Raw genomic sequence first — 57,671 nt, 5'->3', positions numbered from 1 at the left:
CCACCTTATATCGCAACAACTGATGAAAATGAGATGGATAGTAGCGTTATCACGTATGAACCACATATGGCTTTATTTGCCGATCACAATGGATTAGCTATTTATGAAAAAATTGCGCTTGGTCTGGATAAGCATCTAACAAATCATGGTCGAGCTTATTTTGAAATAGGATATAAACAAGGACAGCAAGTGGTCGATATCTTAAAATCAGCCATGCCTGATGCTGAAATCACGCTTAAAAAAGATTTTGCAGGATTAGACCGTATGATTCGTGTAGTGAAAGGAGTATAGCATTGGTTTTCTAATAGATTATTGATGCGTAAGTTGATAATGAAAACAGAGCGATTAACAAATCAAGAAACACAACGCGCGGGTGATTTATTAAAGGCAGGTGAAGTTGTTGCTTTTCCTACTGAAACTGTATACGGTCTTGGGGCGGATGCAACAAATGACGAGGCTGTTAAAAAAGTATTCATAGCAAAGGGACGTCCGTCAGATAATCCTCTAATTATGACAGTTGCTGATATAGCGCAATTAGACCCTTTTGTCACTATTTCCGACATGGCTCAACTATTGATGGCGCATTTCTGGCCTGGTTCACTGACCATTATTTTGCCAATTAAGCCAGGTAAAGTATCCATGTTAGTGACTGGTGGTTTGCAAACAGTGGCTTTCCGTTTACCAGATAATGACGTGGCACGAGCAGTTATTCGTGCAGCAGGGGTACCAATAGTTGGACCTAGTGCGAATACATCAGGTAAGCCATCACCAACAACTGCAGCACATGTTTGGCATGATATGCAAGGTAAAATTGCCGGTATTGTTGATGATGGTCCGACTCAAATTGGTGTTGAATCAACTGTGATTGATATGTCAGCTACGACGCCAACTATTTTACGTCCTGGGGCTGTCACACAGCAACAATTAGAAGCTGTGTTAAACATGCCAGTGGTTGATGCCACAAGCACCAAATCAGTTGCTAGCAATGTGACACCAAAAGCACCTGGTATGAAATATCGCCATTATGCACCAGATAAAAATGTTGTCATGTTTGACCGTTTAGACGCTTTAGATCTAAAAAATGAGTTACAAAAAAATGATGTTGTCATGGCGCAAGAACCAACACTTTCAGCCATGCAATTATCTTTAGATCAGAGTTGGTCGTTGGGTGAAACGCTTGAAAGCGCAACAGAACAGTTGTTTTCAGGGTTGCGTTTTTATGATGATGAAATACAAGTAGCTACAATATATGTCGAAAAAATGTCACCGATTGGTTTAGGTAAAGCTTATAATAACCGCTTGGCGAAATCGGCGGGTAATCAAGAATTTAGTGTTTAAAAAGAAGTGAGTTAATCACTTCTTTTTTAGTTGCTAGTTAGTAGAGTGATTGCTTTTTTGCAGACTCAGGATTTGATGAGGAGGTTGTTGGTTAACTTGAGTAGAAAATGAGTGAATAGTGTTTATTTCGTTTTTTAATTTACAGAAAACAATTTTTGATTTTGATGAAAACGTTTACATTTAAAATGCCGTCAGATGGGCATTTACGGGCTATTGCCTGATATAACAAGGATTTGCATGATATTTTACTTGATATTTTGTAAGCGCTTTGATAAACTAATAACAGAAGCTGATTAACAGCTAAAAAGGAGAATTTAATTATGACACAATCAAAAGACTTTAATATTGTAGCAGAAACAGGTATCCATGCACGTCCAGCAACATTGTTGGTACAAGCAGCTTCAAAGTTCACATCAGATGTTACTTTGTCATATCAAGGCAAGGATGTTAACTTGAAGTCAATCATGGGTGTCATGTCATTAGGTGTTGGCCAAGGCGCCGATGTGACAATTAAGGCAGAAGGCGACGACGAAGAAGCAGCAATTAAGGCTATTGTCGAAACCATGGAAAAAGAAGGACTCGCAAAATAACAATGACTAAGAACTTCAAAGGAATCGCGGCAAGTAATGGCGTAGCAATTGCAAAAGCCTATTTGTTAGTTGATCCAGAATTGTCTTTTGAAAAGACAGTAATTAAAGATGTGACGGCTGAACAAGCACGTGTCGACGATGCTTTGAAAGCTTCTAGTAAAGATGTTGAAATTATTAAAACGAAAGCTGAGCAAAACTTAGGTGCTGATGAGGCGCAAGTTTTCGAGGCACATTTGATGATTTTATCAGATCCTGAAATGTCTGGCGCATTTAAACAAAAAATCGCTGATGAAAAGGTCAATGCTGAGCAAGCTGTTAAAGAAGTAACAGACACATACGTTAGTATGTTTGAAGCAATGACTGACAATGCTTATATGCAAGAACGTGCGGCAGATATTCGTGATGTGACGAAACGTGTGATGTCACATTTGCTCAATGTTTCATTGCCAAACCCAGCATTGATCAATGAACCAGTAATTTTGGTGTCTAAGGATCTGACGCCTTCTGATACGGCACAACTTGATCGCCAATTCGTTAAGGGAATCTTGACTGATATGGGTGGTCGTACGGCTCATGCTTCGATTATGGCACGAACATTAGAAATACCAGCAGTTGTTGGTACTGATGTTGCTACAAAAGAAGTGGCAAGTGGTGTGACGGTTATTGTTGACGGTTTAACAGGAGACGTTATCGTCGATCCTTCTGCTGAAACGTTAGCAATTTATGAGCAGAAGGCAACAGATTATTTAGCACAACGTGCTGAGTGGGCATTGTTAAAAGACCAACAGTCTGTCAGTGCAGATGGTAAGCACTTTACTGTCGGTGCTAACATTGGTGCGCCCAAAGATATGGCTGCTGTTCTGAATAATGGTGCTGAGGGTGTTGGTTTGTATCGAACAGAATTCTTGTATATGGAATCTGATCACCTCCCAACAGAAGATGAACAATTTGAAGCTTACAAATCTGTTGTTGAGCAGATGGATGGTAAGCCAGTAACTGTCCGTACGATGGACATTGGTGGCGATAAGCACCTTGATTACTGGAAATTACCTGAAGAAGAAAACCCTTTCTTGGGTTATCGTGCGATTCGTATTTCACTAGATCAAACGGACATTTTCCGTACGCAGTTGCGTGCCTTGATTCGTGCATCAGCTTTCGGTGATTTGTGGATCATGTTCCCAATGATTGCGACATTGGCTGAATTCCGTGATGCCAAGAAGATATACCTTGATGAACGTGCTAAGCTTGAAGCAGCTGGTGTCGTGATGGGTGATATCAAGTTAGGTATTATGATTGAAATTCCAGCTGCGGCAGTTTTGGCAGATAAATTCGCCAAAGAAGTTGATTTCTTCTCAATCGGAACTAATGATTTGATTGCTTATACAATGGCAGCTGATCGTGGTAACGATCGCGTGGCGTATTTGTATCAACCATATAACCCATCGATTTTACGTTTAATTAATAATGTGATTAAGGCAGCACACGACGAAGGTAAATTCGTTGCCATGTGTGGTGAGATGGCTGGTGATCCAATCGCCGTGCCACTACTTGTTGGTATGGGATTGGATGAATTTTCAATGAGTGCACCATCTATTTTGCAAACACGATCATTGATGAAGAAGCTGAATACGGCTGACATGAAGTTGTTGGCTGAAAAGGCTTTGGATGCTGAAACTAATGATGAAGTTATTGCATTAGTTGAAGCCACCGTTAAATAAAACCAATTAATTTTAATAAGATATATTTGATCCACTTTAATAGTTAAAGTGGATTTTTTTATGGTAAAAATTTTTTAACCAAATCAGTAGATATTCGTTATATTTCATGAAATGAGAGGGGGATGAAAATAGATCATTATGAATAAATGTTAGTTGATATAGCACATGAGATTATTGGTTTTTTGATTAATCAGAATATGCAAAAGCAAGATGCAGAAGATATTGTGCAGGATATATTTGTTAAATGGATTCAAACAGATCTGGTGTTACCACTTGATAAACTAAGACCGTGGTTATATCGAGTTGCATATCCAGAGCGAAATATAACTTTTGGATTCAATGGAGAAAAAAGTCAAGAGCTAATAGCAGGAGATGTTATTTTTAAAAAAATTCAAATACACAAAGTATTGTACAGAATAAGATAACCAAACAGAAAGAGCCCACTTTTTTTAATACGAAAAGTAGCGCAACATATACCAAAAATAGAACAGTTAATTTTTCACCTACGCATGAAGCTAAAACATTAATCAGTATGAACAATACTCTGGGTGAAGTGGCTATAACATTTGATAAACGTTATACTTACGATGATATAAGGACTATGTTGCCTAATAATGTCATGATTAATTATTATTGACTAGGCTATCATAGTTCGGAAATACAATTTTCACCTTATAATATTGGCAGGTGTTATTGTGACAGGAAGAACAAAAAATTTGGCTAAATTAGACAATTTGCCTTAAGTTTACGCTACTAACGTTGGTGTTATAACACCAATTATGCCTTATCAAGAACCGCTTAAATAACAAGTACTTGCACAACCACCGTAAGGTGGTCTTTTTTGTGTTAAAATATAACTTATGAAGATTTTAGCATTTGATACAAGTAACCAACCACTGACCGTGAGTTTGGCGGAAAATAATCAGGTTTTACATGTCTTTTCGACTAATGAGGCACGCAACCATTCCATTCAGCTGTTGCCCGCAATTAAAGAGACATTGGCAACTGAAAATTGGGCTTTACAAGATATTGATCGTATTGTCGTGGCACAAGGTCCTGGGTCGTTTACAGGGTTACGTATTGGCGTGACTGTTGCTAAAGTGTTGGCTGATACGCTTAATACTGAAATTGTTGGCGTTTCAAGTTTAGCTGTCTTGGCTGCGCAAGTTACTAGCACACAACTCGTAGTGCCACTTTTTAATGCACGAAATGATAATGTGTTTGCCGGTGTTTACTTAAATGGACAAAATGTGTTGGCAGATGAGCATCAACCAATTGCTAATTTGTTTACTTGGTTACAAAGTCGGAGTGAAAAGATAACGTTTATCGGTGATACCGATATATTTTTAGAAACGATACAAACAACTTTTGGCACGCAAGCAACAATAGTAAGCTCAGCGGAAAGTTTACCAGATGGATATGGTATCGTGAAGCTTGGGCAACAAGCGCAACCAGTGATTGATGTGGCAAACTTTAACCCAGAATACTTACGTAAAACGCAAGCTGAATTAAATTGGATTACAGCACATCCGGGTGAGGATAAACCTGAAAATTATGTTTTTGAAGTTTAATCATCATAAAAAATTGCCATTAATGTTGCCAAAATTTGAACAAAAGGTAATTGACACAAAAGGATATTCGTTTACATTACGTCGTGCCACCAGTCAAGATATTGACACTTTAATTAAAATTGAAGAGGCAGTTTATGATGGTCAAGCACCCTGGTTATTACGAGATTTTTTGAGTGAATTATCGCGACCGCATATCCGTCTTTATCTAGTAGCAGAACGCAATGCACAGATTGTCGCTTTTGCTGGCGGAGCATATCGTCGTGACACACAGGATATTCATATTACTAATATCGCGGTGCTACCGATTTGGCAAAATATTGGTTTGGGATCGACCATTATGACAGAAATTAGACTATTTGCTGAACAAATTGGTGTGATGACGATGACATTAGAAGCCAGAGCATCAAATAGTGGTGCGATTGCACTGTACCAGCGTTTAGGCTATGAACAAACAGGTATTAAAAAAGGGTATTATCTTGGAGACCATGAAGATGCGGTTTCAATGGCAAGAACAATTGACAATCAGAATAGCAACAATTAAAGACTTAGCTCATATTTTTGACATTGCTGACGTGGCATTTAACCCGTCACCATGGCCAAAAAGTGTCTTTGAACACGAATTAAATAGTCCACGTAGTCGATATTTTGTGACGGTTGGTGGTTTTGTGGGCGTAACGCAAATTTTAGATGAAGTTGAAATCGGTAGTGTTGCGGTTCATCCAGACTACCAACAACAAGGCATTGCACAAGCATTGTTAAAGAAGGTGTTGACTATGCCCGATGTGACGCGTTTTTTGTTAGAGGTAGATGCGACTAATACAGCAGCTATTGCGTTATATCGGAAGTTGGGATTTGAAGTTTATCATCACCGAAAAAAGTATTATAGAAATGGTCATGATGCGCTTATGATGGCCAAAAATGTGTGATGAAACGACGCCTTTAAGGAGTGATGTTATGACCAGCCAATTTATTCGTGGTTTTGCTGAAGATCAACAAAAACAAGAAGCATTATCAATTGATCCCAACATATTGTTATCACATCATTTAATGATTATTGGTGCCACAGGTAGTGGGAAATCAACATCGCTTTTGTCACTGATTAGCGCCATGCAAACTCTCAAACAAACAAATGTTGTTTTTGATGCAACAGGTGAATTTAGTGATATTCCTAACGCTGTACACTATAAACTTGGCGAAAATGCTAATTTAGATTTTGCTAATTTAACAGTTTCAGAAGTGGCTAGCTTACTTAATATTCACACGCCAATGTTGATCGAAAAACTTGCTCAAGCAATCGAATCACTTAAAATACAGAAAAATATTGTTAAAGAAACCGGCATTCTGAATAAAGTCAATAAAAGTATTAAGACGTTTGACAATGAGCGACGACAACTCAGAAGTTATGCGACAGACTATGATGCATTGTTGATTACTGAACAAATTATTCAAGAATTTAGTGTGCCGTATAGTGATGCGCAAGCCGACTATCAATTGTTGGGACAAGAATTAGATACATTGGCAATTCGTCAGTTGTGGTCAGAAATTTTAAATGTAAAAAATGTGCTTAATGCGCCAGATTTTAAACGTCTTTTTAATCTTCATCAATCTCGGTTATTGTCAGCTCACTTAACGACTCAAACTGATTTGTTTTATGTGCTCAAATTATTTTCTGAAAAAGATAGCCAAAATAAGACACTAGTTATTGATGTGAGTGCCATTCCTGCTGATAGTGCCACGAGTCGGCTCATATTATCAATTTTATTAAAGCAATTAATCACTTTACGCACGACTAGTCAACAACGGCTGCCAATTACAATTTATCTTGATGAGGCGCATCGGTACATGCCGGAGGCGTATCAGTCGCTCACTGACTCTGGTATTTTTAAAGTCCTGAGAGAGGGCAGAAAATATGGTATTTATGCTGTCGTTTCAACACAATCACCGTTAGATATACCAGCACAATTGAGAGGCCAATTTGGGAGTTTGTTAGTACACCAGTTAAATGATAGTGAAGAGCTGACGGCTTTGATCAGTAATCATAAGTTTAATCAAGCACGTGTACGTGATTTAGAGATCGGTGCTGGCTTCTTGAAGTTATTTAATCATGAGCCTGTGGCAGTAAATATTAGTGCGTCACATATAAAACATGAAACGCAATCACCAAGATTTCGTTAGGATTATTTTTTTGACAGCTTGAGTTTGGATTTCACTGTAGTCACGAGAACAAATTCGCACCAGTTTGGTATGCATCGTTCAAAGTAAAAGCCACAAAGCTAATTGTTAATTAAAAGAGATTACAGTATTTTAAAAACGTATTTTTCTAATGGAAGGAGCATGTGATAACGATTGCGAGTCGTTTAATCACATATTTATAAAATGACCAAAATTATATCCTTTGAATCAAGTGCAGATGAGACGAGCGTTGCTATCGTTGAAGACGGACACATTGTATTGAGCAATTCAGTTGCCACACAAATCAATTCACATCAACGTTTTGGTGGGATTGTACCAGAAGTTGCGAGTCGCCACCATATTGAATGGATTACACGCGTCTTAGATGATGCGCTATCATTAGCAGAGACGAAACCCGAAGATTTGGATGCTGTCGCTGTAACTTATGGCCCTGGATTAGTTGGTTCACTGTTAGTTGGGTTAATGGGGGCTAAAACTTTTGCATTGGCTCATAATCTGCCCATTATACCTGTCAACCATTTAGCTGGACATATTGCAGCAGCTAACTTCAATGCACCCATCATTTATCCGGCACTCGCCTTGATGGTTTCTGGTGGACACACTGAATTGGTGCTCATGCGTGAAGAAAATCATTTTGAAGTGCTTGGTGAAACGCGTGACGATGCTGCAGGAGAAAGTTTCGATAAAGTCGGTCGATTATTAAAATTACCTTACCCAGCAGGTAAAACAATTGATGACATGGCGCATAGAGGTCAAGCAACAATTAAATTTCCAACTGCTATGGCACATGAAGATAATTATGATTTTAGTTTTTCAGGCTTGAAAAGTGCGGTAATAAATTATGTGCATCACGCTGACCAAAAAGGTGACACCATCAATCAAGATGACTTAGCAACAAGTTTTCAAAATGCTGTTGTCGATGCTTTAATTGGCCGGACACGTCGCGCATTACAAAATTTTCCAGTTAGAAGTTTTGTTTTGGCTGGTGGTGTTGCAGCAAATAGTCAGCTACGAGATGAATTAAAGATACTATTAGAAGATTTTTCACAAACAGCATTTATTCCAGTACCGTTACAATATACAGGTGATAATGGGGCAATGATTGGCGCTGCAGGTTATTGGAATTTCAAGCAAAATATTTTTGCTGATTTAGACTTGAATACAGACCCAGGACTAGATTTTGAATTATTAAAACCATGACAAGATTGTGAATTTATCACTATCTTTTGTCAATGTACGTAGTTATATGATATAATAGTTATGCAAAAGTTCACAAAGTGAACTGATAAAATGACTTAACCTATGTAAAATTCATCTATTGGAGAATATCATGACACCACAACCTAAAATTCCTCGTGCTACGGCAAAGCGTTTGCCGATTTATTTTCGTTATTTAACTTTTTTGCATGATGCTGGCACAAATCGTATTTCGTCATCAGAACTTAGTGATGCAATTAAATTCGATGCAGCAACTATTCGTCGCGATTTTTCATATTTTGGTGCGTTGGGTAAACGCGGCTATGGCTATGATGTTAAAGCCTTGCTTGATTTTTTTGCCAATGTGTTAGATCAAGATAGTTTGATTAATGTCGCTTTAATTGGTGCTGGTAACTTGGGACAAGCACTACTGAACTTTAATTTCCATCAATCATCAAATATGCGTATATCGGCAGCGTTCGATGTTGATGAATCACGCGCTGGCACGATTTTATCTGGTGTACCTATTTATGATATGTCAGATTTGAAAGAACAAATCACAGCACAACGGATTAACATCGCTATCCTGACAGTACCACAAGGTGTGGCACAGGAAATTACAGACCAGCTGATAGATGCAGGAATTAAAGGGATTTTGAACTTTACACCACTACGTGTCACAGTGCCATCTGATGTACGTGTGCAAAACGTTGATTTGACCAATGAATTACAAACATTAGTTTATTTCATTGATAATTATGGTTCAATTACGACAGGATTATAAAAATGGCTGTTTTAGATTTAAATGACAAACAAAAAGTAATCGCATATCAGAAATTTGTTCGTGAGGATCCACGCGGTCAAGTAACCCAAGATCCTCTGTGGGGTGATTTGAAAGCTAATTGGGGACATGTTTATGTCTACCATGAAACAGATGGTCAGATTGATGCTGTGCTGACTGTTCTAACTGTTGAAGCAGTTCCAGGCAAACTATTAGGCTACGCTGGACGTGGCCCAATTGCTGATATCAATGATATTGGATTAATTAAAGCAATGATCCATGAAGCATTAGCGGCATTGCCAGATAATGTTTTTCTTATTCGTTTAGACCCAGAAGTGGCTTATAGCGATGGGTTAAATGAGGCATACAAGTCTGCTGGGTTTGTCACACGTAACCGTGATGTTGAACATATGCATGGTAATATTCAACCACGTAAAAATATTGTATTATATTATGATGGTCGTGGCGAAGGTGCTTCCCCGATTAACACTGAAGATGAGCTTATGCTACATTTTAAGCGCGATTATCGTAATCAAATTCGTCGTGCTGCTAAAGATGGGGTGACGGTAACGAATGGCGATAGTGAAGCTGATGTGCGTGCTTTCTTTGAAACATATGTTTTAATGGCAGCAGCGCAACATATTACGCATCGCCCGATTGATTACTTTTTACAGATGCAACAATTATGGCAAGGAACTGGCCTATTTAAAGTTTTCTTAGCTCATTTTGAAGGGCAAGTCATTGCGAGTGGTATTGGTTTTAGTTATGGTGACGAGATTTGGTATATGTATGCTGGTTCAAATCGTGACTATGCCAAGCATTATGCACCTTACGCTGTACAATGGGAAATGCTAAAGTGGGGTCTGTCACTTGGTAAAGTTGAGTACGATTTCGGGGGCGTGGGAGACTTTGTACCTGAGGATGGTCTGTATAAATTTAAACACGGCTTTGCATATCATGACCCACATGCCGAATATATTGGTGAATTAGATTGGGTTATTGATGAAGCAGGGTACCAAGAGTATTTGAAACAATTTAGTTGATAAGCCGCCAAGTGGCGGCTTTCTTATTTAAATTATGATATAATTGGTAAATTAATCGGAGTAATAATGTTAAAATTAAAATCTTTGTGGACAAAATATGAGTCTGTTTGGTTGTATATTATATTTGGTGTTTTGACGACAATTGTCAATATCATTGTTTTTTTTGTGTTATATAACTTATTACATACAAGCCATACAATTGCCTATGTGGTTGCGTGGTTCTGGGCAGTATTATTTGCTTATTTAACGAATCGGGTATGGGTTTTTCACTCAAATAATAGTTCAGCATTGGCTATTATAAGAGAGATTTGGCAATTTTATCTTGCACGTCTATTAACAGGTATTATTGGCTATTTTATTTTGAGCTTTGGTGTCGATCTGTTACAACAAGATGCCAATATTTGGAATATCATACAAAATATATTTGTAATCGTATCTAATTTTGTATTGAGTAAATTGCTTATTTTTAAAAAAAGGAGTCATGAATGACAATTAAACTAATTGCCTCCGATATGGACGGCACATTTTTGACGGAAAATGATATCTATAGTCAGGGTCGATTTGAGCGTATTTTAGATAACCTACGGACAAGGGAGATTCGATTTGTAGCAGCCTCTGGACGACAAGTTAAAAATTTACAGGAGTTGTTCTTGCCAACAATTGATAAAGGCTATGAAATGGATTTTGTTGGCTCAAATGGGGCAATGGTTGCCACACTTCAAGAGCAGCTATATTCAGTTCATTTGTCGTTTGATCAGTTGCAAAAAGTAATTGATTGGAATGCTAGGAATCCTGAGTCAGCTGAAAATATTATTATTATGACAGGTGAAGAAGCAACATATGTTTCTAACCATGCCACCGGTCCTGTAGCTGAAATGGTTTTTCAGTTTTATCCAAATGTTAAACAAGTTGAAAAGTTGATGTTAGTGGATGATCGTATTCTAGAAGTGACTTTTGTGTGGCCAAATAATGAGGTGCAACAACATGTTGCTGCACTACGTGAGGTTTTTGGTGCTGAATTGCATGCTACGGGTTCTGGATTTGGCTCAGTTGATGTCTTAGGTAAAGGCGTTGATAAGGCAACTGGTTTACAAGTATTACAAGATTATTATGATGTGTTAGATGATGAGGTCATGACTTTTGGAGACAATAGTAATGATTTAGAAATGTTAAAAAAATACAAAAATGGTTTCGTGATGCCAAATGCTGAGGATTTTATGCTGGCTGCAATTCCTAATAAAGCATTAAATACGAATGTGAATGATGGTGTACTCGAAACGATTGAAATGTATTTGGGCATTTAAATTCATAATTAGATCAAAAAAAAATAAGACGTTAGTCTTATTTTTTTTGATCTGGTGAGGCAAAACGATTGACGCTGATAGCAACCAAAACACCAATAAATGTGTCAACAATTCGATCAATAACATATAATACGGTAGCTCCAGCGGGGATGTTAAGCGATATCATGAGTAGTGCAGCTAGTGCACCAATGACACCACTGTTAAAATTAAAACCATCCAAGAAAACAATTGCGATAATAACGAGTAGAGGCAATAATAGGATAGATACCCAAGCTGCATTATGTGTATGGACATGAACTAAGAAATATAACAGTGCCAAAAGGCCGCCAACGGTGTTCGAGATTAACCGAATTTTCGCAAAACTTAGTGTTTTATCCCAACTTTCACGTAACGCAAAAACGGAAGCTAGGGCTGCAACGAAAGGAGGACGCTTTAAAAAGTAGAAAGCTGTAATGATAATCATGACAGCTAACCCGGTCTTTAACGTGCGTAATCCCACACGAAATTTCCCAAATTGCATAAAACCCTCCTTAATATTCTTATTAGTTTATCATAAATATATGGTAAAATCTATGTATATTAGATTAAAGGAATGTGCAGAAATAAATGTCAAAGCGATATTTAGATATTTTAGTGCACAGGTGCGGGATATGATATCAAATTCAACGATCGATTTATTAAAGCAACATATGTCCATCCGTGCATTCACAGATGAACCAGTATCAGACGAAATGGTTGAAACTATTTTTACAGCTGCTTATGCTGGACCAAATTTTAGTAACTTGCAGCCAGTGACGTTTATTGAAATCACGGATCAACAATTTAAAGCTGATATTAGTGCACAGGTTGGTATGTCTTATATTGAAACAGCCACACGATTTTTCGTTGTTACTGTTGATTTTAACAAAGATTTAATTGGACTCGATGATGAAACACGTCGTCAAGCTGAAGCAAGACTATCTAATTATTCAATGCTAGAGGGTGGTGTGGTTTCTGCTGGTGTGGCATTGGCTCGTGCGCAAGTCGCAGCTGAGTCATTAGGATTAGGTTGCGTGACGATGGCTGGTGCGGTCGGTTCTTTTGAATTATATGAGGAACGATTACACTTACCAAAATTTGTTAAGGCTGTTATGGGATTTTCTGTTGGTTATCCGGCACAAAATCCAGGCATTAAGCCTAAACTATCATTGCCAGGTATTTTGATGACAGATAAGTATGATCAAAAGCAAATGGAACAAGCGGTGAAAACCTATGATGACGTCATGGTTAAATACTATGATAAACGGGGTGCAGATAATTCTTGGATTCGTAATAATGCTAAAGTATTAACACGCCAAGAGAATTTAACACCATTATCAAATTATCCAGTAAGAAAAGGGTTTAATTTAAGATAAGCCCTTTTCTTTTTTGTGGTAAAATGAAAGCGCATACATAATTTATTGAAAAGTAATGTATGAGTAACTAAAGGAGAAATAGCATCATGACTATTTTAATGTTAAAACCTGAATTACATCATAAAATTTGGGGTGGCACACAATTAAAACAATTTAACTATCAACTAGATTCTGACCACGTTGGGGAGGCGTGGGTGATTGCTGCACATCAAAACGGTGTGTCCACAATTACTAATGGCTCTTACCAAGGGCAAACACTATCTCAGTTGTGGCAAGAACACCCAGAATTATTTGGGGGTCACGATGCAGATGAAAAATTTCCTTTGCTAGTTAAAATACTAGATGCTAATGAGAATTTATCAATTCAGGTTCATCCTAATGACAAACAGTCGTCGGAAAATTTCGGTAAAACTGAGAGTTGGTATATCTTGGATGCCAAGCCGGGTGCGCAACTTTATTATGGACATCATGCCCAAGATGCTAAGGAACTGACTGAATTAGTTGACCAGCGCGATTGGGACAAACTATTACGTACATTGCCCGTGAAACGTGGTGATTTCTTCTACGTCCCAGCAGGGACATTCCACGCCCTAGGTTCTGGTATTTTAGCCTTAGAAATACAGCAGAGTTCAGATACGACGTATCGTTTTTATGATTTTGATCGTTTAGATAAAAAAACAAATCAGCCGCGTCCGTTACAAATTGAAGAAGCGCTTGCTGTTACAAAAGTGCCACATGTCGATCCAATTTTAAATCAACGCACGCGAATTCAAGATAATACAATTATAACGCGCTTACTCACGTCACCAAAATTTACAATTGACCGCCTGTCTATCCGTGGTGAAAGTCATTTCAACCAGCACCATAAGTATGAATTGTTCAATGTCATTGATGGTGATCTGAGTTTGACTGATGGTCAAGCAACTTATCAATTGAAAAAAGGTGATAATTTTATTATGTTAAAAGACACTGGTAACTACATGATAACAGGTGATGGTGAAATCATTGTTAGCTTTGTAACGCCAAAAAGTTATCAAAAACAAGAACTCGCTTACCTAGATAACTAAAAATATGACGTCGTTTTCAGAAAAAGTCATATGCTTTTTGTTCAATAATGAAAGCGTTTACTTTTATATGAAAACAGTGTATACTAATATTTGGAAAGAGATAATTTGGAAATTGTCTTGTAAGCGTTTACATTTTGGTGTTAATTAGCTATAATCAATAAGTAAACAATTTATTGAAAAGGAGATTATCGATGGTTAATCTTATTGTTGCCAGTCATGGTGACTTCGCCAAGGGCATTTTGATGTCAGGTTCAATGATTTTTGGAGAACAAGAAAACGTTGAAGTTGTCACATTCCAGCCTACCGAAGGACCCGATGATTTGGATAAGCATTATCAGGAAGCATTGGCAAAATTTGGTAATGATGATGATACATTATTTCTAGTTGATCTTTGGGGTGGCTCACCGTTTAATCGCGCTAGCTTGATTCAACAGCAGAATCCTGAACATACAGCTATTATCGCGGGGTTGAACTTGCCGATGCTGATTGAGGCTTATGGTGGACGGCTTGGTATGAATACTGCAGCGGACTTAGCTAAGTATTTAGTGCCAGTTGCTAAAGATGGTGTGAAGTCAATTCCTGAAGCTGAAGAAGCTGCGTCTAAAGCAGTTAAACCAGGTGCTTCAACAGCTGGGTTAAAGGCAGGTCATATTAATATTAAGTTGGCCCGCTTGGACACTCGTTTGTTGCATGGCCAAGTGGCCACTGCTTGGACGCCTGATTCAAAGGCAAATCGTATTATCGTAGTTTCTGATGCAGTTGCTCACGATGAGCTACGTAAAAACTTAATTCAACAAGCGGCACCAAATGGTGTCAGAGCTAACATTGTTCCAATTAGTAAAATGATTGAAGTAGCAAAAGATGATCGCTTCGGTAGTGTGGATGCCTTCTTATTATTTGAAACAGTTGGGGATGTCTTGGCTGTAGTTAAGGGTGGTGTACCAATTAAGTCATTAAACGTTGGTTCCATGGCACATTCAGAAGGTAAGACGATGGTTAATCGTGTGCTTTCAATGGATAAAGCTGATGTTGCTGCATTCGAAGAGTTACGCGATTTAGGTGTCACATTTGATGTACGTAAAGTACCTAGTGACAATAAGGCTAACTTGTTTGAATTAATCAAGAAAGCTAATGTTCGTTAATCTTGTAGAACATTTATATGAAAGGTGTTTAAACTATGTCTATAATTGCAATAGTTTTAGTCGTAATCATTGCATTCTTTGCTGGTATGGAGGGTATTTTAGATCAGTTTCAAATCCACCAACCATTGGTTTCGGCAACATTGATTGGGATGGCTACTGGCCATTTGACCGCAGGAATTATGCTAGGTGGGTCATTACAAATGATTGCGCTTGGTTGGGCTAACATCGGTGCGGCTGTCGCACCAGATATCGCGTTAGCTTCGGTAGCTTCGGCTATTATCATGGTTAAGAGTGATAACTTTACGTCAACAGGTATTGGTGTTGCCGTTGCTTCAGCTATTCCATTAGCTGTTGCCGGTTTGTTTTTAACAATGATTGTTCGTACAATCGCTGTTGGGTTGACCCATGGTGCCGATGCTGCTGCTAAAGAGGGTAAGTATCAAACAATTGAACGTTTGCACTTGTTTGGCTTACTGCTACAAGGTTTACGTATTGCGATTCCTGCAGGCTTGTTGATTGCGATTCCTGCAGCGGCTGTTCAATCAGCATTAGGTGCTATGCCTGATTGGTTGACTGGTGGTATGACCATTGGTGGTGGTATGGTTGTTGCAGTTGGATATGCAATGGTTATTAACATGATGGCAACGCGTGAAGTATGGCCTTTCTTCGCCATTGGTTTTGCTCTAGCAGCTGTTAGTGAATTAACATTAATTGCGTTAGGTGCTATCGGTCTTGCACTTGCTTTGATTTACATTAATCTATCAAAGATGGGTGGCAATAGCGGTGGTGGTGGTTCAAATGGTGGCGACTCGGGTGATCCGGTCGGTAGCATTTTGAACCAGTATTAGGAAGGGGCAATATGATGGCTGAAAAAGTTGAACTTACACGTAATGATCGCTTGTCTGTCGCATGGCGTTCTCAATTCCTACAAGGTTCGTGGAACTATGAACGTATGCAAAACATTGGTTGGGCCTATTCTTTAATCCCAGCTATTAAAAAATTATATACAACAAAAGAAGATCGCGCCTCTGCTTTAAAGCGCCACTTGGAATTCTTTAATACACATCCTTATGTGGCTTCACCTATTATTGGTGTGACGTTGGCTTTGGAAGAAGAACGTGCCAATGGTGCCGCAATTGATGATACTGCCATTCAAGGTGTTAAGATTGGTATGATGGGTCCATTGGCTGGTATTGGTGATCCAGTCTTCTGGTTCACTGTTCGTCCCATTCTTGGTGCCTTGGGAGCCTCATTAGCGCTATCTGGCAATATCTTAGGACCAGTTTTGTTCTTTGTTTTGTGGAACTTAATTCGTATGTCATTTATCTGGTATACGCAAGAATTTGGTTACCGTGCCGGATCTGCTATCACGCAAGATCTTTCAGGTGGTTTATTGAAAGATATCACCAAAGGTGCGTCAATTCTTGGTATGTTTATCTTAGCAGTCCTAGTTGAGCGTTGGGTTTCAATTAAGTTTGCCGTTGAATTACCGGCTAAAAGGTTAGCCGAAGGCGCTTATATTAAGTTTCCTAATGGCTCAGTGACTGGTGGTAAATTACAACAAATTTTAGGTGACCAAGCTTCTGGATTGTCTTTGACAAGAATGGAACCTAATACATTGCAAGCTAACTTAGACAGTTTGATTCCTGGTTTAATGGGATTGTTGCTGACATTCTTGGCTATGTGGTTGCTTAAGAAAAATGTATCACCTATTGTAATGATTATTGGTATCTTTATTTTTGGAATTCTTATGCGTGTGCTACACATTATGTAATATAATAATTATATGGGAAAAAAGCGCCCGTCTGAATAGACGAGCGCCTTTGTACATAGAAAACAACATACTCATTTCTGCCATTAAGTGATGAGTGAAAGGTGGGGAGTAAGGTATGGTACAATCACTTAATAGCAGTGTTGAATTAACAACCCAAGGTATTTCATTTTTGGGAATTGGCGCTCGATATGGTAAATTTCTGATTGGCGATAAGGCATTTGAATTTTTTAATGATAATAATGTGTCTGATTACATTCAAATTCCTTGGGCAAATGTTAATATTGTTTATGTTAACGTTTCAAATAAAAAAATAGGTCGTCGTTTTCGTGTTGTGACAGATCGAGGTAATTTTGATTTTTCTGCCAAAGCAGCAGGAAAAATCTTAAAAACTATGCGTGAACATATCGGGGATGATAAAATCTTGAGAAATCCAACAATTTGGCAACGTGTCAAAGCAATTTTTTCTAAGAAACGAAAGATGGGTAGTTAATGAAGTATTTACAAAGGCATCAAGTTTTACGTTATTTGACCATCGTTGCAGCCCTGGAATTAGTAGCGGTAAGTATTAACTTCTTTTATGCACCAGCTAAAGTAGCTGCAGGTGGCGCAACAGGATTGGCAATTTTAACCAATCAATTATTTGGCTTTGATCGTGCAATTGTTGTTTTAGTTGTGAATGTCTTGATGATTATTTTGGCAGCTGTTTTTTTGGATCGTGGGACGACAGCACGCATCGCTTTTGGTAGTTTCGTGTTACCTATACTATTAAAAATAACACCAAGTGGCCAAGTATTAACTGATCGCACATTTGCAGTCTTAGTGGGGGGGACAATTTTTGCCGTTGGTTTAGCTTTACTATATCGCGTTGATGCCTCGAGTGGTGGTACGGCAGTACCACCAATGATTTTAAAAAAATATTTTCGAATTGCACCGGCATTTTCGTTACTTGTCATTGACACTGTTGTCTCATTGGGAAACATAGCGACTGGCGGCATTGAACCACTTTTGTTGGCCTTATTCTCATTAATGATTACAGCTGTTATTATGAATTATATTGAGACAGGGTTAGATCGACGCAAAATGGTGTATATCACAAGTAATAACAATATTGAGGGCATTAAAAACTATCTTTCTCATAATGAAACGAGTTTTACTTCGCTAGATGTGCGGGGTGGATATACTGGTGATGGTCGTGAAATGCTGATGGTTATTTTAGACAATCAAGATTACAATCACCTTTTACGTGGGGTGCATTTAGTTGATCCGCAAGCCTTTATGATAGCTTATGATATTAGTGAGGCTCATGGTGGTACCTTTATTTAATTGAATATAAAAGCACGAGTAAATCTTCAATTATCAGTAAGATTCGCGAGCAAATGACGCATTGCAGGTGCGTCTTTTTTTATTGACAATAAAAGGTAAAGTGATATACTTAAAGGTGTAGTTAGCACTCAATATAAAAGAGTGCTAAAATCAAAATCAAATCGGAGGTATTGTCTCATGTTGAAGCCATTAGGTGATCGTGTGATTATTGAAGTAACAGAAGCTGCGGAACAAACAGTTGGTGGTATTGTGTTAGCAAGTAATGCTAAGGACAAGCCTGTAACAGGTAAAGTTGTTGCTGTGGGCACAGGTTACGTGTTAAATGATGGTAAAATCCGTGAACTATCAATTGAAGTTGGTGATGAAGTTTTGTTTGATAAGTATGCAGGTCAAGAAGTATCATTTGAAGGAACTGATTATTTAGCGCTTCATGAAAAAGATGTTGTAGCAGTGGTTGAATAAATAATTAATCAATTTTGTGTTTTAAAAAGAATGATAGATGAATATTAATTATCTATCATGATATAAAAATTAAGCATACTAAAGAGGTATTTTACAAATGGCTAAGGAATTAAAGTTTTCAGAAGATGCACGTTCAAAGATGAAGGCAGGTGTCGATAAATTAGCTGACACAGTTAAGACAACGATTGGTCCTAAGGGGCGTAATGTTGTTTTGGAACAATCTTATGGTGCACCAACAATTACTAATGATGGTGTGACAATTGCTAAGGCAATTGAATTAGAAGATCATTTTGAAAATATGGGGGCAAAGTTAGTAGCTGAAGTTGCTTCAAAGACTAATGATATTGCTGGTGATGGAACGACAACGGCTACGGTTTTGGCACAAGCTATTGTTTCAGAAGGCTTGAAGAATGTGACTGCCGGTGCTAACCCAGTTGGTATTCGTACAGGAATTGAAAAAGCAACGGCTGCTGCTGTAGCTAAGTTGCATGAACTATCACATACAGTAAATACCAAGGCTGAAATCGCTCAAATTGCTTCTATTTCTGCTGCTAATGAAGAAGTTGGTCAATTGATTGCTGAGGCAATGGACAAAGTTGGTAATGATGGTGTGATTACCATTGAAGAGTCAAAGGGTATTGAAACAACGTTGGATGTTGTTGAGGGTATGCAATTCGATCGTGGTTATATGTCACAATACATGGTGACTGATAATGACAAGATGGAAGCTAACTTGGACAATCCTTACATTTTGATTACTGATAAGAAGATTGGTAACATTCAAGATATTTTACCTGTTTTGCAAAGCGTTGTTGAACAAGGTCGTGCATTGTTGATTATCGCTGATGACATTACTGGTGAGGCTTTGCCAACATTAGTTTTGAACAAAATGCGTGGTACATTTAATGTTGTTGCTGTTAAGGCACCAGGGTTTGGTGACCGTCGTAAAGCACAATTAGAAGACATTGCTATTTTGACAGGTGGTACAGTAATTACCGAAGACCTTGGTTTGAATTTGAAGGATGTTACAATTGAACAGCTTGGCCAAGCTTCAAAGGTTAACATTACAAAAGATAACACAACTATTGTTGAGGGTTCTGGCGACAAAGGTGCTGTTACTGCACGTGTTGATACAATTAAGCAACAAATTGCTGAAACAACTTCTGACTTTGATCGTGAAAAGTTGCAAGAACGTTTGGCTAAGTTGGCCGGTGGTGTGGCTGTCGTTAATGTTGGTGCTGCAACTGAAACTGAGTTAAAGGAACGCAAGTATCGTATTGAAGACGCCTTGAATGCCACACGTGCTGCTGTTGAAGAAGGTTTCGTTTCTGGTGGTGGTACGGCATTGGTTAATGTTATTTCAACTGTTGAAGCCTTGTCAGAAACAGGTGACGTACAAACAGGTATCAATACTGTCATTAAAGCCTTAGAATCACCTGTTCGTCAAATCGCTGAAAATGCTGGTTTGGAAGGTTCTGTGATTGTTAACAAGTTGAAGGAACAAGAAGTAGGTGTTGGGTACAATGTTGCCACGGGTGAATGGGTAGATATGATTGCTGCTGGTATTGTTGACCCAACAAAGGTCACACGTTCAGCGCTTCAAAATGCTGCTTCAGTTTCAGCTTTGTTACTAACAACAGAAGCTGTAGTTGCAGAATTGCCTAAGGACGAAGCTGCGCCAGCTATGCCACAAGGTGGTATGCCAGGTATGATGTAAGCAGAATTAAAATAATTAATATCGTGTTTCAAAAAACCTCAATCCGAGGTTTTTTATTTTGAGATAAAAGGTCTAGCAGACAGAGTTGCTAGGCCTTTTAAAATAAACTATACTATTAGCAATATCTATATAAAATTATTTTGGAGAATTTATGATTATTTATTACTCGCTTTCCGGGCACACTAAAGCAGTTGCAACACAAATTTCTGAAAAAACAGGTGACCGTCTTTATGAAATTGAATTAGATAAACCGTATAAAAACAATCCACTGATGATGGTACGTTTTACGAAAGAAAAAATGACTGGCGTGATACCCATGGTAAAGAAAATTGATATGATTGATGACATCATTTATCTGGGCTATCCTATTTGGGGGAAGGACATGTCATTGGCTATGCAAGGATTTTTGAAGGCCAATGACTTATCTGGTAAAACCATTAAACCTTTTATTACTAGTGACACCAGTGAGCTGGAAATAAGTTTAAGCACATTAAAAAAATTAGCACCGCATGCAAGCATTGATGCTAATTTTAAACCAGAAAATATTGAGTAAGCGACTGTTATATTTTTACTATCTAAATTATTAAGCCAATGCACCCATTGGATCCCAAGGTGCCAGTAATTTTGGTTGATTATTATCGTAAATGTCAACTAATTCATCACTTAAGTACGACTTGTTAACAACAATTTGATAAGCGAATTCACTCATCCATTCATCTGACATGGTGAAGTAACCATCTTTACCAGCCTTTTCACCCCATGAATTTTCAACTTTCCATTTTGTGGGTTGCTCATTTTCGTTTAAATCAACGCCAGTCAAAACCATGGCATGAGTCATGAGACTATCACCATAATCTAAACGTTGTGCTTTAGTCATTTTGGAATTGACTTGGAATAAGTCATCAGTTGAGAAGATACCATCGGCCATTAATCCGTTGTTACGATCGACTTGTGGTCCCATATCAACACCAAACCAAACTGATTTACCATCTTTTAGTTGGGCAATGGCTAGTGATTTCATGGTCTCTATTGTGACGTTTAAGTGTTTGACTTGACGTCCACCGACAACGTTACCGAGTAATTCAACGTTATATGTGGCATTATACGGTTTATCAGCTGTGGGCGCATTAATAATTGACACATAATCAGATAATTCCCAACCAACGAATTTTTCAAAATAAGTTTGTGGCGTTAAGTTTTTGACTATTTGATATTGATTGTCTTTATCACGGTATTCAAAGTTAAATTCTACTGGTGGTTCGCCAAAAGTAATAGTGAGTACGCGGTAAATATTTGCTAATAATGCTTTACGAGTGGCGTCAATTGTTTCCTCACTTGCTTTGTGCGCCACTAAATCGCGTAGAATTGTTGCATCATGGCGTAACAAGGTATTAAATGTCGTGTTGAATTCACGTGATGCGGAAGAGGCAGCAGATTCTGGATAAACAGATTGAGGAACAACGCCATATTTTTCAATGATAGCAACAATCATATCCCATTGCCCACCATCTTGTTGTGGGGTTGTCATCAAGAAGGCAACTTTTCTTGAATCAAGTGGCTCTTGCGCAGTGTCCAAGACATTTTGATAAAAGTAGTTGGCCTTTTCAAATTTGTCCCAGAAGAAGGTATAACTTTGAGATAGTTGGAAATCACTAGGTAATTGGAATAAATCTTTCATATCATGACGCATTGTGTTGAGGGCGGCAAACATCCAGCAACGACCGGATTGTTTTTGATTGGCAACTTTACCAGTATCAAGATCAATTGAAAAAGTTGGGGTATTGGCATTTAGAATTTCGTGGTTGAAACTGGCATTATGGATGCCGTTTTTAATTGTCGCACGCTGGGCAATGGTTGTTAGTGGTGATTGTGCCGCTTGCTTGAAATCAGCAATTTCTTGTTTTGTAATTTCTGAAGACATAATGAACTCCTTTTCATATGATTATAATATAGCGCTTTTGAGTTATTGCTTCAAGTAGAAGGTATATTGAGTTAAACAAAGAATATGATATGATATTTAGCGGAGGGATGATAGTATAATGACTTTTTATTCGGCTGATTATTTAGCAAAACATTCGAGTATCAATGATACGATAGGCATCTCATTGATGGTTATAGCCTTTATTTTGATGGCGGTAGGGGCAGTGGCGTTTATGCGTAACCGTATGCAAACGCGATATCGCGAATTAAGTATTATTGCGCTGCTATTTTTTTTATTTTTAGCTGGTGCGCGATACACAGATTATGAGCAAGCAAAATCGCTAGATAACCAACGAACGCAAATGTCTAGTTTTGGCAAACAATTTGCTAAGGCACAGGGTATATCTACGAAGCAACTATTTTTTAACACGAAGACAGTCAGCGACGGTATGTTAGTTAAAATTGCCAAAAAATATTATCGTTTAACTATGAGTACAGACCAACAATCTTATAATCTCACACGTGTTTATCTAGTGAATTCAGAAGTGAAGGTTATCAAATGAGTATTTATTTACCAATCCTAACAAAATTAGCCATTGGGTTGTTAGCTTTAATTGTTCAAATTAACATCATGGGAAAAGGCAATTTAGCACCAACAAGCGCCTTAGATCAAGTGCAAAACTATGTACTTGGTGGCATTATTGGTGCAGTAATCTATTCCGACACAATTACAGTCTATCAATTTACCATTGTACTAATTATATGGACAATGCTTGTCATGACGGTTAATTTTTTGAAAGAACACAATCGTTTTATTAAATATTTGATAGATGGCCAGCCAAGGGTGGTCGTTGAACGTGGTGCAGTTAATATCAAAAATGTTCTGTCAGCTGGCCTATCTGCTAATGATTTAATGTTTAAACTACGTGCCGAAGGTGTGTACGATCTGTCTCAAGTTAAGCGTGCCATGTTGGAGCAAAACGGACAATTGAACGTCATCTTAGACGGTGAAGAAAACATGAAGTATCCAATTATTTTTGATGGACAAGCAAACACTGATGTTCTGGAAATTATTGGACATGATGAAGATTGGTTATTAAATGAACTTAACAACCAAGGATTTGCACGTTTTAGTGATATTTTTGTCGGTGAGTATCTTGAAGGTCGAGTCCGCTTAACACCTTATGAACGTCAAAAAAATAATTGATAACAACTGATTGTCACACAAAATAATAAATGATCAAAGGATTTTTAATAATGACACCAAAACAATTTTTAGATTTAGTTGAAATTCGTGTAGTTATCCCGAGTATTGCGCCACTTCTTTTTGGTTTGGTATATAGTCAATGGCAATATGCGCGCTTAAATTGGGTAAATTCAATACTCCTAATTATCGCTACTGTTAGTGTGCATTTGGCCGTTAATACATTTAATCGCTACGAAGATAATAAGCGTCAAAAAGCAAATCAATTTTTGCGAGAATCGGCTGCGGGCGATGTTATTACTGACAAACAAGTATTACATGTTGCTGAATTACTAGCAGTTATTGCTGTTGTTGCTGGTATATCAGTTGCATTGCTAACAGATTATAAGACGTGGATTATTGGTATCATTAGCTTTTTAATTGGTTATTTTTATTCGGCAGGACCAAAGCCGATTACAAATACACCATTTGGTGAAGTGGTATCTGGCATTACCATGGGTTATCTCATTTTTGTGGCGCAAGTTTATGTTAATACTCGTATGACACTGTTTCCGTCTGTTTTATTTCAATGGTTTGTTGTGAGTTTACCACTAGTTATTTTCATTTCAGAAATTATGTTTGCAAATAATATTGCTGATTATGCAGAAGATGAAGAAAATAAGCGACATACTTTGGTTCACTACCTTGGTATTACGCTAGCCAAAAGACTTTATATAATGTGGGTAGTACTGGCATTTATCATATTAATGGTAGCAACTGTTATCAATTGGCTACCGATCACTAGCTATGCGTTGATTGTATTGTTACCAATCTTGCTTAAAAATGCACGTGATTTTGTGAATCATCCGATTAAAGAGGAAACTTTTATTTTAGCGATTAAAAACTTAGTCATCCTTATGCTTGGTATGACAGTTGTTGTGCTAGTGGGTATTGGGTTGTAACAAATAAAAAAAGTCAATGATGAGTTAATCACCATTGACTTTTTTATTTGAAACGATTCAGATTCTCAATACTTCGTACCTCAAACTTCTTTCTTTCAAGATGTTTGATTAAACGTGTCAATTGTTCACTGTCTGCTTGTAAAGATAATGTAAATAAAACCGTTAAGGGTTCATTATCAGATTGAATAGTGAGTAGTGATTCAATATTTGAATAACGGGTGATGATTTTTGAAATTTTACTGAGATCACCTTGAGCATTGTGTGTAGAAACGGCAATTGTGACACCGCCAGAACGTACTGACCAGCTTTGTGATAAGAGATCCATTAATTTATCATGAGTGAAAATACCATAAAACTCGTGGTTTTCATCAAGTACAGCAATAAAAGGTAAATCACGAATCGCAAAAAAAACTTCGTAGAATTTGCTGGTTGTGTAAATGAATTTGGTGGAGTTACGCATGATAGCAGTAGCTGGCAAATTCATATCACCACCTTTAGCAATATGTTCGAATACGTGTTGTTTATAAATGTTACCACGGAATAAGCGACCAGATTCATCAAGAATGGGCATTGTCCGAGTATGTGCACTTTTTGAGTCATTGAAAATATCATAAACTTCTTGAATTGTTGTATTTTCAGTAACAGTTGTTAGTTGTGATTTAGGGATTACTAGAGATTTTTGAAACATAATCGTGTCCTAGTCTAATTTTATTATCATGAAATAGCCATATTATATGATAACACAAAATGGTTGTCTGTGCGTGGTATACTAAGAAGAGTGAATGTATAACTTATAGAAAGATAATTTAAAAAATGAAGTTTATTTTTGGTTTGGGTAACATAGGGTCAGAGTATGATCAAACGCGGCACAATATCGGATTTATGGCGCTAGATGCATTTGCACAAGCAAATAATGCCAAATTTTCGCCAAGTAAGCAATTTGCTACGACAGCTAAAATTAATATAGCAGGGGAGCCAGTGATGCTGGTGAAACCAACGACTTACATGAATGATTCTGGTAAAGCTGTTCGTGCAATATTGGATTATTATCAAGGCGATATTGCGGATATATTAGTATTGGTTGACGATATGGACATGTCGCTTGGGAAATTACGTTTTCGCGCAAAAGGTTCAGCTGGTGGACATAATGGGTTAAAAAGCATTATAGCGCATACAAGTTCGCAATCGTTTTTACGGTTGAAATTTGGTTTAGGACATCCAGATCACGAGCAACGCGTGGTGATCAACTATGTATTAGGTCACTTTTCAAAAGTAGAAACGCAAGTAGTTGATGATATGTTAGATCGTAGTACACAGGCAATTTCGGATTGGATAGCTGGTGCAGCTACAACTGAATTGAGTAATAAATATAATGGGTAAATGAGTTTAGTTAATTATTTAGGTCAGACTGATACAATTAAAAATTTGAATCAACAGGCAACTGCGCAATCAGCACAGTTGCTTTTAGGCGTCAATGGTACAGCTCGCGCAGCTAGTATTGCGGCTATGTTTAAAGTACAGCCACGTCAAATGTTGGTTATAACTGATACACAGGCACATGCTGAGCAACTGTACAGTGATTTGACCTCTTTGGTAGGAGATGCGGTTTATCATTTTCCGGCGGAAGAATCCGTAGCCACTGAAATGGCTATTAGTTCACCAGAATTAAGGCGGCAACGTGTACAAACATTAATTGCTTTATTAGCTAATCAGCCAATGCTGGTTGTGACTAATTTAACAGGGATTGAGCAATTATTGCCAGCACCGATGACATTGCGTGAGGCGCAACTCAAGGTGCATGTTGGGCAAAATTATAATTTGAATCAAATCAAAAATACGTTAATGATGATGGGTTATACACCAGTTAAATTGGTCCAAACACCTGGTGAATTTGCACAACGTGGGTCAATTATGGATATTTACCCATTAACTTTAGAAGATCCAATTCGGCTGGATTTCTTTGATGATGAACTTGATCAGTTAAAAAGTTTTGATGTTGCAACACAAAAAAGTATTCAGACGTTAGATGAGATGGCCATCGAACCAGCAACTGATTTTGTTGTCTCGGAAGCAAATTATGATCGAGCTAAATTGGCTATTGAAACGGCATTTAGTCAATATCGTAGCCAATTGCAGGGTGTTGAAAAGAAGCATGCCACAGATGGTTTTAACCTGACACAGCATGTGTTAAATGAAAGACAACGTGGTAGTGAACTACTACCCTATGCGAAACATTTTTTTGATGGACAAATAACGATCTTTGATTATTTAAATGATGATGCTTTAATTGTTCTTGACGAATACACACGAATAACAGAAACAAGTCTACAACAGTTAACGCGTGATCAAGAATGGATTGATAATCAAACGACTAGTTACCAATTATTACCAAATCAAACGTGGCGAGCTGATTTAAATGACCTATTAGGGCACAATACACGCCCAACATTGTATCTTGCTAACTTTCAACGTGGGCTGAATCGCGTTAAATTTACAAATATTGTAGAAGTCACTACACGACCAGCCAATCAATATTATGGTCAACTGTCAGCACTTAAAAATGATTTGGATTATGCCCAAAATGCTGGAACGACAGTCATTTTGCTCATTAATGATGCTAAAAGGCGACGAGATTTTAGTGCATCGTTAGCCGATCTAACAATACCAATCAGTGAAACCAAAAATATACTACCGCATCAAGTACAATTAACAGCAGGTAATTTAACAGCGGGATTTGAATGGCCACAACTACATCTGACAGTGCTAACAGAACACGAATTGTTTGCTCAAGCCAGAAGATCAGCACCAAAAACACGTAAAATTGCTAACGCGGAGCGCTTAAAATCGTACAATGAGTTAAACGTTGGCGATTATGTTGTGCATATTAATCACGGTATTGGCCGTTACGAAGGGCTACAGACTATTGCGGTTGATGGTGGCAAGCAAGATTATCTGTCTATTGCCTACCAAAAAAATGCCAAGATTTTTATTCCAGTCACACAGCTTAATTTAATTCAAAAATACGTTGGGGCTTCGGATACAGCTAAAGCACCTAAATTAAATAAATTAGGTGGTAGTGAATGGGCAAAGACCAAACGACAAGTTGCTGCCAAAATTGAAGACATTGCTGACGACTTGTTAGCATTATACGCGAAACGTGAAGCGCAACAAGGATATGCTTTTCCGCCTGATGATACGAATCAACTGAAGTTTGATACAGCTTTTGGATATCCTGAAACGCCAGATCAAATCCGCTCAATTGAAGAAATAAAAGTCGATATGCAAAAGCCACGACCAATGGATCGACTATTAGTTGGGGATGTTGGTTTTGGGAAAACAGAAGTAGCCTTACGTGCCGTGTTTAAAGCGGCAAATGAGGGGAAACAAGTCGCTTTCTTAGCCCCAACTACTATTCTTGTGCAGCAACATTATGAGACGATACTCGCGCGTTTTAGTGATTTTCCAGACATTAAAATTGGTGTTTTAAGTCGTTTTCAAACACCATCTCAAAATAAAGCAGTGATTAAACAGCTTAATAAACATGAGATTGACGTCGTTGTTGGGACACATCGTTTGCTCAGTAAAGACGTTGATTTTTCTGATTTAGGCCTCTTGATTATTGATGAAGAACAACGATTTGGTGTGAAACATAAAGAGCGTCTTAAACAGTTACGATCTAGTGTCGATGTGCTGACGTTAACGGCTACACCAATCCCACGAACATTGAATATGGCAATGGTCGGCGCGCGTGATTTGTCAATTATTGAAACACCACCTGCCAATCGTTATCCGATTCAGACATATGTCATGGAAGCTGATTGGACGATTGTGCGCGATGCTATTGAAAAAGAATTAGCCCGCAATGGACAAGTTTTTTACCTGCACAATCGCGTAGCAGACTTGGATCGTGTGGCCAGCCAAATTACTGATTTAGTACCATCAGCACGTGTGGCAGCTATTCATGGGCAAATGTCTGAAAGTCAACTAGAAAGTATTTTATATGATTTTTTAAATGGGGACTACGATGTCTTGGTGACCACTACTATTATTGAAACAGGGGTTGATATTCCTAATGCCAATACGTTAATTGTGGAAAATGCTGACCATATGGGCTTAGCACAATTATATCAATTGCGTGGGCGAGTTGGCCGTTCAGCTCGATTGGCCTATGCTTACTTCACTTATCCCTTTATGCGTACACCAAGTGAAGAAGCAGAGAAACGCTTAGAAGCAATTCGCGATTTTACTGAACTCGGTTCAGGTTTCCGCATTGCAATGCGTGACTTAAGCATTCGTGGTGCTGGTGATATACTTGGTAAACAACAACACGGATTTATTGATTCCGTGGGCTATGATATGTATACTAAAATGCTTAAAGAGGCTGTGGCAGAGAAACAGGGTAATGCACCGAAAGATCAGTTACAAGAGACAGATGCTGAATTAATTCTTGGTGTGTTGGCTTATCTACCGGACGAGTATGTCTCAGATAATGCGCAAAAAATTGAGTTATATACACGTATTCGTCAAGCAAAAACAGATGATAACTTTGAAGAAATTGAGTCTGATATGTTGGACCGCTATGGTGAAATGCCTGATGAAGTTGCTCGTTTACTACTAGTAGGTCAGATTAAGCAACTTGCTGATCAAGCACAAGTGACTAATATTCGGCGACAAAGGAACCAAGTAACCATTCAATTTAGTGATCAGGCTACACAACAATTATCAGGAGAAGCTATTTTTGAAACTTTGGTTGATGTGCCTTTGAAAGCTGCTGTTCGTACGGAAGCTGGGGATTTACAGGTTATTTTAACTGTTAACGATGTTGCTGAAAGCAGTATCTGGTTAAATGTGCTGCGCGAATTCCTAGTAGTGGTTGTCAATCGCGACATGCCACAAGACAAAAATGAATAAGACAATACACTATAAAAATTAATAATTAAGGAAAGAAAAATGCGACTAGATAAATATTTGAAGATATCTCGATTGATTAAACGCCGGACGGTGGCTAAAGAAATAGCTGATCAAGGGCGCATTTCAATTAATGGTAAGGTAGCTAAATCATCATCAGATGTATCGACCAATGATGAATTAGAAGTACGCTTTGGTAATAAAACGCTAACGGTTAAAGTTTTAAAAATTGTGGAAACCACAAAAAAGGAAGCTTCTGCTGATATGTATGAAGTTTTGCATGAATCGTATGCGCAAGATTTCCGACAGCAAGATAATTAATTTGTTTAAATATTAGTAAATATTGTTGAAAAGTTCATAAGAACGTGCCAAACTAGTAATAAGTGAATCCTATGTCGACTTATAATAGCAGACAATTGAATAAGCAGCATGTGACGCCTGAAATTAAAACCATTATTCAAAACTCTGAGTCTGCTAATTTGCAGGCTAAGCGTTATTATAAAAAGGCGCACGCGCGACGTGAAAAACGAATTCTACTTTTTGGTGCGTTCATAGCAACTATTTTTGCCGTGCAACTTTTAGTTAGCCAGGTAAAACTACACACAGTTAATGTGACGCTAACCTCTACACAAGATCGTTTAACGGCAGTAGAAAAAACAAATACACAACTCAAATCTAATACAAAGCGAATAAAAGATCCAACTTATTTGCAGCAAATTTTACGTGATAAGTATGGTTACACTAAGCAAGGAGAGATTGTCTATAATCTACCAGTTGACAATAATTAAGCACCTATAAGGGTGCTTTTTCTATCATGATTGAAAAAATTCAGCAACAATTAAATAAATATCAGTGGGATGCAACTTTGGTTGTAGCTGTTTCAGGTGGTGTTGACTCAGTCGTTTTGTTACATGCATTAAGACAACATTTGCCTAAAGCTAAGCTTATAGTAGCACATGTGAACTATCATCTGCGCGAAGAGAGCGATGGAGATGCCGCCTTTGTACAAGCGCTAGCTAAAAAATATGAAGCAACGTTTGAGTCGATTGACTGGTTAGATATTCCTGAAAAGGCCATTGAAAGCCAGGCTCGTACATTACGTTATAATTTTTTTAAACAATTAACAAGAAAATATCAGACACAAACGGTTGTGGTTGCTCATCATGGTGACGATCAAGCAGAAACGGTGTTACTCAAGCTCATTCGTGGCGGTAAATTGTCGCAATTAACTGGGATGCATGTGTATAATCAACAAGTAGTTCGTCCATTTCTGTCGATAACTAAACAAGAAATCATAAGTTATGCACAACAGTATCAGCTGAGTTGGCGAGAAGATTTTACAAATAGTGACACAAGCTATACACCGCGTAACTACTTACGTCATGAGATTTTACCAGCATTTAAAAAAATCAATCCAGAAGCTGTTGCACACATTAATGATTTTGCACAACAACTCCAACGGCAAAATGATTTGATTGCTGAACAAACTAAAATTTATGTGCAAACAATCAGTCATGACTGGACGAAAATTCCAGAAAGGTGGCTTGAGCCAGCAATTGTTGATTTTATTCAACAGCAAGGCGTATATCGTTTAAAGCAAGCGCAGATCATGCAAATCATGCAGCTACTAAAAAATCAGCAAAAACCTGTTGGTAGACTACAATTATCAAAAAATATTGAATTTGTTAAAGAATATCAACAGTTATATGTTAAAAATGCAACAGAAATGACAATTACATCTCAAGTTTTGTCGCCAATTATGTTAAAATTAAATCAATGGCAAATTTTTGCAAACTATGCGGTTAAATGGACAGATTCTAAACCGGATAATGATGTGGCAAGTTTCTCATTTAAACTCGCAAAACCAGTGCCGCATTTGTACTTGCGTCCGGTAGCGACTAGTGATAAACTTGCACTCATAGATGGTCATAAGAAACTACGGCGGTTAGCTATTGACGAAAAATTGTCAATAGCTGAGCGACAAGACATGATGGTCTTAACAACGACTGATGATATCATTGTCGCAGTAAAAATCCGTGATCATTGGCGTGTAAGCGCAGAGTTTACCAGCAAACAAGATGCGAAACTAAATTTAAATTGGTTAGCATGGCGAATTGAGGAAAAGTAGTGGATAACGATATACAAGAAGTATTGTTTGATCAGGACAGCATACACCATGCAGCTGTTCGCTTGGGCAAACAGATTACGAAAGATTATGCTGGTGAAGAACCAGTTGTGTTGTCAGTGTTAAAAGGAGCTTATCTCTGGACAGCTGACTTATTGCGCGAAGTTGATTTGTACGTTAAATTAGAATTTATTAAAATTTCTAGTTATCATGGTGGTGTCAGCAGTACAAATTCAATTTCATTAGTGACTGATATTCATTCAGATGTTCAAGGACGTGATGTCATCATTTTAGAAGATATTGTAGATACTGGACAGTCTTTGCTATTTTTGAAAAAATTATTGGCTGAACGTGGCGCAAAATCAATTCAAGTTGCGACATTATTAGACAAAAAAGAAGGTCGCAAAGTTGAGATTAAAGCTGACTATATTGGCTTTGATGTTCGTAATGAATTTGTTGTTGGTTATGGATTAGATTATAAAGAAATGTATCGTAATTTGCCGTACGTCGGTATTTTGAAAAAAGAAGTTTATTCTGATTAACTTCTAGAATTGAGGAAGCTTAATGAACAATAATCAAAAAGGTGGCTTCTTAAGAAGTTCTGTATTCTATATTTTCATTTTTCTTGCTGTTGTAGGTATGATTTATGGCTTGTTTGGTAATGACAAGTCTACAACGAAAACCTTGACATCAAGCGAATTTATGAAAGCATTGAATGATAAGGATTTGAAGTCAGTCACAGTGCAGCCAAGTAATGGTATTTATAACATTACAGGTGAGTATAGAAAACCGCAAAAGGTTAAGTCGGATAAAGGGTTTAGTGTATTAAAGCAAACACAAACTGCTACACGATACACATCAACATTACTACCTAATGATGCGTCATTGCAGTCAGTGACACAAAATGCAAGAACAACCAATACAGATTTGGTGACGAAACAGCAAGAGTCATCTGGATTTTGGGTTAACTTGCTAGTATCGCTTATTCCAGTAATTTTGATTGTGGCCGTATTCTACGTCATGATGAATCAAGCTGGCGGTGGTAAGGGTGGTCAAGGTGGCATGATGAGCTTTGGTAAGTCCAAAGCTAAGCCATCTGATCCAAAAGATAACAAAGTACGCTTTGCTGATGTTGCTGGTGCAGAAGAAGAAAAGCAAGAATTAGTTGAAGTGGTTGAATTTTTGAAGTCACCAAAGAAGTTTGTAAGCTTAGGTGCACGTATTCCAAAAGGTGTATTGCTTGAGGGACCTCCGGGAACTGGTAAAACATTGTTAGCCAAAGCTGTTGCTGGTGAGGCCAGTGTCCCATTTTTCTCAATGTCTGGTTCAGATTTCGTTGAGATGTTTGTTGGTGTGGGTGCTTCACGTGTCCGTGACTTGTTCGAAAATGCTAAAAAATCAGCACCTGCTATTATCTTCATTGATGAAATTGATGCTGTTGGTCGTCGTCGTGGTACAGGCATGGGCGGTGGAAATGATGAACGTGAGCAAACTTTGAACCAGATCTTGATTGAAATGGACGGTTTTGAAGGTTCAGAAGGGGTTATTATTTTAGCCTCAACAAACCGTTCTGATGTTTTGGATCCAGCCTTGCTACGTTCTGGTCGTTTTGATCGTAAAATTTTGATTGGCGCACCTGATGTTAAGGGACGTGAAGCAATTTTGAATGTTCATGCTAAGAACAAGCCATTAGCAGATAATGTTGATTTGAAAGCTATTGCGCAACAAACACCAGGCTATGTTGGTGCAGACTTAGAGAACTTGCTAAACGAAGCTGCATTGTTAGCAGCCCGTCGTAACAAGAAAAAGGTTGATGCTGCTGATATTGATGAAGCCGAAGACCGTATTTTCCAAGGACCGGCTAAAACAAATCGTGGTATGTCCAAACAAGAACGTCGTGTGACGGCTTATCATGAAGCTGGACACGCATTGGTTGGCTTAGTTCGTTCAGAAGCTTCAATTGTCCGTAAGGTAACGATTGTGCCACGTGGTCGTATCGGCGGTTATGCGTTGATGACACCTAAAAATGACCGTTTTAATCTACGTTACTCAGAAGCTAAAGAACAATTAGCCGGATTAATGGGTGGTCGCGCGTCTGAAATCTTCACATTTAATGAAGCTAGTTCAGGTGCTTCAAACGATTTCCAACAAGCGACAGGATTGGCACGCCAAATGGTGACTGCCTTTGGTATGTCGGATAAGTTAGGTATGGTTCAATTGGAAGGTAATGCCAGTGTTGGCTATGCTGAACAAGCTGGTAATCGTAACTATTCTGATGAAACAGCACGTTTGATTGATGAAGAAGTGCGTCGCTTATCTCAAGAAGCATTTGACGATGCGAAGGCTATCATTGCTGAAAATAAAGATAAGTTAGCTGCAATTGCAGAGGCGTTACTTGAAGTCGAAACACTTGATGAAAAGCAAATTCGTGATATCTATGAAACAGGTAACTTTACACGTAAAGATATCCAAGAAGATGATGAATTAGCTACTGCGAAGTCTTTTGAAGAGGCTAAAGCAGCAGTTGATGCTAAAGATTCAGAAGCAGAAACGCGTTATAACCATGATGATTCAGAAGAAAAAAATGATGACTCAAAGGATGATAGTTCAGAAGCAGAACCATCAAGTGATGATAAGTCAGATGATGACAAGAACGACAAAAATCAGTAAAATAGAAGTTGACGGTAACGTCAACTTTTTTATTGCAGTTAAAAATAACTAACAAATACAAAAAAATAGAGAGATAATCTAACTATGTCAGATCAATTTATTAAAGCGATTACCAAGAATAAGTATTTTCGCGCCTATGCTTTAAATGGCACAGAATTTGTGAAAGAAGCTGCTACAATACATGAAACATCACGTTTAGCATCAGTTGTGTTAGGTCGAGGTATGCTTGCCACAGCTTTGACAGCGCAATCCGTTCTAAAAGGTGAAGAACGGATGTCGATTCAAATTAACGGTCGTGGTCCGATCGGTAACGTTGTTGTGGAAGCCGATGCAAAGGGTAGTATACGTGGCTATGTGACTAATCCAAAAATTGAGCCAATCTTAGATAATGACGGTCGGTTAGACATTCCTGCTGCAGTTGGTACGAATGGTTTTTTGCAAATTACTAAGTTTGCGCCTTATTCAGATCCATACATTGGTCAGAGTCAACTGGTTTCTGGTGAAATAGGGGATGATTTTACGTATTATTTAGCACAGTCTGAACAGATACCTTCTGTCGTCGGTGTGTCGGTTTATATGAATGCTGACGATACGGTGGAGGTTGCTGGCGGATTTCTAGTTCAGGCATTACCAGATGCTACTGATGAGGCAATCAATCAGTTAGAAATGGCATTGAAAAATATGCCGTCTCTCTCAGATATGCTAGTAGATGGCTATACACCACTAGCAGTATTAGAAGCCATTTTTGGTCAAGGTGAAGTCGATATTATACAAGTTGCGGGTGTCGGTTTAGCTGCTGAACCAACTAAAGAGGCATATCATAAAATGTTAACTACCTTACCAGTCAAAGAGGTACAAGCCATGATTGATGAAGATGATGGTGCTGAAGTTGTGGGTAAGTTCTCAGGAAAACGTTACTTTTTCACGCCAGATGAGTTACGTGAAATCATTTCTGAAATTAATGAAAACAATGCTGACTAACCTTTGAGCTTATGACAATTTTTTGGTATAGTTAATATTAGTGAAAACTTTTAAAATCGGTCAGTATATACTGGAATAAAATGGAGGAAACGTGTTCGTGGACGCTTAAAACTAATTAATTTTTAGGAAGAATGCGCACCGGAACACTTTAAACATATGGTAGAAGAAAAAGCCCTCAATGATCAAATGTTAGCACGTCGCCAAAAACTAGCAACAATTGTTGATGATTTACATTTGGATCCGTTTGGTAAGCGTTTTGAACGTACTGCCAAGGCACAAGATTTGCATGATTTATATGATAACAACACACTCGAAGAACTCGAATCTGCACAACATGAAGTGATTATTGCAGGTCGTATGGTTGCTAAACGTGGTGCTGGTAAAATTATTTTTGCTGATTTTCGTGATGTTTCTGGTAAAATTCAAGTCTATGCTAAGCGTGATGATTTAGGTGAAAATTATCCTATTATTAAGCGCGCAGATTTAGGTGATTTTCTTGGCATTCAAGGCATTGTTATGAAGACAGAAGCCGGTGAATTGACAATTTTGGTAACAAAGTTGACTCATTTGACCAAAGCTTTACGTCCAATGCCGGATAAGTTTCATGGTATTGCTGACGTTGAAACGCGTTATCGTAAACGCTATTTGGATTTAATTGCTAATGAAGATTCATTTAAAAAATTCCAATTGCGTTCAAAAATTATTTCAGCTATTCGTGCCTACATGGATTCACAAGATTTTATGGAAGTTGAAACACCCATTTTGCAAACTGAAGCAGGAGGTGCTGCTGCACGCCCCTTCATTACACACCACAACGCTTTGAACATTGATATGTATATGCGTATTGCTACTGAATTATATTTGAAGCGTCTAGTTGTTGGTGGTTTTGAACGTGTTTATGAAATCGGACGTATTTTCCGTAACGAAGGTATGGATCCAAAGCACAATCCAGAGTTCACAACAATGGAGTCATACGCTGCTTATATGGACTTTACAGACGTGATGAATGAAACTGAGGGCATCTTCAAAGCAGCTGCAGCTGTTGTGTCAGATGACTTGAAAATCACTTATCAAGGAACAGAAATTGACCTTGGTGTAAAGTTTGCACGCAAACACCTCGTTGATTTGATTAAGGAACAGACTGGTGTTGATTTCTGGAAAGAAATGACTGTTGCGGAAGCGCAAAAGTTAGCTGATGACAAACACGTAAAGTACGAGAAGTACTGGGGTGTTGGTCACATCATTAATGCTTTCTTTGAAGAGTTTGTTGAAGATACCTTGATTCAACCTACTTTTGTCTATGGTCACCCAGTCGAAGTTTCACCTTTGGCTAAGAAAAACGCTGATGACCCACGTTTTACTGATCGTTTTGAATTATTTATTTTAGGTGCTGAATATGGTAACGCCTTTACTGAATTAAATGATCCAATTGACCAACGTGCACGATTTGAAGCACAAGTGGCTGAACGTGAAAACGGTAATGATGAAGCCGAAAATATTGATGAAGACTTCATTGAGGCATTGGAATATGGTATGCCGCCTACAGGTGGTTTGGGGATTGGTATTGACCGCTTGATTATGCTCTTGACAGACTCTGATACAATTCGTGATGTTTTGTTGTTCCCGACAATGCGTTAAATTAATAAAAAAGCTTGACATGATGACCAATTATTAGATATAATAATTAAGTTGTGTTAAGCAATTATTCCGACTTAGCTCAGTTGGTAGAGCACCTGACTGTTAATCAGGTTGTCGTCGGTTCGAGCCCGACAGTCGGAGTTTTATGAGAAGCAAATCTTATTAGATTTGCTTTTTTTGTGACTTGAAAAGTGTTGACAAATAAGAATGAAACTGGCATAATTAAATAGTTGTGTTAAGCAATTATTCCGACTTAGCTCAGTTGGTAGAGCACCTGACTGTTAATCAGGTTGTCGTCGGTTCGAGCCCGACAGTCGGAGTTATCAGATAACTCATTATAGTTATCATCTTGCCGATGTAGCTCAGTTGGTAGAGCACGGGTATCGTAAACCTGGGGTCGGAGGTTCGATTCCTCTCGTCGGCACTAAACTAAAAATAATAAAAATGCTAGTCAACAAATAATTGACTAGCATTTTTATTTTGATCAATTATCTTATTTTTTAAATTGCACGGTAAATGTCAGGATAATTGTTAGCAGGAGGACAGTAATTATTAATTCAAGAATGATGCTTTTTAAGAAATTGAAAAATGGTATGTTTGTTGTCTAATAACCTGTTAATATAGAAAGGTATCATTAAATTTAGTTAAAGAGGTAAACATGGGGACGAATCAAAATCTTAATCGCACCATGACGTTAATTCCGGCTATTTCAACTGTTGTGGGAACAGTCATTGGTGCAGGCGTGTTCTATAAAGCCTCAAGTGTCGCTAATGCGACAGGTTCAACGAGCATGTCATTATTTGTGTGGTTAGTGGGTGGCTTGATTAGTTTGGCTGCAGGTTTGACAGGTGCTGAATTGGCTGCGGCATTACCACAAACAGGCGGTATGTTGGTATATATCGAACGCGCCTACGGTAAATTAGCGAGTTATGTATTAGGTTGGGCACAAATTATTATTTATTTCCCGGCTAGTTTAGCAGCTAAAGGCATTATCTTTGGAACGCAGGTAGCTAATCTCTTTCACTGGGGATATGTGGCTATTATTCCTTCCGGAATTGCCGCACTGGTGTCAGTTGCAGCTATTAATATGTTGGGTTCAAAAATCGCTGGTCAATTCCAAGCCATTACGTTATTTTTCAAGCTGATTCCATTGTCATTGATTATTATTTTTGGGCTATTACAGCCAGGTGGTGTTGATGTGAGCATTTTTCCAGTGGTTCCAGGTCATGCGGTTGGTGGTTGGGCTTCGGCTATGGGTGCTGGATTATTGGCAACCATGTATGCCTATGATGGTTGGATTCATGTCGGTAATATTGCTGGTGAAATGAAAAATCCAACCCGCGACCTGCCTCGCGCAATTGCTGGTGGATTACTGGGTATCATGTCAATTTATTTGCTTGTTAATTATGCTTTTTTACATGCTTTACCTTTTAATGCGATTCAAGGGAATGCCAATACTGCGATGGATGCTGCACAACAAATTTTTGGTGGCTTCGGTGGGAAGTTGATTACAATTGGTATCTTAATTTCTATTTATGGCACCTTGAATGGTTATACAATGACTGGTATGCGCCTACCATATGCCATGGCTTTGGAAAATAACTTGCCATTCTCAAACCAGTTAGTGAAGTTGAACCGTTTCCAAGTGCCCTATGTTGCTGGCACTTTCCAACTTGTCTTAGCGATTGGCTTAATGTTTATGGGTGGCTTTGATATGCTGACGGACATGCTAGTTTTCGTTATTTGGTTGTTCTACACTTTGGTTTTTGTCGCGGTCATTAAGCTACGCCACACAGAGCCTGATCTTAAACGACCTTACCGTGTACCTCTGTATCCGATCGTGCCTATTATTGCGATTTTAGGTGGTTTATTCATTATTGTGATGACACTTATGACAGAATGGCAATTAGCATTGACTGGTGTCGCTGCGACACTTGCAGGATTACCATTGTACTTCATCATGCAAAAACGTCAAAAATAAATGACCAAAAAACGACTGTTTTGTGATCAGTCGTTTTTTATTTCTATATAATTATCTAATACTTTTATTCACACAAAACGATACAGATACTTTATGCCATTGATATCATAAAATTTAATTGGTTAAAACAAACTTTGTTATAATAAGAATAATTATGTACTTTTAAAAAAGATGGGGGATTGACTAAGCATGTCAAAAATTAAATTCCATATTGCATCACAGACAGAACTTGTCTTGGATCAAACAGCCCAATTAGGGGATGTTGTTGATTTAACTGATGAACAGAACATCGACACCAGCGTGATTAATGGAAAAATAGCTGAGATTCTCGATGAAAAGTTAGCACAAGCTAAGGAAGATTGGGAATCACAGCAAGATAAACAAACCAAGGCAGAATTAGCGAACCAATTACAGCAGCAAAAACAGCAGTTTCAAGAAAATATTAATGATAAAGCCACACGGATTGTTGAATTAGAAACACAGCTTAAAAGCATTGCCCAACAAAATGAAGTTGAGCTTAAATCACAATTGGTCCAAAAAGACTTAGATTTACAAGCTACCATTACTCAAAAAGAATCGGAAATTGTGGCACTTGAAACCAAGATTGCATCAATTAAACAACAGAACCAATCTGAGTTGGAAACGCAGTTATTGAAAAAAGATGCTGCAACACAAGGTGAATTAGCGGAACGTGATCAGAAATTGTCAGAGCTAACGTCTCAATTGCAATTAAAAGATCAAGAAAAGCAGTTACAGCTCGCTAATATCCAAAGTCAATATGAAGCCCAATTAAAAACAGCAAACGAACAGGTAGAATTTTATAAGGATTTTAAGGCACGCCAATCAACTAAAGAAATTGGTGAAAGTTTGGAACAATATGCCATGACTGAATTCAATAAAATCCGTCCATATGCCTTTCCTAATGCCTATTTTGAAAAAGATAATACATTATCAGAAGCGAACTCAAAGGGCGACTTTATTTTCCGTGATTATCAAGAAGATATGGAATTTATCAGTATTATGTTTGATATGAAGAATGAGGCTGACACGACAGCAGCAAAACATAAGAATACCGACTTTTTCAAAGAATTAGATAAAGACCGCCGTGAGAAAAAGACTGAGTACGCAGTCCTTGTTTCAATGCTTGAAGCTGATAGCGACTTATATAATACAGGCATTGTCCAAGTTAATGACTATGAAAAAATGTATGTTATTCGTCCGCAATTCTTCATTCAATTTATCGGCGTGTTGCGTAACGCTGCACTGAATACTGTTGAATATAAGCAAGAATTGGAACAAGTTCGCGAGCAAAATATTGATATCACACATTTTGAAAGTGATCTAACCAATTTTAAGAACGCTTTTGGTAAAAACTACCAGAGCGCATCAAAGAATTTCAAAAATGCTATTGACGAGATTGATAAATCGATTGCACGCATGGAAGCTGTTAAACGGTCATTAACAACGTATGAGAATCAATTACGTTTAGCTAATAATAAGTTGGATGATGTGAGTGTTAAGAAGCTAACACGTGGCAATCCGACGATGAAGGCGAAGTTTGAGGGTGTAGGGTAATAACATAAAAAGCAACATAATGTTGCTTTTTACGTTATTGTGTTTTGAGATAATTAAGCTATGAAAATATATGAATTAATTAAAGAGAAACGTGAAAATAAAGGACTTACTCAAGAAAATGTCGCGCAAGTTTTGAACGTTACTAGGCAAGCCGTTCAAAATTGGGAAAAAAATAAGCGGGCAATACCCAATGAGTTATTAGCTGAATATTTTAATTTGTTGGAATTAAATGCTCATGAAATTCTCTCAGTATTTGATTTTTTAGAAAGTAATAATTTAATAATGACTGCCATTGACTACTCTAGCGATGGTATCATTAAATTTGAAAAAAACGAGAGAAATACTATTTTGTCCAATTATCCAACACTTTATTTAGGAGTTGGACAAAAGTTGAATCAATACTCGGGACAGACTAAGCAATTAGTCTATGTCGGTGAAGCAAGTTCTATTGTACGTAGAACAATGGAGCATCTAAGATCATCTGATGATAAGTTAAATGCTATTAAAAGTGATTCTGATGGGGAAAAAGAAAAACTTTACATCATTGGACATACAAAATTTAATAAATCTGCAACACTTGAACTTGAGCAAATGTTTATGAATTACTTGTTGGGTGATAAAAAGTTTGAAAAAATATACAATGGTCGTAATAATGGACTATCGATTGACTTCTATGGTCGCGAAGCCTATAGAACAGGAATATTTCCTGAAATATGGGAACGTTTATATAAACAAAAGGTTGTTTCAAGTATTCGTGATATACGTAATTCAGCACTGTTTGCTAATAGTCCATTTAAGTCTTTAAGTCGACAACAGGAGCAAGCAAAAAACGAAATAGGACTTGTCATTGCAGAAACACTTGTGAATGGCGCAAATAATAAAGTTATCAAGATTCAAGGATTAGCCGGTTCAGGTAAAACGGTTCTAATGTCTCAACTTTTTTATGATATTTGGCGTAATCCATACCCGGTTTTAAATGATGATTTGAAGACACAACATACATCAAAAACGGTTTTATTAGTACGTCATGAACAGCAACGGCGAACCTATGAGCAAATTGCAAAAAAGCTCAATATGGGTAGTGATGTTGTTATGGACGTACCAAGATTTATTAATGAAGGGAAAATGGTTGATGTTCTCCTTGTAGATGAAGCCCATCTCTTGTGGAGTGGTAACTATGGTCGAGTTAATAAAAATCAGTGGAAACCCGACTTGATCGCTTTGCATGAGTTAGCTAGAACATTAGTCGTAGTCTATGATCCAAAACAAGTTATATCAGCGCGAAGTAAGGTAGAGAATAATGTGGATTTGTTTAACTTACTTAATGGACTGGATACCAAAACAGTCTACTTAGATGATCAGTGGCGTATACAAGCTAATCAAGAAACACAAAAATGGATTAAAGACTTAGCACATTTTGAAAAAAATTCACTAGTTACTATTCCTGATGATGAAGCATATGACATTAAATTTTTTGATGAGGCTAAAGCATTTAAAGAAGCAATTAAAATTAAAAACCAAGACGATGGCTTAAGTAGAATAGTAGCAACATATGATTGGCAGTACTCGCAAAAATCAAGACCGAAAGATGGAAAATATTGGACGGTAAACTTTGGTACTGAAGTAATGCCATGGAACTTAGAATTATCTGAAGTGCAAGAGGCTCAGAAAAAGCAAATACCTTGGCAAGAAATTAATGAAAGTATTGGTGAAGTTGGGAGTGATTTCACTGTGCAAGGAATTGATTTAAACTATGTTGGTGTGATTTTGGGACCCTCCATTATATGGAACGAAAAATCAAATTCTCTAGACATTAATGCAGATTTTTCATATGATCATCTTAAAATTCGAAAAGAAAATGGAAACTATAATACAATTGAAAACAAGGCATTTTTAAAAAACGTAGTCAATATTCTATTAACACGAGGTGTTCATGGTACTTATATATATGCTGTAAATAACGAACTACGTCAAAAATTACAGTCTTTGAATAAATAAAGACCAAGAATTCATAAAAGAATTATTTTTAAGTTTATAATCACAGTATTATTGATATCAATGTGGTTATTCGGTCAATTACCACTATTACATCTTTTGAAATTATTTTAATTATAAAAAGCCAAACGAGTTTGGCTTTTTTATGTGCTTATATTGACTCAAAACAGCAATTCATCACTCATGATAATCACCATACCAAGCCTTAATTTCAGGTACGAGCTGTAATAGTTTTAATCCTTTATCTGTAAAATGATAGGCAATTTGTGGCGGAATAGTGGGTAAATGTTCCCGTGTAATAATGCCGTTTGATTCAAGTGCCTTTATCCTTGTAGCAAGGATTCTAGGATTAATAGTAGGGATATGGTTTTTCATCATGCCGTAATGATTATAACCGTTATGGATTGCTTCTAGAATTTCAATGGTAAATTTTCCTTTAACGACATCAATTGTGTCTTGAACTGGACAGGTAGTTGGCATAGTATACTTTTTTTCCCTTATTGTGAATAATATCACTTCTGTTTATTATAGTTAATATATCATAAGAAGGGGCATAAACCAATGACAGAGAAAAGTATTATTCAAGTTAAAAACTTATCTAAGCGATATGACAACAATAACCAAATTTTAGAGGGGATTGATTTAGAAATTTTTGAATCGACTTTCACCGTGATTATGGGACCTTCAGGTGCGGGCAAGTCAACGCTATTACAAAACATATCAACTATGGATCAGCCGACAAGTGGGCAAGTGGTTTTTGAAGCACAAGATTTAACCAAACTTTCTGATAAAGCTTTATCAAGATTTAGACGCAAAGAAATTGGTTTTATTTTTCAATCATTTAACCTGATTGAACATTTGAGCGTGTTAGAAAATGTGTGTCTGCCAGGATTCCTATTGAAATCAAAATCTAAAAAGCAAGTGATACAACGTGCCAAAGATTTGCTTACTGGATTGGGATTAGGAGACCATGCTAATCAAGCAATTAATCATTTATCGGGTGGACAAAAGCAACGTGTGGCGATTGCTAGAAGTCTGATTAATCAACCGAAAATTCTTTTTGCAGATGAACCAACAGGGGCCTTGGACTCAACTTCTGGTATAGAAGTACTAGATAATCTCACTTTAAATAATCAAAACGGGCAAACAATTGTCATGGTCACGCATGATCTAAAGGCAGCACTTCGTGCTGATAGAATTTTATTCATAAAAGATGGGCAGATTTATGGTGACCGTATTTTTACACCTTATGACGCTAGCCAACTCAAAGCTAGGCGATCAGAAGTTGAAGCTTGGCTACTAGAGATGGGGTGGTAAAATGCAAAAAATTGTCAAGTCATTAATTTTAGGACAAAAAGCCTTTATGGTGACAATTGCTATTCTAACCCTTTTATCAAGTTTAACGATGATTACAGTCTTAACAGCTTATCAAGCAAATGTTTCGCAGTATCAAACAGCATACCGCACTCATAAGTTACCTGATATCCTTGTCAAACAAGATACGCAACAAGATGTGGCAGCTGATTTAAAAGGTCTTAAGAATGTAAAAAATGTTTCATCTGTACCTAATATTATCACGCAAGTTGAAGGCAAAGATAAGCAAAATATTGCTTTACTGCTCTCAGATGATACCACGCGTGTCAATGTACAGGCACCGTCAGACCATGAGGTTATACTTGCGTCATACCTAGAATCAACTGGTAATTTTAAACGTGGTGATACGATTCATATTGGGAATAAAAACTTGATTGTGAAAGGTTTTTATGAAGATCAGCTACTTGGTAGCCCGCTTTTTAAGTATAAGCAGGGCATTGTATCACAAACGACTTTCAATACCTTGGTAGCCCAAAAAGGTAGCCAAATGACTCAGATGGCCTTTGTTGACCTAGTAAAAAAACCTAAAAATGCAGATAATCTGCTATCAGATTATCATAATCGACTAAAAGCAGATTTGATTTATGATAAAGCTTACATTCAGAAAGCCTACACGATGTTGCCTACTATTGTGGCTTTGGTTATTATTTTAGCTGCCATTTTTTTGTTTGGAATTTGTCAGTTTGTGATACGCTTTGCACTTGTTTCTGGCATAGCCAAGGATCGTAAAAAAATTGCGACATTCAAAACGTTAGGTATGAGTGGTCGTCAAGTCAAGTTGGCTTATGTGTCTGCTTTTTTATTAAGTAATATGGCTGGGCTATTTGTTGCTATATTGGCGAGTTTCTGGACAAGTAATGTAGCATTTATATTTTTCTGGCACTTAAATGGCTTTACAAGTGTTAAACATATACCACTTAATATTGTTGTAGTGCTTGCTATCACTTTGCTGATGTTAGGTCTCTCCATGATAATTATCTTATTATCACTTAAAGAGACTGGTAATATTTCGCCAGCATCAGCTTTTCAAGATGGGCAAAGTAAATCCAAGCAAGGTAAATTTAATTTTGATTTGACTAAAAATTCGCTACCTCTTCAAATAGGGATTGCGTTTAAAGATTATGTTCAAAAAATTGGACATTATATGACTTTTACGCTTGTGATAGGACTTTTTGTATTTTTGAGTTTAATGATTGCAACCCTAAATCAAGGCTTTAAAGGTCATGTTGACAGCCTTTTTGGATTACCAAAGGTTGATGTTGTCATGCGCACGCCAGATCACACAATACGAGGTGAAGCGTTGCAACAAATCAATACTCTGACATCAATTAAATCAAGTGGTTATATTCAAGAAACTAAGATTGTCCTAAAAGATGAAGTGATACCTGTACACCGGTACAGTACAATACCATATGAAATGAAGGTATTATCAGGGCACACGCCCAAAAACCAGCAAGAGTTGTTGCTATCAAGTAACCTCATAAAGACATTAAAACTTAAAGTTGGACAAAAAGTTCATATTAAAACACAATTATCTGATAACACTGAGATGACAATTGTGGGGACTTATCAGACCATTAATAATCTAGGGAAAGAAGCGTACAGTTTGGTTGATTTAGATTTACCAATGAACAATACTTATATTAACCTGAAAAGTACAGATCAAAAAGATAAGCTATTGACCGGGTTTCACCGAGATAAGGTCCAACTGACAGATACAAGCGCAAGTTCAAAAAGTTTAATCACAACAATCCAAACTGCAGTCAAATTGTTAGCTAGTATTATTTCAATTTTGACACTCGTTATTTCTGGTTTGTTTGTTTATCTCGTAAGCTACTTGACGATTGAAACGGAAAAACGGCAGTTAGCCTTGAAAAAAATGTTAGGGTTTACCAACGTCCAGCTGAAAGTGCAGTATTTATTTAGAGCAGGATTTGCACTTGCTCTGGGTATTGGATTGAGCCTGATTCTTGATAGATTTATCGGGTCATTTTTATTGAATGGTCTTGTTGATTTAGGTGGATTAACACAATTTACTGTTCAGTTGCCGTTATCATATGATATTGCCATTATTTTACTACTTGTTGTGGAAAGTAGCCTAATTGTTATATCTGCAAGCCGTCGTATCACAAAAATTAAAATTGGGTACTTTTTATGAAATTATTCAATAGTATTTTTTTAAAAATTGCACTGAGTATGGGACTAATCATGTACTTGGCGTATGCTGTCCCAACTGGAAAATATGCGAATTTTTATTTGATTGGCGTTAGTGCCTTTACAGCGGTATTTCTACCCATTTTCACGCTTATCAGTACTTATTTAGAACAAAAAGGCTTTAGGTTAACTGGTTCGATGTTCCTCAGTAAGTTAACAAAATTGGTATGGCAGAGCCTTTACAATCTTCTAGTTCTAGGTCTGCTAGTTAAAGGCAATGTTATCGATCCCAATAATCTCAAAATGGTTGGTGGTTTAATTGGGGCTGTTTGTTTAACTTCTTTAGCATCACAGGGCTTACAATATCTGGCAATTACGCTAAGTAATCATGATAAAGGTAATCGATTTGCTAATATCTTTTTTGCTTTAAGCTTGAATGTGATTATCAGTGCATTGGCTGCATTAGGATACAAGAATGTACAGGTATTTTTCGTTATTATGGGGCTACTGCTGGGTGTCATTGGGGTACTCATTAGTTTGATAACAGATATTTGGGGATTACTTCCGTCTAAAGGTGGGATTGGTTTATATCTAGGGACGTTTAATCCCGTACACAAGTCACATATTGCAATTTTAAAGGATTTTATTGACAAGCGACAGTTAGACAAAGTTTATATTCATCCAACAGTTATTCCTAAGATGCACCAGTATCTTTTAGATAAGGGAATGATTAAGATTGTTGATCAACGTGCTGGTAAACGTTACTATGAAAAATCTGCGACAGCTGATCCGCTTGTTAATTTTTTTCCAACCGGTCAAGTTTTTTACGAGGCAGAAAATCGTGTATTCATGTTAAAAGCTGCAATAAAAGAAGCTGGGCTAGAGAATAAGGTAGAGATATTATTTGAACCTAATCTTTATCGAACAGATGGATTTTACGCCATTATTAAAGCTATCAAAAAACGCCATTCTCACATTCAGTTACATGACTATTAGGAACGGATGAAGGTGGTATGTTGTTACATGATATCTATGACGAAACTCGGATTAAGCCATTTGTGAAATTATGGCGAGATAATATATCTGGCACTGCCATACGAAAAGGGGAGAAGGGCATGACAACGCCCAAGATAACAGAAATGCTGAATTTGTTGGATCATTTGAGAGAAGGTCAAAATGAACAATTATTTGGCAAAACAGTACAGTTAGTTAATAATCGTTTGGAGGTTGCTGATGACTGAATCAAGTATCATTTTTCTTGGTAACTCGCATAATATTTTCACATGTTATACACTCACCTTAACCGCTTATCACAAAAGCGGTTTTTTTGATCCCCTAAATTGCTAAAATAAAGCCAATATGAGAAGGGAGATTACAATGTTAGAAATTAAAGGATTAAATGTATCATACGGGAAAAAGCTTGCTTTGACAGTGCCGAATTTAACCATTAATAAGGGTGAAATTATTGGTGTGATGGGACAATCAGGATCAGGGAAATCGACGTTAGTGAATAGTTGTTTAGGATTAGTTCCTTTTAAGGGGCAAGTCACACTTAATACTGATGATGTCGGCATATTGATGCAGGAGCAATATTATATTGATACTATGACAAATCAGAAAATTATGGAAGGATTATTGAACACAAGCATCAAGAAAGATAAGAAGTTAGTTGAATTAATTGATTTTTTTAATTTCAGGTCACAATTATCTCACCATTTTAAAAATATATCTGGCGGGCAAAAGCAACGTATGAGCCTAATCATGGTACTTTATCAAGAACCAGAATTACTGTTTTTGGATGAAATGACAACTGGTCTTGATTTTGAAAGCCGACAGGCACTCATCAAGCAATTGAAAGTATATTTTAAAGAACATCAAACAACCGTTATCATGGTGACACACTATGCCAAAGAAATCGAACAGCTAGCTGATAAGCTCTTAATTATCGATAATGGACAAGTAATTGCCTTTGATGCACCTAAAAATCTATTTAAGCAATATGTCGGCTATTCAGCATTTATTGTTGGCAACAACGTCGACAAAAATATTAAGGTACAGCAGCCTGAAGAAGAGTATTCAGTCGCAAGACAACTTATTGACGATGGGGATGATTTTAGGCGGACACAAGGTGATATTGAATTAGTTTATACGGAAGTTATGAAGGGACAACGCGCATGATTCAAAAAAGAAAATTAGTCTTTGAATTTCAAAATTTATTAGGCAATATGATAACGTTATTCTTTGGATTTGCATTTGCACCAATGATGGCGTTAGTTTTTGGGAGTAGCTATGACAATGTACCACAAGCATTAAATCAGCTTTATCTCAGCTTTTTTTCTACAATACCGCTGTCAATGGTATTTGTCGGGTTCAGTTCACTATTTTCGCAAGAAGTGGAACATGGCTTTACGTTACGCGCTGAACTTTTTGGTTATTCACGTGTATCGCAAGCGCTACATAAATTTATTGCCCTAACAGGATTTGTTTTGTTATCAAGCATCATTTACTCATGGATTTTTCTATCTCATTTTAATTTGCCATTACCTAGCCCATCAATTATGGTGCAGATGGCTATTTTTCAGATTTTAAGTACGGCAGTCTATTTCATGATTATATTTTTATTAACAATGATTTTGAAGAAGTTTTCACAGGTTTATGGGATTTCTATGATTAGCTATTTTGCCATCATGATTATTTCGGGTATTATGGGCAATATGAATGTGGGTAAATTAGGTAATTACTTGCCAATTAAACTATTTATAACTGATTATACAAAGCATCTCAATGACACGGATTATATATCTGGTAAAATAGGTCTATATCTACTTATTTTATTAGGTATTCTTGGTGTGATTATGAAAGTGGTTGTGGGTAATAAAAATGGAAATAAACATCAATATTGATGATGAACTAGAAGAAGTTAAAGTTGTCATCGCAGGTCGCAATATTGAAGAACTGGCAGATATTGCTCAGTACCTCAAAGCTAAAAATACATTTTCTCGGCAACTTGCGATCAAAACAGCCGATAATATCAGGGTGGTCGACAAGGGAAATATCATGCTAATGGAGAGTTTTGGCAATGATTTGACATTTACTCTCAAAAATAACCAGAAGTTAACGACCAGAAAGACACTAAAAAAGTTTTTAGCAGAAAATCAAAAGTTTAATTTTGTTCAAATTTCTAAATCGGCAGCCATGAATTTGTCATATTTGTCAAAGATGGAAGCGGCATTCTCTGGAAATTACTATGCCTTTTTGACAAATGACACACGGGTTACAGTGTCTAGACGGTTCATCAAAGGTATTTTAAACAGATTAGAAGGGAGAGCAGAAGATGAAACATTTTAAAGCAGTTTTGGTATATCTACTAGTAGGTATTGGTGTTGGATCATTTATTTCACTACTATCGTTTACGTTAAACCACGATACACCATCAATGACGCAGTTTATCTTGTTGATGATGATGAGTGCCATTATGGGCCTATTATCTCTCATATTTGAGTATGATAAAATCACGTTTATTACGCAACTTGTGAGTCATTTTCTTTTAGAAATGCTAACTTATTGTATTTTTATTTGGCTGACTTTTGGAAATGTTATTATTGCAATTGTTAATCTACCAACATTTCTGATTACCTATGTCATTATTTTTATCTATTTTAGAAAACAGGGACGAGATAATGCGCGCCGTATTAATCAAGTATTAACCGAAAGGAATCGCAAAAAATAACTTCAAATATATCGTATAAAATAATTATTTAAGCAGTATTCTCGCAAAAGATTTGTTATACTTAATACGCATTTATCAAAATCAATAACTCATTTATTGGACTGGTTCGTAAACTGCCCAGGATAAAAAACCAAGTAACCTTGAAAGGTAGGAGAGATAATGCGAAAACAAAAAGTGATCATCGATGCTGACCCAGGCATTGATGATAGTCTGGCATTACTTGTGGCTTTACGGTCACCAAAACTTGATGTGATTGGCATTAGTATTGTTGAAGGGAATGTACCCACAATAATTGGTGTTCAAAATGCATTAAAAGTATTACGAGAAGCCAATCGATTGGATATCCCGGTTTTTGCGGGTGCAGAAGTACCATTAAAGCATGAATATGTGAGTGCACAAGACACACATGGTGAAGATGGTTTGGGCCAAAGTCAACTTGAACGAGTGACTGACGTGAAACCGAGCCAACGCGATGCACAAGCAGGTTATGCGAAGCTATTGTCTGAAAATGAAGATGTTTGGTTTTTAGCACTTGGACCACTGACTAATGTGGCCATAGCACTTCAGCAGCAACCAGATATCTGGCAACAGGTATCACGTTTAATTGTGATGGGTGGTGCTGATCAGACTAATGGCAATACATCCCCTGTGGCAGAGTATAATTTTTGGGTTGATCCTGACGCAGCTGATTACGTGTTTCAAAATAGTCCATTGAACATTGAACTAGTCCCACTAGATGTTACACGCAAACTCGAATTCACGCCAAATATGTTGCAGATGATGCAATATTTGGATGCAGAAAAGGCTAAATTTGTTGCCCAAATTATGCCATTTTATTTTGATTTTCATTGGCAACAGGAACATGTTTTAGGCGCAGTCATCAATGATCCGTTAGTGATTATCTACGCATTGCATCCTGAACTTGTACGTTCTGTTAATAAATATGTGACTGTAGTGACGGACGGAATTGCTCTTGGTCAAAGCATTGTAGATCGTGCAGATTTTTGGAAAAAGCAACCTAATGCAACGATTTTGCAGGCTGTGGATGCTAAATCTGCAATGGCACATATTATTAGTGGTCTATTGGCTAGCAATGTTGCTGACATTGAAAATGAGTTAGATAATATTGCGACAAACTTGGAGCGATTATCATGACAAAACATTTCTCAGCACAAAAAATTGCGTTAATTGCATTATTTATTGTTATTAACATTGTTGGTGGGCATCTTGCCTTATATGCACATTTGCCAATTTACTTGGATACAATTGGTACCTTGCTTGGAAGTGCCTTCTTCGGACCCATTGGTGGCCTATTTACTGGTATTCTAACGGCATTAATTAATGGGACGACGGGGGACCTTTTTTCCATTTACTATATGCCTAGTCAAATAGCGACAGCATTAGTATCTGGATTTGTTTATAAAAAAATGCGACCAACGAATTTTAAAAATATTTGGTGGGTCGCGCTGATTATCTCTATACCAGCTACGATTGTAAGTACCATTATCACAGTAATTTTGTTTCATGGTATCACATCATCTGGATCAAGTATGATTGTTCAGGTCTTACATGGTTTTGGTTTGAACCAAGCACTGTCAGTTTTCTTGGTACAAGTGGGTACGGATTACTTAGATCGAGTGATTGGCGTGTATGTGGTTGCTATTGTTTACCAGACATTGATGTCACGAATGGCAATCGAATAAGTTGATGTTTTATAATTAAAAAGACTTAGCGCTTAGATGTTAATTAACATCTAAGCGCTAAGTCTTTTTTGTTTAACGATTAGTTTGTTTTCTCTGGTTGAATAATTTATTTTTCATGCTCGCGAAGCCAGGGCCGATCACTCACTTCATTTTCTGTTAGTACGCGATGTAAGGTTTTTTGAGCCTCTGGTACGAACATCTTAGGTTCAGGTGAAACGTTCACAAATTGTAAATCTATGGTTTCTGTCCCGTCCTTTTTTAGTATGCCACCAAGTTGTCTGACTTCAAAACCGACACCAATAGTTTCCTGTGCATCGCCCCATGAATTTTTTGCTGTCAAGTTTGTGGATAGCCCCAACATGCGGACCACTTCAACATCTAAACCAGTTTCTTCTTTAAACTCTCTAACAACTGCTTGCATTGGTGAATCACCATATTCCAAGTAACCCCCTGGAAAACACCAACCGACATCGGAGTCCCAACATTTTTCAAGTAAGATTGCGTCATGCTTTTCATTCCATAAGACACCATAGGCTGATACAAAAATCATTCCCTCGTGACCAACTTTTTCACGCATACGCGCAATATAATTTTTTCTAACTACCATTTTACCCCCATACCGACACTTTATGAATTGTATATTTAATCTCTCATCGCGTATTAATTCTGAGTTACTGCTAACTCAAATAATAAACTTTGTGCTAAAACACACAAAATTAAAAATCATATTCTTATCATACACGACTTTTATCTCAGATGCACGTGAGAATCTCTTATTATTATGATTTTCTAGAATAGGGAATTTTTATTGTCATTGATTTTGTTAACATATTATATTCCCGGTGAATTCAGTAGGATTAATAGTGTAGCCGCATCACTACTCATTCCTGAATGATTAATAATCTGTTAAAATGAAAGATAAGACTGTCAGAAAGATAATTAAAAGAACTTATGCCAAACTATCTCATTTTAACTGAAAAGCCATCCGCAGCAACTAATTTTACCAAAGCACTTGGTGGTAAGACTGGTTCATTTAACGACTTTACTTATAAAATAACCAACTTGCGTGGTCATGTGATGACCCTAAAAGATCCCGAGGAAATGGTTGCTGAAGATTTGAAAAAGCAATACAAGTCTTGGTTAGTGAAGCATTTACCATGGAACTTGTCTGATTTTTCTTGGGCACGGACGTATATTCGTCAACGTCATATGCGTACGGGTAAGATTGAATCCACAAAAAAAATAATTGATGACTTAAAAAAAGAATCAAAATTAAGATACGATGCGATTGTGATTGCAACTGACACAGACCCTTCTGGAGAGGGTGAGTTACTTGCCTGGGAAGCCTTGGATGCAATTAGTTGGCATGGTCAAGTTTTACGTGCAAACTTTATGGACGAGTCAGCTTCTGGCATTCAAAAGGCCATGTATCAACTACGGGATGTTTCGGATAAACTAGCTGATGGTGAGTATGTCAAGGGTGAAAGCCGTAACCGGTGGGATTTTGCTTCAATGCAGTTGACTCGAATTGCTACTACTGCGGCTAAGAAACAGGGGTTCAAGGTCGTAGCGCGTGAAGGCCGGTTGAAGTCCGTCATTGTTTGGCGTATTTATCAACAACTTGATGCGATTAAAAATTATGTCAAAACACCATATTTTGAAGTGAAATTTAAAGATCCAGCGGTACATGTTTTTGGCAGAGTAACACCACAAGGGGATGTTATACCGTGGCGTTTTACGACGAAAGAACAAGCCAAAATTGATCTTAATCAGTATCACGACAGCGCAGTTATCAATGAAAAACATCAAACACGGACGCAAGCGCCAGGAAAGTTGTTAGATTTGGCGGGGTTGGCTTCGATATTAGCACCTCGTGGATTTTCTTCAAAGGAAGTGTTGAGTACTTATCAAAAAATGTATGAAGCACAAATTGTTTCCTATCCACGTACAGAAGACAAGACGGTGACCCCGGAGCAATTTAATGAATTACTGCCGTTGATTGACCAGATTGCGGACATTGTCGGTGTCGACAAAACACTGCTAACACACCGTTCCCCACGTGCAACACATGTCAAATCGCAAGGTGCACACGGGGCCAACCGACCTGGTGAAAATTTACCACAAACAACACAATCTTTAGTGAAATTTGGTGCTAGTGGACCAGCAATTTATGAAGTTTTGGCGAAAAACTATTTAGCCATGTTAGCAGAAGATTATGTGTATGATCATGTGACGGCTAATTTAAAAGATTATCCTGAATTTAAAACGGCATTTAATCGACCACTTAAGATGAATTTTAAGTTAGTGTATGATTCACAAAAAGCCATTAAAATTGAAGATACTGAAGAAGAAAATTCAACTGCTGCACAATTAGGACCGCAGGCGAAGCCATATTTGCATGAAGGAGCGAATCCAAAGCCACAAACACCAACAACTAAATGGATTATGGCATTTTTGGAAAAACATAATGTTGGTACGGGTGCAACGCGCGTGTCTACATTATCTGAGATGTCTCGTGGGACTAAAGCCATGTTAACTGAAAAGCGTGGTAAATTGGGATTGACAGAAACTGGGCAGGTGTCTGCTATCATGGTGAAAGATACCTGGATTGCCTCGCCTAAAATTACAAAACGTTTATTTGAGATGATGACCCAAGTTGGTCGATTTGAAATGACGATGGCACAAGTATTGGATTCAGTGACGAAAGTGGTTGAACATGATATGCCAATTATGTTAGCCAATGCAGAGCAACTGGAAACCCTTCTGGGTAAGCCAAAACAAGTGCCAAAGAAAAAAGTAACAGAAAAAATGACTGGTATATTCAAAGGTGAAGAAATTACTTTTGCCAAAGAATGGAGTGGGCATGTTTTTACTGATGATGAGCTAACCAAAATGTTAAACGGTGCCGAAATTAGTTTTCAAGCAAAGTCTAAACGTGGAAAAATCTACACGGCGACTGGTAAACTAGCCAAACAAACATTTAAAGGTAGTACATTTTATGGGTTTAAACTTAATCCGAAATCTTAATTAAATCAACATAAAAAGCATGTCAGTGTGAGAGATATCACACTGACATGCTTTTTAGTTTTCTTGTCGTCGATCAGGTAAAAACAGGGCCGAGAATGCCCCAATAAATAAGGCAATCATAAATATTATAAAAATGTAATCCACTGTGATATGCCGATCTAATAGGAATCCAACTAATAACGGGCCAATGATTGCACCTAATCGGCCAATACCTTGTGCGAAACCAGTCATTGTACCACGATGTTCAGGTAAATATTGGCCGGGTGTTAAGGCAATAATAGTGCCATATGCACCAAGATTAAAGAATGAGAGTAAACTACCAAATAGCAGCGTTGTAAATGTGTTATGTGCTTGTCCGAATGCAAACGCGCTGATACCAGTACCTAACATGTAAGCGATAAATACCCAACGTACACGTATTTTACCCATTAACCAGGCTGCCAAAAAATACCCTGGTAATTGCGCAAGCGTGATGATGACTGTATAACCGAATCCAGTCACTAAAGTATTACCACGCGTGGCTAAAATAGTTGGTAGCCACATAAACATACCGTAATAACTAAACATCACCATTAACCAAGTTAACCACAATAGCGCGGTTTGATAATTGAAAGTAGATTTAAGACTTTGGACAAGCGTTGGCGTGTAAGCAGCTATAGGGTGGGCATCAGTCAATTTACTACGTATGACCAAGGCAAAACCAACTGGTAGTGCTGTCAGAATAAGCAAGCCACGCCAGCCAAGACTGTCAGCAAACAAAAAAGCTAATAAGGATGCGATTAACCAACCAACAGCCCAGAAACTATCAGCTAAAATGAGCAAACGAGATTGCAACGTACCTTTAAAGTGATCAGCGAGAAAGGTCGCTGCCACAGGTAATTCACCACCTAGACCTAAGCCAACGAAAAAACGAATGACTAAGAACCAAGTATAGTTTGGTGAAAAAGCCAACGCTAGATTACCGAGAGAAAATAATAATAAACTAGCAGTTAAGGCGTTCTTACGACCAAATTTATCAGCAGCTTTACCGAAACCAACCGCACCAATAGCCATACCAACCGCACTAATGGCAGATAAAAATCCAGTTTGTGTCGCTGCCAAATGCCATTCAGATTGCACAAGTGGCATGATAAAGGAGAGTAAGGCGACGTCCAAGGCGTCAAATAGCCAGGCTGTGCCAATGATGAGCAATGTTTTTCGAGCAAAAGATGAGAACATAAAAAAACTCCTTTTAAGTATATAATACCTTTATTGGAGTTAAGAATAACATGCTATTAATTAAAAGTCAAATATACTTTAATTCATATAATTTTGCTGGCCGTCCCTTACCAACGACGGTAACATGCCCAGTTTCTGAAAAGAGATGATCATGTGTTTTTCGGAAATTTGAATTATCAATCGTTAATTCCGAAACACCGAGAAAATTAGCATAAATTTTACGTGCATTTTTGAGTGTGAAAGTAGGCCCTAGAATACGTAAAATTGAAGGTGCATAGTCTAGTTTATTACGGACACGTGTTATGGCTGTTCGTATGACTAGTTCATGGTCAAAAGCCAATTGTGGTTGTCGATTACCTGTGGTGCGATCCTGATAGAACAAATCTGACGGCATATCAGGTAATGTGACAACAAAATCAGGATGATTTAAAGTAAAAATGGTGTCCGTACTATTCATTGGTACCCAAGCCACATCTGTGGCACCAACACCGGCAGTCAAAGTAGGTAGATTGGGTAGAAAAGTCATATATGCAAGCGCAAGTTGTCTGTCAGTTGATGTCCGATTGACTGATGAAAAAGTAGCTAACTGTTCAGTATGATAATTGTCGAGTTGAATACCAATTTTGTCTGAGATTAATCGTAAAGCAGCGGTATCAGCATCCTCAGTAGCACGTAGAAAGGTTTCTGGTAAGCTCCAAAAATTTTTGAAGGGTTCATCTGCTTTTTTAGTCAGTAATAACACAACTTTTTCGGATGTAAAATCGTAACTCCAAATCACATTAGTGACGGTTACAATGGGGCGTGAAATAATTTCTGACATCTTGTAATATACCTCCTGAACTTATTATATCCTAGTTTATAGCTAAAAAAAGCTTAGGCATGATTAGTACAGTGCATAAGCTTTTGATTATTTGACCCTTAGTTGTTTAATTCACCATCAGCAATCGCAGCGAGGGTATCTCGAGAAGGAATAAAGAAGAGTTGACCGGACAAGATATCTGAAAAGCTCAACAAGAAATCTGATTGTGCTAACATGTTTTCAAGCATGCCTTTGGTAACCGACCAATAGCGGGAATAGCCCATAAAGTAGGTACCAGTTTTATCTGAAGCAGGCTCTGAAAAAGGCACATTCATCCGAATGATTTTTTGTTCCTCTCCATTCTTTTCAAATTTTGAAGCAACATTATGGGCGTTTTTAAATTTGTCTTTATCTTCTAGTTCAAGATCAGTAAATTTTTCTCGTCCAATTGCTTTTTCTTGTGCCTCAGTTTTTAAATGTTGCCAAAAATCCATATTATGTAACCATTTTTGCGCAAAAGCGTAAGACCCATTGATGAACGATTTATCTTCATCCCCGACAAGTGCATACTGTGCCGCATCTTCAACTGCTGGAGCTTCCGTACCATCTATAAAGCCAATAATGGCACGACCTTCAAAATAGCGAAAGCCTTTTGTTTCGTCGACTACGGTGGTAAAATCTTTCAAAAAACGCCTAAATTGTGTTTGTGCTTCATAAACAACAGCTTCGTTACTGGCACGAATATGGAAAAAGAGGTCACCTTCAGTCGCCGGCATGCTGTATTTGGGACCATTTAATGTTTTGTAAGTTTCTAATTCATTTGGTTTAGTTGCGTTGGGAAATAGATAATCCCATGCTGCATTACTAAAACCAAAGGCAACTTTTAATCCAGATTCAGTTGCTAAATGTGAATCACGAATTTTCAACGATCTAATGATAGCCTGTGAGCGATCAGCAAACGCCTGAATCGCTTTTTGTTCGGCTAATTGATTGGTTCTGTTTAACTTTAAAACAGTGAATTGTACATGTTCGCCAATATCACGCCAAACGTCCTGTGCTTTTGCTGAATCAATTGTCATTTTGTGTCCTCCATAACTGTTATCCTTCTTTCATA

Annotated in this window: 59 protein-coding genes and 3 tRNA genes (1 of these 62 only partly in view); 54 read left to right on the top strand and 8 right to left on the bottom strand. The window is 37.5% G+C overall.

Annotated features, from left to right (window positions below; genetic code table 11):
• The 15 genes from prmC to HNQ98_RS04150 all read left to right on the top strand — a co-directional run.
• Positions 1-291, top strand: partial view of a peptide chain release factor N(5)-glutamine methyltransferase gene (gene prmC, locus HNQ98_RS04215; RefSeq protein WP_014973817.1) — the end only. 720 nt of this gene lie to the left of the window's left edge; the window shows 291 of its 1,011 coding nt (coding positions 721-1,011); its start codon lies beyond the left edge, outside the window; it ends in the stop codon at positions 289-291.
• Between the two features lie 39 nt (positions 292-330).
• The gene (locus tag HNQ98_RS04210) at positions 331-1,338 is read left to right on the top strand and encodes an L-threonylcarbamoyladenylate synthase (protein ID WP_041773182.1); all 1,008 of its coding nucleotides are present in this window, start codon (positions 331-333) and stop codon (positions 1,336-1,338) included.
• A 320-nt stretch (positions 1,339-1,658) separates the two neighbouring features.
• Positions 1,659-1,928, top strand: coding sequence for a phosphocarrier protein HPr (locus tag HNQ98_RS04205; protein ID WP_014973819.1), 270 nt, complete (start codon positions 1,659-1,661; stop codon positions 1,926-1,928).
• 2 nt (positions 1,929-1,930) lie between these two features.
• Positions 1,931-3,646 carry a phosphoenolpyruvate--protein phosphotransferase gene (ptsP, locus tag HNQ98_RS04200; protein WP_014973820.1) on the top strand — a complete coding sequence of 572 codons (1,716 nt, stop codon included), beginning with the start codon at positions 1,931-1,933 and terminating at the stop codon, positions 3,644-3,646.
• 146 nt (positions 3,647-3,792) lie between these two features.
• Complete coding sequence (locus HNQ98_RS09270) at positions 3,793-4,071, top strand: RNA polymerase sigma factor (protein ID WP_014973821.1); 279 nt, start codon at positions 3,793-3,795, stop codon at positions 4,069-4,071.
• A 107-nt stretch (positions 4,072-4,178) separates the two neighbouring features.
• Complete coding sequence (locus HNQ98_RS09400) at positions 4,179-4,283, top strand: anti sigma factor C-terminal domain-containing protein (RefSeq protein WP_476738484.1); 105 nt, start codon at positions 4,179-4,181, stop codon at positions 4,281-4,283.
• Between the two features lie 223 nt (positions 4,284-4,506).
• Positions 4,507-5,217, top strand: coding sequence for a tRNA (adenosine(37)-N6)-threonylcarbamoyltransferase complex dimerization subunit type 1 TsaB (gene tsaB / locus HNQ98_RS04190; RefSeq protein ID WP_014973822.1), 711 nt, complete (start codon positions 4,507-4,509; stop codon positions 5,215-5,217).
• The gene (gene rimI / locus HNQ98_RS04185) at positions 5,201-5,758 is read left to right on the top strand and encodes a ribosomal protein S18-alanine N-acetyltransferase (protein ID WP_014973823.1); all 558 of its coding nucleotides are present in this window, start codon (positions 5,201-5,203) and stop codon (positions 5,756-5,758) included. The genes tsaB and rimI (HNQ98_RS04185) overlap by 17 nt, the downstream gene beginning before the upstream one ends.
• A complete protein-coding gene (gene rimI, locus HNQ98_RS04180) occupies positions 5,709-6,143 on the top strand; it encodes a ribosomal protein S18-alanine N-acetyltransferase (protein ID WP_014973824.1) in 435 nt (144 codons plus the stop codon). Before rimI (HNQ98_RS04185) ends, rimI (HNQ98_RS04180) begins: the two co-directional genes overlap by 50 nt.
• Positions 6,144-6,171: 28 nt before the next feature.
• Complete coding sequence (locus HNQ98_RS04175) at positions 6,172-7,392, top strand: ATP-binding protein (protein WP_014973825.1); 1,221 nt, start codon at positions 6,172-6,174, stop codon at positions 7,390-7,392.
• Positions 7,393-7,593: 201 nt separating this feature from the next.
• Entirely contained in the window at positions 7,594-8,610 is a 1,017-nt protein-coding gene (gene tsaD, locus HNQ98_RS04170) for a tRNA (adenosine(37)-N6)-threonylcarbamoyltransferase complex transferase subunit TsaD (protein WP_014973826.1), read from the top strand.
• Between the two features lie 130 nt (positions 8,611-8,740).
• The gene (locus HNQ98_RS04165; protein ID WP_014973827.1) at positions 8,741-9,391 is read left to right on the top strand and encodes a redox-sensing transcriptional repressor Rex; all 651 of its coding nucleotides are present in this window, start codon (positions 8,741-8,743) and stop codon (positions 9,389-9,391) included.
• 2 nt (positions 9,392-9,393) lie between these two features.
• Positions 9,394-10,431 (top strand): lipid II:glycine glycyltransferase FemX, encoded by a 1,038-nt coding sequence (locus HNQ98_RS04160; RefSeq protein WP_014973828.1) that lies wholly within the window; start codon positions 9,394-9,396, stop codon positions 10,429-10,431.
• Between the two features lie 66 nt (positions 10,432-10,497).
• Positions 10,498-10,920 carry a GtrA family protein gene (locus HNQ98_RS04155; protein WP_014973829.1) on the top strand — a complete coding sequence of 141 codons (423 nt, stop codon included), beginning with the start codon at positions 10,498-10,500 and terminating at the stop codon, positions 10,918-10,920.
• The gene (locus HNQ98_RS04150) at positions 10,917-11,735 is read left to right on the top strand and encodes an HAD-IIB family hydrolase (RefSeq protein ID WP_014973830.1); all 819 of its coding nucleotides are present in this window, start codon (positions 10,917-10,919) and stop codon (positions 11,733-11,735) included. The genes HNQ98_RS04155 and HNQ98_RS04150 overlap by 4 nt, the downstream gene beginning before the upstream one ends.
• 37 nt (positions 11,736-11,772) lie before the next feature.
• On the opposite strand, the gene HNQ98_RS04145 is transcribed toward HNQ98_RS04150, so the two are convergent.
• Complete coding sequence (locus tag HNQ98_RS04145) at positions 11,773-12,255, bottom strand: FUSC family protein (RefSeq protein WP_135198025.1); 483 nt, start codon at positions 12,253-12,255, stop codon at positions 11,773-11,775.
• 133 nt (positions 12,256-12,388) lie between these two features.
• Here HNQ98_RS04145 and HNQ98_RS04140 point away from each other — a divergent pair, with 133 nt between their 5' ends.
• From HNQ98_RS04140 to HNQ98_RS04095, 10 genes are all read left to right on the top strand, one after another.
• Positions 12,389-13,129, top strand: coding sequence for a nitroreductase family protein (locus HNQ98_RS04140; protein ID WP_041773185.1), 741 nt, complete (start codon positions 12,389-12,391; stop codon positions 13,127-13,129).
• A gap of 86 nt (positions 13,130-13,215) precedes the next feature.
• Positions 13,216-14,196 carry a type I phosphomannose isomerase catalytic subunit gene (locus HNQ98_RS04135; protein ID WP_014973833.1) on the top strand — a complete coding sequence of 327 codons (981 nt, stop codon included), beginning with the start codon at positions 13,216-13,218 and terminating at the stop codon, positions 14,194-14,196.
• Positions 14,197-14,387: 191 nt separating this feature from the next.
• Positions 14,388-15,338 (top strand): mannose/fructose/sorbose PTS transporter subunit IIA, encoded by a 951-nt coding sequence (locus HNQ98_RS04130; RefSeq protein ID WP_014973834.1) that lies wholly within the window; start codon positions 14,388-14,390, stop codon positions 15,336-15,338.
• A gap of 35 nt (positions 15,339-15,373) precedes the next feature.
• Positions 15,374-16,186: a PTS mannose/fructose/sorbose transporter subunit IIC gene (locus HNQ98_RS04125; RefSeq protein ID WP_014973835.1), complete on the top strand. Its 813-nt coding sequence runs from the start codon at positions 15,374-15,376 to the stop codon at positions 16,184-16,186.
• 14 nt (positions 16,187-16,200) lie between these two features.
• Positions 16,201-17,112 carry a PTS system mannose/fructose/sorbose family transporter subunit IID gene (locus HNQ98_RS04120; RefSeq protein ID WP_014973836.1) on the top strand — a complete coding sequence of 304 codons (912 nt, stop codon included), beginning with the start codon at positions 16,201-16,203 and terminating at the stop codon, positions 17,110-17,112.
• 115 nt (positions 17,113-17,227) lie between these two features.
• Positions 17,228-17,602 (top strand): DUF956 family protein, encoded by a 375-nt coding sequence (locus HNQ98_RS04115; protein ID WP_014973837.1) that lies wholly within the window; start codon positions 17,228-17,230, stop codon positions 17,600-17,602.
• Complete coding sequence (locus HNQ98_RS04110) at positions 17,602-18,435, top strand: YitT family protein (protein ID WP_014973838.1); 834 nt, start codon at positions 17,602-17,604, stop codon at positions 18,433-18,435. The genes HNQ98_RS04115 and HNQ98_RS04110 overlap by 1 nt, the downstream gene beginning before the upstream one ends.
• A 177-nt stretch (positions 18,436-18,612) precedes the next feature.
• Positions 18,613-18,897, top strand: a complete 285-nt coding sequence (gene groES / locus HNQ98_RS04105; protein WP_014973839.1) for a co-chaperone GroES — start codon at positions 18,613-18,615, stop codon at positions 18,895-18,897.
• Positions 18,898-18,994: 97 nt separating this feature from the next.
• Entirely contained in the window at positions 18,995-20,614 is a 1,620-nt protein-coding gene (gene groL, locus HNQ98_RS04100; protein WP_184284955.1) for a chaperonin GroEL, read from the top strand.
• Positions 20,615-20,765: 151 nt separating this feature from the next.
• On the top strand, positions 20,766-21,167 hold the full coding sequence (locus tag HNQ98_RS04095) for a flavodoxin (protein WP_014973841.1): 402 nt from the start codon (positions 20,766-20,768) through the stop codon (positions 21,165-21,167).
• 30 nt (positions 21,168-21,197) lie between these two features.
• Here HNQ98_RS04095 and HNQ98_RS04090 read toward each other — a convergent pair whose 3' ends face one another.
• Positions 21,198-22,535, bottom strand: coding sequence for a C1 family peptidase (locus HNQ98_RS04090; protein WP_014973842.1), 1,338 nt, complete (start codon positions 22,533-22,535; stop codon positions 21,198-21,200).
• A gap of 118 nt (positions 22,536-22,653) precedes the next feature.
• Here HNQ98_RS04090 and HNQ98_RS04085 point away from each other — a divergent pair, with 118 nt between their 5' ends.
• From HNQ98_RS04085 to HNQ98_RS04075, 3 genes are read left to right on the top strand one after another with little or no spacing between them, the layout of a single operon-like run.
• Entirely contained in the window at positions 22,654-23,097 is a 444-nt protein-coding gene (locus HNQ98_RS04085; protein ID WP_014973843.1) for a DUF3290 domain-containing protein, read from the top strand.
• Positions 23,094-23,741, top strand: coding sequence for a DUF421 domain-containing protein (locus tag HNQ98_RS04080; protein ID WP_014973844.1), 648 nt, complete (start codon positions 23,094-23,096; stop codon positions 23,739-23,741). The genes HNQ98_RS04085 and HNQ98_RS04080 overlap by 4 nt, the downstream gene beginning before the upstream one ends.
• A gap of 50 nt (positions 23,742-23,791) precedes the next feature.
• Positions 23,792-24,679 carry a prenyltransferase gene (locus HNQ98_RS04075; RefSeq protein WP_014973845.1) on the top strand — a complete coding sequence of 296 codons (888 nt, stop codon included), beginning with the start codon at positions 23,792-23,794 and terminating at the stop codon, positions 24,677-24,679.
• A 43-nt stretch (positions 24,680-24,722) separates the two neighbouring features.
• Here the strand turns inward: HNQ98_RS04075 and cbpA are convergent, their stop codons facing one another.
• A complete protein-coding gene (gene cbpA, locus HNQ98_RS04070) occupies positions 24,723-25,367 on the bottom strand; it encodes a cyclic di-AMP binding protein CbpA (RefSeq protein WP_014973846.1) in 645 nt (214 codons plus the stop codon).
• A 125-nt stretch (positions 25,368-25,492) separates the two neighbouring features.
• Between cbpA and pth the strand changes: the two genes are divergently transcribed.
• From pth to HNQ98_RS03995, 15 genes are all read left to right on the top strand, one after another.
• The gene (gene pth / locus HNQ98_RS04065; protein ID WP_135198027.1) at positions 25,493-26,059 is read left to right on the top strand and encodes an aminoacyl-tRNA hydrolase; all 567 of its coding nucleotides are present in this window, start codon (positions 25,493-25,495) and stop codon (positions 26,057-26,059) included.
• Positions 26,060-29,590 (top strand): transcription-repair coupling factor, encoded by a 3,531-nt coding sequence (gene mfd / locus HNQ98_RS04060; RefSeq protein ID WP_014973848.1) that lies wholly within the window; start codon positions 26,060-26,062, stop codon positions 29,588-29,590. It begins immediately after the preceding gene.
• Positions 29,591-29,629: 39 nt separating this feature from the next.
• Complete coding sequence (locus HNQ98_RS04055) at positions 29,630-29,908, top strand: RNA-binding S4 domain-containing protein (protein WP_014973849.1); 279 nt, start codon at positions 29,630-29,632, stop codon at positions 29,906-29,908.
• Between the two features lie 71 nt (positions 29,909-29,979).
• Entirely contained in the window at positions 29,980-30,375 is a 396-nt protein-coding gene (locus HNQ98_RS04050; RefSeq protein WP_014973850.1) for an FtsB family cell division protein, read from the top strand.
• 26 nt (positions 30,376-30,401) lie between these two features.
• Entirely contained in the window at positions 30,402-31,715 is a 1,314-nt protein-coding gene (gene tilS / locus HNQ98_RS04045) for a tRNA lysidine(34) synthetase TilS (RefSeq protein WP_014973851.1), read from the top strand.
• Positions 31,715-32,254: a hypoxanthine phosphoribosyltransferase gene (gene hpt / locus HNQ98_RS04040; RefSeq protein ID WP_014973852.1), complete on the top strand. Its 540-nt coding sequence runs from the start codon at positions 31,715-31,717 to the stop codon at positions 32,252-32,254. The genes tilS and hpt overlap by 1 nt, the downstream gene beginning before the upstream one ends.
• 22 nt (positions 32,255-32,276) lie before the next feature.
• Complete coding sequence (ftsH, locus tag HNQ98_RS04035; protein ID WP_014973853.1) at positions 32,277-34,382, top strand: ATP-dependent zinc metalloprotease FtsH; 2,106 nt, start codon at positions 32,277-32,279, stop codon at positions 34,380-34,382.
• A gap of 84 nt (positions 34,383-34,466) precedes the next feature.
• On the top strand, positions 34,467-35,363 hold the full coding sequence (gene hslO / locus HNQ98_RS04030; protein ID WP_014973854.1) for an Hsp33 family molecular chaperone HslO: 897 nt from the start codon (positions 34,467-34,469) through the stop codon (positions 35,361-35,363).
• A 156-nt stretch (positions 35,364-35,519) separates the two neighbouring features.
• Positions 35,520-37,001, top strand: coding sequence for a lysine--tRNA ligase (gene lysS, locus HNQ98_RS04025; RefSeq protein WP_014973855.1), 1,482 nt, complete (start codon positions 35,520-35,522; stop codon positions 36,999-37,001).
• A 68-nt stretch (positions 37,002-37,069) separates the two neighbouring features.
• Positions 37,070-37,142 (top strand) — tRNA-Asn (locus tag HNQ98_RS04020).
• 106 nt (positions 37,143-37,248) lie between these two features.
• Positions 37,249-37,321 (top strand) — tRNA-Asn (locus HNQ98_RS04015).
• Positions 37,322-37,352: 31 nt separating this feature from the next.
• A tRNA-Thr gene (locus HNQ98_RS04010) sits at positions 37,353-37,425 on the top strand.
• A gap of 234 nt (positions 37,426-37,659) precedes the next feature.
• Positions 37,660-38,982: an APC family permease gene (locus HNQ98_RS04005; RefSeq protein ID WP_014973856.1), complete on the top strand. Its 1,323-nt coding sequence runs from the start codon at positions 37,660-37,662 to the stop codon at positions 38,980-38,982.
• A gap of 189 nt (positions 38,983-39,171) precedes the next feature.
• Positions 39,172-40,557: a DUF2130 domain-containing protein gene (locus HNQ98_RS04000; RefSeq protein WP_184284954.1), complete on the top strand. Its 1,386-nt coding sequence runs from the start codon at positions 39,172-39,174 to the stop codon at positions 40,555-40,557.
• Positions 40,558-40,617: 60 nt separating this feature from the next.
• Positions 40,618-42,555 carry a DNA/RNA helicase domain-containing protein gene (locus HNQ98_RS03995; RefSeq protein WP_014973858.1) on the top strand — a complete coding sequence of 646 codons (1,938 nt, stop codon included), beginning with the start codon at positions 40,618-40,620 and terminating at the stop codon, positions 42,553-42,555.
• Between the two features lie 174 nt (positions 42,556-42,729).
• On the opposite strand, the gene HNQ98_RS03990 is transcribed toward HNQ98_RS03995, so the two are convergent.
• Positions 42,730-43,032, bottom strand: coding sequence for a winged helix-turn-helix transcriptional regulator (locus HNQ98_RS03990; RefSeq protein WP_014973859.1), 303 nt, complete (start codon positions 43,030-43,032; stop codon positions 42,730-42,732).
• A gap of 81 nt (positions 43,033-43,113) precedes the next feature.
• Here HNQ98_RS03990 and HNQ98_RS03985 point away from each other — a divergent pair, with 81 nt between their 5' ends.
• The 10 genes from HNQ98_RS03985 (at position 43,114) to HNQ98_RS03945 (ending at position 51,513) form a co-directional block, all read left to right on the top strand.
• Entirely contained in the window at positions 43,114-43,869 is a 756-nt protein-coding gene (locus HNQ98_RS03985) for an ABC transporter ATP-binding protein (protein WP_014973860.1), read from the top strand.
• Position 43,870: 1 nt separating this feature from the next.
• The gene (locus tag HNQ98_RS03980) at positions 43,871-46,084 is read left to right on the top strand and encodes an ABC transporter permease (RefSeq protein ID WP_014973861.1); all 2,214 of its coding nucleotides are present in this window, start codon (positions 43,871-43,873) and stop codon (positions 46,082-46,084) included.
• On the top strand, positions 46,081-47,076 hold the full coding sequence (locus HNQ98_RS03975; protein WP_223822753.1) for a nucleotidyl transferase family protein: 996 nt from the start codon (positions 46,081-46,083) through the stop codon (positions 47,074-47,076). The genes HNQ98_RS03980 and HNQ98_RS03975 overlap by 4 nt, the downstream gene beginning before the upstream one ends.
• 17 nt (positions 47,077-47,093) lie before the next feature.
• Complete coding sequence (locus tag HNQ98_RS09265; protein ID WP_223822754.1) at positions 47,094-47,321, top strand: hypothetical protein; 228 nt, start codon at positions 47,094-47,096, stop codon at positions 47,319-47,321.
• 136 nt (positions 47,322-47,457) lie between these two features.
• The gene (locus HNQ98_RS03970; RefSeq protein ID WP_014973862.1) at positions 47,458-48,258 is read left to right on the top strand and encodes an ATP-binding cassette domain-containing protein; all 801 of its coding nucleotides are present in this window, start codon (positions 47,458-47,460) and stop codon (positions 48,256-48,258) included.
• Positions 48,255-48,983 (top strand): membrane protein, encoded by a 729-nt coding sequence (locus tag HNQ98_RS03965; RefSeq protein WP_014973863.1) that lies wholly within the window; start codon positions 48,255-48,257, stop codon positions 48,981-48,983. The genes HNQ98_RS03970 and HNQ98_RS03965 overlap by 4 nt, the downstream gene beginning before the upstream one ends.
• The gene (locus HNQ98_RS03960) at positions 48,961-49,428 is read left to right on the top strand and encodes a LytTR family DNA-binding domain-containing protein (RefSeq protein ID WP_014973864.1); all 468 of its coding nucleotides are present in this window, start codon (positions 48,961-48,963) and stop codon (positions 49,426-49,428) included. Before HNQ98_RS03965 ends, HNQ98_RS03960 begins: the two co-directional genes overlap by 23 nt.
• Positions 49,415-49,810 (top strand): DUF3021 family protein, encoded by a 396-nt coding sequence (locus HNQ98_RS03955; RefSeq protein ID WP_014973865.1) that lies wholly within the window; start codon positions 49,415-49,417, stop codon positions 49,808-49,810. The genes HNQ98_RS03960 and HNQ98_RS03955 overlap by 14 nt, the downstream gene beginning before the upstream one ends.
• A 159-nt stretch (positions 49,811-49,969) precedes the next feature.
• Positions 49,970-50,965, top strand: a complete 996-nt coding sequence (locus HNQ98_RS03950) for a nucleoside hydrolase (RefSeq protein ID WP_014973866.1) — start codon at positions 49,970-49,972, stop codon at positions 50,963-50,965.
• Positions 50,962-51,513: an ECF transporter S component gene (locus HNQ98_RS03945; RefSeq protein ID WP_014973867.1), complete on the top strand. Its 552-nt coding sequence runs from the start codon at positions 50,962-50,964 to the stop codon at positions 51,511-51,513. The genes HNQ98_RS03950 and HNQ98_RS03945 overlap by 4 nt, the downstream gene beginning before the upstream one ends.
• A gap of 106 nt (positions 51,514-51,619) precedes the next feature.
• Here HNQ98_RS03945 and HNQ98_RS03940 read toward each other — a convergent pair whose 3' ends face one another.
• Complete coding sequence (locus HNQ98_RS03940; protein WP_014973868.1) at positions 51,620-52,120, bottom strand: NUDIX domain-containing protein; 501 nt, start codon at positions 52,118-52,120, stop codon at positions 51,620-51,622.
• Between the two features lie 344 nt (positions 52,121-52,464).
• On the opposite strand from HNQ98_RS03940, the gene HNQ98_RS03935 reads away from it, so the two are divergent.
• Entirely contained in the window at positions 52,465-54,540 is a 2,076-nt protein-coding gene (locus HNQ98_RS03935; RefSeq protein WP_135198030.1) for a DNA topoisomerase, read from the top strand.
• Positions 54,541-54,594: 54 nt separating this feature from the next.
• Here HNQ98_RS03935 and HNQ98_RS03930 read toward each other — a convergent pair whose 3' ends face one another.
• From HNQ98_RS03930 to HNQ98_RS03920, 3 genes are all read right to left on the bottom strand, one after another.
• Positions 54,595-55,758: an MFS transporter gene (locus HNQ98_RS03930; protein WP_014973870.1), complete on the bottom strand. Its 1,164-nt coding sequence runs from the start codon at positions 55,756-55,758 to the stop codon at positions 54,595-54,597.
• A 67-nt stretch (positions 55,759-55,825) separates the two neighbouring features.
• A complete protein-coding gene (locus HNQ98_RS03925) occupies positions 55,826-56,578 on the bottom strand; it encodes an NUDIX hydrolase (RefSeq protein ID WP_014973871.1) in 753 nt (250 codons plus the stop codon).
• A gap of 98 nt (positions 56,579-56,676) precedes the next feature.
• Complete coding sequence (locus tag HNQ98_RS03920; protein WP_014973872.1) at positions 56,677-57,636, bottom strand: Dyp-type peroxidase; 960 nt, start codon at positions 57,634-57,636, stop codon at positions 56,677-56,679.
• Positions 57,637-57,671: the final 35 nt, after the last annotated feature.

It is taken from the genome of Leuconostoc carnosum (genome assembly GCF_014207505.1).
In the GTDB taxonomy this organism is placed as follows: domain Bacteria; phylum Bacillota; class Bacilli; order Lactobacillales; family Lactobacillaceae; genus Leuconostoc; species Leuconostoc carnosum.
This window is presented reverse-complemented; position numbering and strand designations above follow the sequence as displayed.

What these genes read in the sequence shown, in the direction of transcription:
- HNQ98_RS04210 (WP_041773182.1), top strand. Translation starts at nt 331, where the DNA reads ATGAAAACAGAGCGATTAACAAATCAAGAAACACAACGCGCGGGTGAT.
- HNQ98_RS04205 (WP_014973819.1), top strand. Translation starts at nt 1,659, where the DNA reads ATGACACAATCAAAAGACTTTAATATTGTAGCAGAAACAGGTATCCAT.
- ptsP (WP_014973820.1), top strand. Translation starts at nt 1,931, where the DNA reads ATGACTAAGAACTTCAAAGGAATCGCGGCAAGTAATGGCGTAGCAATT.
- HNQ98_RS09270 (WP_014973821.1), top strand. Translation starts at nt 3,793, where the DNA reads ATGTTAGTTGATATAGCACATGAGATTATTGGTTTTTTGATTAATCAG.
- HNQ98_RS09400 (WP_476738484.1), top strand. Translation starts at nt 4,179, where the DNA reads ATGAACAATACTCTGGGTGAAGTGGCTATAACATTTGATAAACGTTAT.
- tsaB (WP_014973822.1), top strand. Translation starts at nt 4,507, where the DNA reads ATGAAGATTTTAGCATTTGATACAAGTAACCAACCACTGACCGTGAGT.
- rimI (WP_014973823.1), top strand. Translation starts at nt 5,201, where the DNA reads ATGTTTTTGAAGTTTAATCATCATAAAAAATTGCCATTAATGTTGCCA.
- rimI (WP_014973824.1), top strand. Translation starts at nt 5,709, where the DNA reads ATGCGGTTTCAATGGCAAGAACAATTGACAATCAGAATAGCAACAATT.
- HNQ98_RS04175 (WP_014973825.1), top strand. Translation starts at nt 6,172, where the DNA reads ATGACCAGCCAATTTATTCGTGGTTTTGCTGAAGATCAACAAAAACAA.
- tsaD (WP_014973826.1), top strand. Translation starts at nt 7,594, where the DNA reads ATGACCAAAATTATATCCTTTGAATCAAGTGCAGATGAGACGAGCGTT.
- HNQ98_RS04165 (WP_014973827.1), top strand. Translation starts at nt 8,741, where the DNA reads ATGACACCACAACCTAAAATTCCTCGTGCTACGGCAAAGCGTTTGCCG.
- HNQ98_RS04160 (WP_014973828.1), top strand. Translation starts at nt 9,394, where the DNA reads ATGGCTGTTTTAGATTTAAATGACAAACAAAAAGTAATCGCATATCAG.
- HNQ98_RS04155 (WP_014973829.1), top strand. Translation starts at nt 10,498, where the DNA reads ATGTTAAAATTAAAATCTTTGTGGACAAAATATGAGTCTGTTTGGTTG.
- HNQ98_RS04150 (WP_014973830.1), top strand. Translation starts at nt 10,917, where the DNA reads ATGACAATTAAACTAATTGCCTCCGATATGGACGGCACATTTTTGACG.
- HNQ98_RS04145 (WP_135198025.1), bottom strand. Translation starts at nt 12,255, where the DNA reads ATGCAATTTGGGAAATTTCGTGTGGGATTACGCACGTTAAAGACCGGG.
- HNQ98_RS04135 (WP_014973833.1), top strand. Translation starts at nt 13,216, where the DNA reads ATGACTATTTTAATGTTAAAACCTGAATTACATCATAAAATTTGGGGT.
- HNQ98_RS04130 (WP_014973834.1), top strand. Translation starts at nt 14,388, where the DNA reads ATGGTTAATCTTATTGTTGCCAGTCATGGTGACTTCGCCAAGGGCATT.
- HNQ98_RS04125 (WP_014973835.1), top strand. Translation starts at nt 15,374, where the DNA reads ATGTCTATAATTGCAATAGTTTTAGTCGTAATCATTGCATTCTTTGCT.
- HNQ98_RS04120 (WP_014973836.1), top strand. Translation starts at nt 16,201, where the DNA reads ATGGCTGAAAAAGTTGAACTTACACGTAATGATCGCTTGTCTGTCGCA.
- HNQ98_RS04115 (WP_014973837.1), top strand. Translation starts at nt 17,228, where the DNA reads ATGGTACAATCACTTAATAGCAGTGTTGAATTAACAACCCAAGGTATT.
- HNQ98_RS04110 (WP_014973838.1), top strand. Translation starts at nt 17,602, where the DNA reads ATGAAGTATTTACAAAGGCATCAAGTTTTACGTTATTTGACCATCGTT.
- groES (WP_014973839.1), top strand. Translation starts at nt 18,613, where the DNA reads ATGTTGAAGCCATTAGGTGATCGTGTGATTATTGAAGTAACAGAAGCT.
- groL (WP_184284955.1), top strand. Translation starts at nt 18,995, where the DNA reads ATGGCTAAGGAATTAAAGTTTTCAGAAGATGCACGTTCAAAGATGAAG.
- HNQ98_RS04095 (WP_014973841.1), top strand. Translation starts at nt 20,766, where the DNA reads ATGATTATTTATTACTCGCTTTCCGGGCACACTAAAGCAGTTGCAACA.
- HNQ98_RS04090 (WP_014973842.1), bottom strand. Translation starts at nt 22,535, where the DNA reads ATGTCTTCAGAAATTACAAAACAAGAAATTGCTGATTTCAAGCAAGCG.
- HNQ98_RS04085 (WP_014973843.1), top strand. Translation starts at nt 22,654, where the DNA reads ATGACTTTTTATTCGGCTGATTATTTAGCAAAACATTCGAGTATCAAT.
- HNQ98_RS04080 (WP_014973844.1), top strand. Translation starts at nt 23,094, where the DNA reads ATGAGTATTTATTTACCAATCCTAACAAAATTAGCCATTGGGTTGTTA.
- HNQ98_RS04075 (WP_014973845.1), top strand. Translation starts at nt 23,792, where the DNA reads ATGACACCAAAACAATTTTTAGATTTAGTTGAAATTCGTGTAGTTATC.
- cbpA (WP_014973846.1), bottom strand. Translation starts at nt 25,367, where the DNA reads ATGTTTCAAAAATCTCTAGTAATCCCTAAATCACAACTAACAACTGTT.
- pth (WP_135198027.1), top strand. Translation starts at nt 25,493, where the DNA reads ATGAAGTTTATTTTTGGTTTGGGTAACATAGGGTCAGAGTATGATCAA.
- mfd (WP_014973848.1), top strand. Translation starts at nt 26,060, where the DNA reads ATGAGTTTAGTTAATTATTTAGGTCAGACTGATACAATTAAAAATTTG.
- HNQ98_RS04055 (WP_014973849.1), top strand. Translation starts at nt 29,630, where the DNA reads ATGCGACTAGATAAATATTTGAAGATATCTCGATTGATTAAACGCCGG.
- HNQ98_RS04050 (WP_014973850.1), top strand. Translation starts at nt 29,980, where the DNA reads ATGTCGACTTATAATAGCAGACAATTGAATAAGCAGCATGTGACGCCT.
- tilS (WP_014973851.1), top strand. Translation starts at nt 30,402, where the DNA reads ATGATTGAAAAAATTCAGCAACAATTAAATAAATATCAGTGGGATGCA.
- ftsH (WP_014973853.1), top strand. Translation starts at nt 32,277, where the DNA reads ATGAACAATAATCAAAAAGGTGGCTTCTTAAGAAGTTCTGTATTCTAT.
- hslO (WP_014973854.1), top strand. Translation starts at nt 34,467, where the DNA reads ATGTCAGATCAATTTATTAAAGCGATTACCAAGAATAAGTATTTTCGC.
- lysS (WP_014973855.1), top strand. Translation starts at nt 35,520, where the DNA reads ATGGTAGAAGAAAAAGCCCTCAATGATCAAATGTTAGCACGTCGCCAA.
- HNQ98_RS04005 (WP_014973856.1), top strand. Translation starts at nt 37,660, where the DNA reads ATGGGGACGAATCAAAATCTTAATCGCACCATGACGTTAATTCCGGCT.
- HNQ98_RS04000 (WP_184284954.1), top strand. Translation starts at nt 39,172, where the DNA reads ATGTCAAAAATTAAATTCCATATTGCATCACAGACAGAACTTGTCTTG.
- HNQ98_RS03995 (WP_014973858.1), top strand. Translation starts at nt 40,618, where the DNA reads ATGAAAATATATGAATTAATTAAAGAGAAACGTGAAAATAAAGGACTT.
- HNQ98_RS03990 (WP_014973859.1), bottom strand. Translation starts at nt 43,032, where the DNA reads ATGCCAACTACCTGTCCAGTTCAAGACACAATTGATGTCGTTAAAGGA.
- HNQ98_RS03985 (WP_014973860.1), top strand. Translation starts at nt 43,114, where the DNA reads ATGACAGAGAAAAGTATTATTCAAGTTAAAAACTTATCTAAGCGATAT.
- HNQ98_RS03980 (WP_014973861.1), top strand. Translation starts at nt 43,871, where the DNA reads ATGCAAAAAATTGTCAAGTCATTAATTTTAGGACAAAAAGCCTTTATG.
- HNQ98_RS03975 (WP_223822753.1), top strand. Translation starts at nt 46,081, where the DNA reads ATGAAATTATTCAATAGTATTTTTTTAAAAATTGCACTGAGTATGGGA.
- HNQ98_RS09265 (WP_223822754.1), top strand. Translation starts at nt 47,094, where the DNA reads ATGTTGTTACATGATATCTATGACGAAACTCGGATTAAGCCATTTGTG.
- HNQ98_RS03970 (WP_014973862.1), top strand. Translation starts at nt 47,458, where the DNA reads ATGTTAGAAATTAAAGGATTAAATGTATCATACGGGAAAAAGCTTGCT.
- HNQ98_RS03965 (WP_014973863.1), top strand. Translation starts at nt 48,255, where the DNA reads ATGATTCAAAAAAGAAAATTAGTCTTTGAATTTCAAAATTTATTAGGC.
- HNQ98_RS03960 (WP_014973864.1), top strand. Translation starts at nt 48,961, where the DNA reads ATGGAAATAAACATCAATATTGATGATGAACTAGAAGAAGTTAAAGTT.
- HNQ98_RS03955 (WP_014973865.1), top strand. Translation starts at nt 49,415, where the DNA reads ATGAAACATTTTAAAGCAGTTTTGGTATATCTACTAGTAGGTATTGGT.
- HNQ98_RS03950 (WP_014973866.1), top strand. Translation starts at nt 49,970, where the DNA reads ATGCGAAAACAAAAAGTGATCATCGATGCTGACCCAGGCATTGATGAT.
- HNQ98_RS03945 (WP_014973867.1), top strand. Translation starts at nt 50,962, where the DNA reads ATGACAAAACATTTCTCAGCACAAAAAATTGCGTTAATTGCATTATTT.
- HNQ98_RS03940 (WP_014973868.1), bottom strand. Translation starts at nt 52,120, where the DNA reads ATGGTAGTTAGAAAAAATTATATTGCGCGTATGCGTGAAAAAGTTGGT.
- HNQ98_RS03935 (WP_135198030.1), top strand. Translation starts at nt 52,465, where the DNA reads ATGCCAAACTATCTCATTTTAACTGAAAAGCCATCCGCAGCAACTAAT.
- HNQ98_RS03930 (WP_014973870.1), bottom strand. Translation starts at nt 55,758, where the DNA reads ATGTTCTCATCTTTTGCTCGAAAAACATTGCTCATCATTGGCACAGCC.
- HNQ98_RS03925 (WP_014973871.1), bottom strand. Translation starts at nt 56,578, where the DNA reads ATGTCAGAAATTATTTCACGCCCCATTGTAACCGTCACTAATGTGATT.
- HNQ98_RS03920 (WP_014973872.1), bottom strand. Translation starts at nt 57,636, where the DNA reads ATGACAATTGATTCAGCAAAAGCACAGGACGTTTGGCGTGATATTGGC.